55 protein-coding genes and 1 tRNA gene (2 of these 56 cut by a window edge) are annotated in these 57671 nt (G+C 40.6%); 30 read left to right on the top strand and 26 right to left on the bottom strand.

All coding sequences use genetic code 11. The features are described from left to right. Positions 1-600, bottom strand: the 5' portion of a protein-coding gene (locus tag FGG15_RS10230) for a Fic family protein (RefSeq protein ID WP_138835897.1). The gene continues 516 nt to the left of window position 1, outside the view; 600 of the gene's 1116 nt are visible here — the first part of the coding sequence; the start codon lies at positions 598-600; the stop codon falls past the left edge of the window. Positions 601-1037: 437 nt separating this feature from the next. Continuing rightward, a complete protein-coding gene (locus FGG15_RS10225; RefSeq protein WP_138835895.1) occupies positions 1038-2273 on the bottom strand; it encodes a site-specific integrase in 1236 nt (411 codons plus the stop codon). Between the two features lie 445 nt (positions 2274-2718). On the opposite strand from FGG15_RS10225, the gene FGG15_RS10220 reads away from it, so the two are divergent. The 8 genes from FGG15_RS10220 (at position 2719) to FGG15_RS10190 (ending at position 13660) form a co-directional block, all read left to right on the top strand. Next, positions 2719-3936 carry a site-specific integrase gene (locus tag FGG15_RS10220; protein WP_138835893.1) on the top strand — a complete coding sequence of 406 codons (1218 nt, stop codon included), beginning with the start codon at positions 2719-2721 and terminating at the stop codon, positions 3934-3936. Between the two features lie 52 nt (positions 3937-3988). Further along, positions 3989-4144 carry a hypothetical protein gene (locus FGG15_RS20090; protein WP_161991950.1) on the top strand — a complete coding sequence of 52 codons (156 nt, stop codon included), beginning with the start codon at positions 3989-3991 and terminating at the stop codon, positions 4142-4144. 156 nt (positions 4145-4300) lie between these two features. Next, positions 4301-5227 (top strand): sensor histidine kinase, encoded by a 927-nt coding sequence (locus FGG15_RS10215; RefSeq protein ID WP_161991949.1) that lies wholly within the window; start codon positions 4301-4303, stop codon positions 5225-5227. Beyond that, positions 5217-5915 (top strand): LytR/AlgR family response regulator transcription factor, encoded by a 699-nt coding sequence (locus tag FGG15_RS10210; RefSeq protein ID WP_138835889.1) that lies wholly within the window; start codon positions 5217-5219, stop codon positions 5913-5915. The genes FGG15_RS10215 and FGG15_RS10210 overlap by 11 nt, the downstream gene beginning before the upstream one ends. A 301-nt stretch (positions 5916-6216) precedes the next feature. Further along, positions 6217-8700, top strand: a complete 2484-nt coding sequence (locus tag FGG15_RS10205; RefSeq protein ID WP_138835887.1) for an ABC transporter permease — start codon at positions 6217-6219, stop codon at positions 8698-8700. 185 nt (positions 8701-8885) lie between these two features. Further along, a complete protein-coding gene (locus FGG15_RS10200) occupies positions 8886-9215 on the top strand; it encodes a helix-turn-helix domain-containing protein (RefSeq protein ID WP_138835885.1) in 330 nt (109 codons plus the stop codon). Between the two features lie 349 nt (positions 9216-9564). Next, the gene (locus FGG15_RS10195) at positions 9565-10590 is read left to right on the top strand and encodes a ligand-binding sensor domain-containing protein (RefSeq protein ID WP_237561797.1); all 1026 of its coding nucleotides are present in this window, start codon (positions 9565-9567) and stop codon (positions 10588-10590) included. 673 nt (positions 10591-11263) lie between these two features. Next, positions 11264-13660, top strand: a complete 2397-nt coding sequence (locus FGG15_RS10190) for an ABC transporter permease (RefSeq protein ID WP_138835883.1) — start codon at positions 11264-11266, stop codon at positions 13658-13660. Between the two features lie 246 nt (positions 13661-13906). On the opposite strand, the gene FGG15_RS20445 is transcribed toward FGG15_RS10190, so the two are convergent. The 13 genes from FGG15_RS20445 to dnaE all read right to left on the bottom strand — a co-directional run bounded on the left by FGG15_RS20445 (position 13907) and on the right by dnaE (position 27037). Then, entirely contained in the window at positions 13907-14245 is a 339-nt protein-coding gene (locus FGG15_RS20445) for a DUF2130 domain-containing protein (protein ID WP_313790988.1), read from the bottom strand. A 207-nt stretch (positions 14246-14452) separates the two neighbouring features. Continuing rightward, complete coding sequence (locus FGG15_RS10180; RefSeq protein WP_138835881.1) at positions 14453-15526, bottom strand: Fic family protein; 1074 nt, start codon at positions 15524-15526, stop codon at positions 14453-14455. A 144-nt stretch (positions 15527-15670) separates the two neighbouring features. Further along, positions 15671-16120, bottom strand: a complete 450-nt coding sequence (locus FGG15_RS10175; protein WP_138835879.1) for a DUF6730 family protein — start codon at positions 16118-16120, stop codon at positions 15671-15673. A 10-nt stretch (positions 16121-16130) separates the two neighbouring features. Then, positions 16131-16988: a relaxase/mobilization nuclease domain-containing protein gene (locus FGG15_RS10170; RefSeq protein ID WP_138835876.1), complete on the bottom strand. Its 858-nt coding sequence runs from the start codon at positions 16986-16988 to the stop codon at positions 16131-16133. Further along, entirely contained in the window at positions 16985-17521 is a 537-nt protein-coding gene (gene mbpA, locus FGG15_RS20300; RefSeq protein WP_237561796.1) for a mobilization protein MbpA, read from the bottom strand. Before mbpA ends, FGG15_RS10170 begins: the two co-directional genes overlap by 4 nt. Continuing rightward, a complete protein-coding gene (locus tag FGG15_RS10160) occupies positions 17508-18362 on the bottom strand; it encodes a toprim domain-containing protein (protein WP_138835874.1) in 855 nt (284 codons plus the stop codon). The genes mbpA and FGG15_RS10160 overlap by 14 nt, the downstream gene beginning before the upstream one ends. 205 nt (positions 18363-18567) lie before the next feature. Further along, positions 18568-19773: a primase-helicase family protein gene (locus tag FGG15_RS10155; RefSeq protein ID WP_138835872.1), complete on the bottom strand. Its 1206-nt coding sequence runs from the start codon at positions 19771-19773 to the stop codon at positions 18568-18570. A 23-nt stretch (positions 19774-19796) separates the two neighbouring features. Continuing rightward, complete coding sequence (locus FGG15_RS10150) at positions 19797-20090, bottom strand: helix-turn-helix transcriptional regulator (RefSeq protein ID WP_138835870.1); 294 nt, start codon at positions 20088-20090, stop codon at positions 19797-19799. A gap of 124 nt (positions 20091-20214) precedes the next feature. Then, positions 20215-20886: a hypothetical protein gene (locus FGG15_RS10145; RefSeq protein WP_138835867.1), complete on the bottom strand. Its 672-nt coding sequence runs from the start codon at positions 20884-20886 to the stop codon at positions 20215-20217. Positions 20887-21017: 131 nt separating this feature from the next. Then, positions 21018-21091: transfer RNA gene (locus FGG15_RS10140), tRNA-Asp, on the bottom strand. 127 nt (positions 21092-21218) lie between these two features. Next, entirely contained in the window at positions 21219-22148 is a 930-nt protein-coding gene (locus FGG15_RS10135) for a DUF58 domain-containing protein (protein WP_138835865.1), read from the bottom strand. 80 nt (positions 22149-22228) lie between these two features. Next, positions 22229-22546, bottom strand: coding sequence for a thioredoxin (gene trxA / locus FGG15_RS10130; protein WP_138835863.1), 318 nt, complete (start codon positions 22544-22546; stop codon positions 22229-22231). Positions 22547-22651: 105 nt separating this feature from the next. After that, the gene (gene dnaE / locus FGG15_RS10125) at positions 22652-27037 is read right to left on the bottom strand and encodes a DNA polymerase III subunit alpha (protein WP_138835861.1); all 4386 of its coding nucleotides are present in this window, start codon (positions 27035-27037) and stop codon (positions 22652-22654) included. 161 nt (positions 27038-27198) lie between these two features. On the opposite strand from dnaE, the gene FGG15_RS10120 reads away from it, so the two are divergent. The 6 genes from FGG15_RS10120 to FGG15_RS10095 all read left to right on the top strand — a co-directional run bounded on the left by FGG15_RS10120 (position 27199) and on the right by FGG15_RS10095 (position 33323). Next, complete coding sequence (locus FGG15_RS10120; protein ID WP_138835859.1) at positions 27199-28614, top strand: sulfatase family protein; 1416 nt, start codon at positions 27199-27201, stop codon at positions 28612-28614. A gap of 136 nt (positions 28615-28750) precedes the next feature. After that, a complete protein-coding gene (locus FGG15_RS10115) occupies positions 28751-29365 on the top strand; it encodes a 30S ribosomal protein S16 (RefSeq protein ID WP_138835857.1) in 615 nt (204 codons plus the stop codon). Positions 29366-29376: 11 nt separating this feature from the next. Continuing rightward, on the top strand, positions 29377-29904 hold the full coding sequence (rimM, locus tag FGG15_RS10110; RefSeq protein ID WP_138838224.1) for a ribosome maturation factor RimM: 528 nt from the start codon (positions 29377-29379) through the stop codon (positions 29902-29904). Positions 29905-29952: 48 nt separating this feature from the next. Beyond that, on the top strand, positions 29953-31392 hold the full coding sequence (locus FGG15_RS10105; RefSeq protein WP_138835855.1) for a sulfatase family protein: 1440 nt from the start codon (positions 29953-29955) through the stop codon (positions 31390-31392). Continuing rightward, on the top strand, positions 31376-32089 hold the full coding sequence (locus FGG15_RS10100; protein ID WP_138838222.1) for a tRNA1(Val) (adenine(37)-N6)-methyltransferase: 714 nt from the start codon (positions 31376-31378) through the stop codon (positions 32087-32089). The genes FGG15_RS10105 and FGG15_RS10100 overlap by 17 nt, the downstream gene beginning before the upstream one ends. Positions 32090-32144: 55 nt before the next feature. Continuing rightward, entirely contained in the window at positions 32145-33323 is a 1179-nt protein-coding gene (locus tag FGG15_RS10095; protein WP_138835853.1) for an acyl-CoA dehydrogenase family protein, read from the top strand. A 2-nt stretch (positions 33324-33325) separates the two neighbouring features. On the opposite strand, the gene FGG15_RS20480 is transcribed toward FGG15_RS10095, so the two are convergent. From FGG15_RS20480 to hutH, 10 genes are all read right to left on the bottom strand, one after another. Next, on the bottom strand, positions 33326-33595 hold the full coding sequence (locus FGG15_RS20480; RefSeq protein ID WP_138835851.1) for a type II toxin-antitoxin system RelE/ParE family toxin: 270 nt from the start codon (positions 33593-33595) through the stop codon (positions 33326-33328). Next, the gene (locus tag FGG15_RS10085; RefSeq protein WP_138835849.1) at positions 33585-33830 is read right to left on the bottom strand and encodes a hypothetical protein; all 246 of its coding nucleotides are present in this window, start codon (positions 33828-33830) and stop codon (positions 33585-33587) included. Before FGG15_RS10085 ends, FGG15_RS20480 begins: the two co-directional genes overlap by 11 nt. A gap of 30 nt (positions 33831-33860) precedes the next feature. Then, positions 33861-36869, bottom strand: a complete 3009-nt coding sequence (locus FGG15_RS10080) for a DNA polymerase III subunit alpha (RefSeq protein ID WP_202619544.1) — start codon at positions 36867-36869, stop codon at positions 33861-33863. A gap of 162 nt (positions 36870-37031) precedes the next feature. Then, positions 37032-38246: a DNA polymerase IV gene (gene dinB, locus FGG15_RS10075; protein ID WP_138835846.1), complete on the bottom strand. Its 1215-nt coding sequence runs from the start codon at positions 38244-38246 to the stop codon at positions 37032-37034. Positions 38247-38360: 114 nt separating this feature from the next. Beyond that, positions 38361-38642 carry a type II toxin-antitoxin system YafQ family toxin gene (locus tag FGG15_RS10070; RefSeq protein ID WP_138835844.1) on the bottom strand — a complete coding sequence of 94 codons (282 nt, stop codon included), beginning with the start codon at positions 38640-38642 and terminating at the stop codon, positions 38361-38363. 13 nt (positions 38643-38655) lie between these two features. Then, positions 38656-38883 (bottom strand): hypothetical protein, encoded by a 228-nt coding sequence (locus tag FGG15_RS10065; protein WP_138835842.1) that lies wholly within the window; start codon positions 38881-38883, stop codon positions 38656-38658. A 518-nt stretch (positions 38884-39401) separates the two neighbouring features. Next, complete coding sequence (hutG, locus tag FGG15_RS10060; RefSeq protein ID WP_138835840.1) at positions 39402-40370, bottom strand: formimidoylglutamase; 969 nt, start codon at positions 40368-40370, stop codon at positions 39402-39404. Between the two features lie 4 nt (positions 40371-40374). Then, positions 40375-42384: a urocanate hydratase gene (locus tag FGG15_RS10055; RefSeq protein ID WP_138835838.1), complete on the bottom strand. Its 2010-nt coding sequence runs from the start codon at positions 42382-42384 to the stop codon at positions 40375-40377. Position 42385: 1 nt separating this feature from the next. Continuing rightward, complete coding sequence (gene hutI, locus FGG15_RS10050; protein WP_138835836.1) at positions 42386-43621, bottom strand: imidazolonepropionase; 1236 nt, start codon at positions 43619-43621, stop codon at positions 42386-42388. 4 nt (positions 43622-43625) lie between these two features. Then, positions 43626-45203, bottom strand: a complete 1578-nt coding sequence (gene hutH, locus FGG15_RS10045) for a histidine ammonia-lyase (protein WP_138835834.1) — start codon at positions 45201-45203, stop codon at positions 43626-43628. Between the two features lie 77 nt (positions 45204-45280). Here hutH and FGG15_RS10040 point away from each other — a divergent pair, with 77 nt between their 5' ends. Both FGG15_RS10040 and FGG15_RS10035 read left to right on the top strand, forming a co-directional pair. Further along, positions 45281-46168: a LysR family transcriptional regulator gene (locus FGG15_RS10040; protein WP_138835832.1), complete on the top strand. Its 888-nt coding sequence runs from the start codon at positions 45281-45283 to the stop codon at positions 46166-46168. Between the two features lie 46 nt (positions 46169-46214). Continuing rightward, positions 46215-46769, top strand: a complete 555-nt coding sequence (locus tag FGG15_RS10035; RefSeq protein WP_138835830.1) for a nitroreductase family protein — start codon at positions 46215-46217, stop codon at positions 46767-46769. On the opposite strand, the gene FGG15_RS10030 is transcribed toward FGG15_RS10035, so the two are convergent. Next, positions 46761-47270 (bottom strand): DUF456 domain-containing protein, encoded by a 510-nt coding sequence (locus FGG15_RS10030; protein WP_138835828.1) that lies wholly within the window; start codon positions 47268-47270, stop codon positions 46761-46763. The two genes, FGG15_RS10035 and FGG15_RS10030, sit on opposite strands and share 9 nt — an antisense overlap. Positions 47271-47415: 145 nt before the next feature. Here FGG15_RS10030 and FGG15_RS10025 point away from each other — a divergent pair, with 145 nt between their 5' ends. From FGG15_RS10025 to FGG15_RS09960, 14 genes are all read left to right on the top strand, one after another. Next, positions 47416-47778, top strand: coding sequence for a BlaI/MecI/CopY family transcriptional regulator (locus FGG15_RS10025; protein WP_138835826.1), 363 nt, complete (start codon positions 47416-47418; stop codon positions 47776-47778). Beyond that, complete coding sequence (locus FGG15_RS10020) at positions 47775-49196, top strand: M56 family metallopeptidase (RefSeq protein WP_138835824.1); 1422 nt, start codon at positions 47775-47777, stop codon at positions 49194-49196. Before FGG15_RS10025 ends, FGG15_RS10020 begins: the two co-directional genes overlap by 4 nt. Before the next feature lie 101 nt (positions 49197-49297). Then, entirely contained in the window at positions 49298-49777 is a 480-nt protein-coding gene (locus FGG15_RS10015) for a hypothetical protein (protein ID WP_138835822.1), read from the top strand. Between the two features lie 2 nt (positions 49778-49779). Continuing rightward, positions 49780-50334 (top strand): crossover junction endodeoxyribonuclease RuvC, encoded by a 555-nt coding sequence (gene ruvC / locus FGG15_RS10010; protein ID WP_138835820.1) that lies wholly within the window; start codon positions 49780-49782, stop codon positions 50332-50334. 43 nt (positions 50335-50377) lie between these two features. Then, a complete protein-coding gene (gene hemW, locus FGG15_RS10005) occupies positions 50378-51505 on the top strand; it encodes a radical SAM family heme chaperone HemW (RefSeq protein WP_138838220.1) in 1128 nt (375 codons plus the stop codon). Positions 51506-51526: 21 nt separating this feature from the next. Then, positions 51527-51820, top strand: coding sequence for a GIY-YIG nuclease family protein (locus tag FGG15_RS10000; RefSeq protein ID WP_138835819.1), 294 nt, complete (start codon positions 51527-51529; stop codon positions 51818-51820). A 23-nt stretch (positions 51821-51843) separates the two neighbouring features. After that, entirely contained in the window at positions 51844-52596 is a 753-nt protein-coding gene (locus FGG15_RS09995; protein WP_138835817.1) for a cyclase family protein, read from the top strand. Next, positions 52593-52952 carry a DUF4260 domain-containing protein gene (locus FGG15_RS09990; protein WP_138835815.1) on the top strand — a complete coding sequence of 120 codons (360 nt, stop codon included), beginning with the start codon at positions 52593-52595 and terminating at the stop codon, positions 52950-52952. Before FGG15_RS09995 ends, FGG15_RS09990 begins: the two co-directional genes overlap by 4 nt. Further along, on the top strand, positions 52945-53568 hold the full coding sequence (locus FGG15_RS09985) for a DUF4230 domain-containing protein (protein ID WP_138835813.1): 624 nt from the start codon (positions 52945-52947) through the stop codon (positions 53566-53568). Before FGG15_RS09990 ends, FGG15_RS09985 begins: the two co-directional genes overlap by 8 nt. A gap of 78 nt (positions 53569-53646) precedes the next feature. Next, positions 53647-53970 (top strand): Dabb family protein, encoded by a 324-nt coding sequence (locus FGG15_RS09980; RefSeq protein WP_313790987.1) that lies wholly within the window; start codon positions 53647-53649, stop codon positions 53968-53970. Positions 53971-53972: 2 nt separating this feature from the next. Further along, entirely contained in the window at positions 53973-54332 is a 360-nt protein-coding gene (locus FGG15_RS09975) for an MmcQ/YjbR family DNA-binding protein (RefSeq protein WP_138835809.1), read from the top strand. Between the two features lie 130 nt (positions 54333-54462). Then, positions 54463-54861, top strand: a complete 399-nt coding sequence (locus FGG15_RS09970) for a response regulator (protein WP_138835807.1) — start codon at positions 54463-54465, stop codon at positions 54859-54861. A 78-nt stretch (positions 54862-54939) separates the two neighbouring features. Beyond that, entirely contained in the window at positions 54940-55482 is a 543-nt protein-coding gene (locus FGG15_RS09965; RefSeq protein WP_138835805.1) for a heme NO-binding domain-containing protein, read from the top strand. Next, on the top strand, positions 55475-57671 hold the 5' portion of the coding sequence (locus FGG15_RS09960) for a PAS domain-containing sensor histidine kinase (RefSeq protein WP_138835804.1). The gene runs 182 nt beyond the window's last position; only the first 2197 of its 2379 coding nucleotides appear in the window; it begins with the start codon at positions 55475-55477; the stop codon falls past the right edge of the window. Before FGG15_RS09965 ends, FGG15_RS09960 begins: the two co-directional genes overlap by 8 nt.

The following is a 57671-nucleotide window of genomic DNA, read 5'->3' as shown; positions in this document are numbered from 1 at the left end:
TATCCCGGACTTGGCCAATGGAAGCATTTTGGATTTGTTTTCACTATGGATTTCATTGAACCAAGAAACAAAAGTTTCCATTTCCTTTGTCATTTGTGATGAGGGAGGAGCTTCATAATGGACGGTTGGTTTATCCAAACGCCCTGAAACAACCTGCATAGGGTCGTCATGAGCACGATATTTTCCAATATCTGATAAATCCCTTCTACCGGTGGTAAGCATTCGATGCCATTCAAAAAGTTGTTCATGGGACAAAGGCTCTGCATATGTTTGGTAGAGGTTGACCATCATTTCCGATATACCATATTCAGCTTGTGGAAGTTTTTTTCTTTCCGTTTCAAGACCAAGATTCTTTTTTATGGATTCTTGTATACTGCCACGATCAAGATATTCTCCTTCAATGGCCGAAGTGGTTAGGGCCTCATCCGACAGAACCTCGATCAAAAGTTCATTCTTGTCATCTGCATTAATATGTTTTATGGAACCAAGGGCAACACCGCTCGTTTGCACAAACTGATATTCCAGGTCTTTTAAGACTGTTTCGTCATAAGTGAATTGTGGCCAGTTTTCTTGTTGCCAGTTCCATTTAAATGCTGTCATGGGCTATATGTTTAGCTTTTATAGCTCAAAAATAACGAAAAAATGGGCTATAAATTACATTTTTATAGCCCAAAGAGCAGTGATAGTTGATAAGAAATCTTGTTTTATAGGGTTTAATTGTAAGTAAATAGGTCTCTACACCATTTCCAGAGAGGTAGGTTAGGTACCCAAATCACATCAAAATAAATGTACTTAACTAGTTTGAAATTGGGACAAGCTCTGTACCGGTATCGTCCCAAATAAGGACAAGCACTGGACAAGCACTGGTACCTTATATAAAACATATACAAACTATATAAAACATATACAAACTATATAAAACAATTATTAAACAGGGAAGTTTTTAAATTTCGATTTTTTGATTTTTCCAAACAGTATCAAATTAAATTGAAGTATCCCAAATCAGGACAACTTGTGGGCAAGTGAATAAATAGGTCTCAAATGGACTTGGCGAACTCCAATAGGGCAGGATCATTTTTTAGTTTTTCCATATCATCCGAAATTTTGCTGTCCAATACCTTGGCATATATTTGGGTCGTTTTCAAAGAGGTGTGCCCCAACATTTTACTCACAGACTCAATCGGTACCCCGTTGGAAAGGGTCACGGTCGTTGCAAATGTATGTCTGGCCAAATGGGTGGTCAATGTCTTTTTGATCTTACATGCCGTAGCTATTTCCTTCAGATAGGAGTTGGTTCGCTGATTGGTATAAACGGGAAGCAACGTCTTTTTTTCAATCACTCTGGGATGTTCTTTGTACTTATCGATTATGGCCTCTGGAATGCTCAACAATGGAATACTGCTCAAAACCTTGGTCTTTTTCCTTTTGGTCTTGATCCATTTGTTTCCTTTGATGTCTTTGACCAGATCATCCTTTGTCAATTTTTCAATATCGGCAAAAGCCAGTCCGGTATAACAGCAGAACAAAAACATGTCTCGTACCGTATCCAGTCTTTCGAATTCAAATTCTTCCTTTAGCATCGATTCCAGTTCCTCGTGCGTTAGAAACTCCCGCTCTTTTTGTTTCCAACTTGCCGACCAATGGAAGAAAGGGTCTCGATCAATCCATTGGTTGGCATAGGCGATGCGAACAATTTTCTTGAAATTGACGATATATTTGGTCGCTGTATTGTGCGAACACTTTTTTTTGCTCTTTAAAAAGTAATCAAAGCCCGTTATAAACTCATAATCGAGCTTTTTAAGAGGAAAGTCCTTTTTTTGGTACTTGTGTACTATGTAATCTGAGATATGAGATTTGGCGGCTTTATATCGTTGAAGTGTTCCTGCGGAATATTCCTTGCCCACCAAACTTTCCATTTCATTATTGTGATTTTGGAATATTTCCAAGATCATATACTGTTTCTGGCCCTTGCCCAAAAAGATGTTCTTCACTGTATCGGCATCCACATATTCACCGTTACGAACTAGCTCATCATAAATGGAAATACACTTAGCTTTCAATGTGTCAAAAAATCGGTTCAATACCAGTATCTCAGGGCCTTTACCGCGAACTCTACAATTGTCAGTGTCCCATCTGGAAAACTCTATTTGCTTACCTGTACTGAATTCTGCACGTTTACCATCCAATGTGATTCGGGCATAAATAATGGACTTTTTGGGTTGCTTTACAACCTTTCTCTTTGGGTAAAAGATGACATTGACTGTTGAAAACATAAAAATAGGATTGATTTAACACTTTGAAGGTACAAAAAAGGGTCTTAAATAAATGTTAACAAATCCTTGCAATAAATTATAAAACAGTCAATTACAGCGATGAAGGTGCCTCTAAAATGAAGAGCTTGAGAGGCACCGAATTAGGCACCTTTTATATAGTTAAAATTGGTGTTTTTTGATGTCAATGGAAATGAAAAAAGCCTGTAAATATTTAATTTACAGGCTTTTAGATAAATTTGGAAATATTCCAAGCGGTCTGGACGGGACTCGAACCCGCGACCCCCTGCGTGACAGTCGCAAATTATTGATTTTCAAATGGTTGCATATAATTTCTTTTGTTTTGAAAATCAGTATTTTATGATTTTTCACTTTTCTTTTAGCTTCCTTGGAATTACATTTAAGTACCCATTTGTTGTACCTATGTTGTACCCAAAACCAGAAAAGTATGTCTTCAATCAAAGTTGTTTTAAGAAAAAAAGCCCTTTCGAATGGTTCATTTCCCATCTTTTTAAGGGTGACCAAAAACCGTAGAACCAAATATTATCGTACTCCCTTGAATACCACTTTGGAGGAATGGAACGAAGATACTGGTTCATTCAATGGAAAGAATGCGAATTATATCCAAAAGAATAGAGTGCTATTGAAAATAAAAGACCGAGCCTTAAAAACCTATTATGACCTGGAGCTTGAAAAAGAAGATTTTTCGCTTGACGATTTTGATAAACACTTTCGAGTAGATACCAATCCAGCTTCACAAGATGTATTCAGGTTTTGGGACGAGATTATACAGGAAATGCGTGAAGCGGGTAGAATGGGTAACGCAAAGCTTTATCACGATGCCTCCAACTCAATCAAACGGTTTATTGGTTTTAAAAGTCTTCGTTTTTCAGAGATTGATGCTACCTTTTTAAATAAGTATGATGCTTTTTTGCGTTCGCGGGGTGGTACAGATGGCGGAATAGGTGTAAAAATGCGAACGATCCGTGCTATGTACAATAAAGCCTTAGAACGGAACATCTTCAAAGTGGAAAAACACCCTTTCCATATTTATAAAATATCAAGACTAAAAGGGAAAGGCATTAAGAGAGCCTTGAATTTGGAACAGATTAATAAGATTCACAATCTTGATTTAAACGAGTATCCACATCTGGTCGATCACAGAAATTATTTCATGTTCAGTTTTTACTCCAGGGGCATGAACTTTGCGGATATGATTGAACTGAAATGGAGCGACATCCATGGAGAGCGAATTAGATATATCCGCAATAAAACAAAACGCCCGTTATCTGTAAAGATCAATCCACCCTTGAGAGCTATTTTAGATTATTATCGAGAAAACTCTCTAGGGACAAAGTATATTTTTCCAATCCTCTTATACAACGATTTAACACCATTACAGTTAGACCATCGTAAAAAGAAAACTTTGGCCCAATACAATAAGGGCTTGAAAGAAATAGCCAATCTCTGTGGTATCAATCAAGCCTTAAGCTCATATGTTGCCAGGCATAGTTATGCCAATTGCCTTAAACAAAAAGGAGTGGCCACTGATATTATTGGGGAATCCCTTGGGCATGCAGATATAAAGATTACCCAAGTTTACCTCAAGGAACTGGGCAATGAAATTGTGGATGATGCCGTGGAAGTGCTTTTTAACTATAGCTGAATTTTCATAGTGCCGAAAAAGGTTCGTTTCTCGTGACTTTATAATACGTATTATGGAAATCACAAAAACTACTGTTCTTCAACACCAAAATCTTATTCAATCCGTAAACTTTGAACCACATTACTCCTTGCTGCCCTTAAAATATGGTCATGGTAAGGATAAAAAGGTGGTTGTAGAAGCTTTTCCAGAACTCGTGGATGTAAATTGAATATGAGTATATTCTTTTTTAACATTTGAATGGAAAAACCTTCCTTTGAGCCAGAACATAAAATAAAAAATAATGAAAAGGTCCGTTATATTGTTAATCCATTTTTCCCTTTGGGCATTACTTTATTCAATCGCCCTTCTTATAACAAATTTTGTAATGGACATAGCGCAGCCCGAGTATGGGGTGGTTCCAACAGATGTTATTTTCCCGATAGCTTTTTATCTAATTATAATTTTTGCCTGCCCATTTTACATCTTTTATGCGCTGTTCCCAAAATTGATCAATGGAAAATCCAAAGTACAATGGAATTTACTTGCCCTGGGTTTGATAATCTCAATTCCGCTCATACTACTTTGGCTGGATAACCAAGCATTCATTTTTTCCAATTACATTAAAAGCCTGGCCCTTATCCTTCTTCCAACTTTGTTTGGAGTACTTTTCAGGAGTTTTTTTATGTGGATTGAGCAAAACAATCTTAGGATTCAACTGGAGAAACTTAGTTTTGAGAGTGAACTGGCACAGCTCAGGCTTCAAATCAACCCTCATTTCTTATTCAATACGCTCAATAACATTGATTCACTTATTGCCGACCAACCTAAAAAAGCTTCAGATCTTTTACTCAAACTCTCGGACATTATGAGATATATGTTATATGAGGCCGGAGTAAGTAAAGTAAACCTTGACAAAGAGGTAGAATATTTGGAGAACTTTGTTTTTTTACAAAAACAGCGGTTCAAGGATAAAGAATCCATTAATTTTAGTGTAGTTGGAAAAGTCGGTTCAATTGAAATCCCTCCCATGTTGCTGATTCCATTTGTAGAAAATACCTTTAAACATTATAGCCCTGTTGGTGAGAACTGCGGGATAGACATTAGGGTCCAGATTGGTGAGAATAAGGTAAAACTTTGTTGTCAAAATAGTTATGATAGCAACGATAGTTCTAAGGACAAATGGTCCGGAATCGGTTTAAAAACTGTCAAAAGAAGATTGGGTTTGATCTATAAAGACGATTATGGGCTTAAAATTACCCGAAAAGACAATACGTATACCGTAAATTTGACAATTCCAAGCTATGACAATTAATTGCGCAATTGTTGAGGACGAGCCTTTGGCCGTGGAAAAACTGACACGATATATTGAGCAGTTGGACTTGCTTTCCTTGAAAGCAACCTTTGACAATGGAATAGATGCTTTGAACTATCTGCAGGACAACGATATCGATCTAATATTTTTGGATGTCCAAATGAAACAACTCGATGGAATCGAATTTCTGGGTTGTTTGAAGGAAGTTCCTCAAGTCATTATTACTTCGGCCTATAGTGAATACGCCCTGAAGGGCTACGAACACAGGGTAACGGATTTCTTATTGAAACCCTATGGTTTCGATCGGTTCCTAAAAGCGGTTGACAATGTTTCCGCTAAACTGAAAAATGATCACAAGAAGGGCAAAAGCTTTGTTTTCATAAAAACAGAGTACCGGATGGAACGTGTTGATCTTGATGATCTTTTATATGTTGAGGGAATGAAAGATTATTTGTCCCTGGTCATGAAAGACAAAAAAATAATGACCCTAATGTCTTTTCAAAAGATTTTGGACTTACTTCCAAACACCAATTTTGTAAGGGTGCACAAATCGTTTGTCGTGGCAATTGATAAAATCGAGAGCATCGAAAGAAATAGGATCAAAATAAACGAACGGTTGATCCCTATCAGTGAAGGCTTTAAGGATTCGTTTTTTGAATTCCTAAAAAAGAAAAATTACTTGATTTAGCAATATGTAGACAAGTTCCCAAGGTTTGTCCATTTGTTCTCCGTGGTAGTAGAACTTTTTTCTCTCCAAGCGCTATCATTCCTACCTTGATCAAGTAATCGATAAAAACTAGAAATGATAAAGGCCCTCGTAAAAATCCTATTGTTGCTCTTTTCCATAATTACCTTTTTACAGGTTATTGACTGAGACAAAGGAAGGAAAAGAAGCCCCGGTCAAATCACCTCAAGGAACCTTTGATATCGATATTATCCTTGCCAATGCACGGTTGGAGGGGTAACCAATCAATTAGAAAAATAATGATATGTTCACAAACCACCTGAAGATTGCCTGGAGATTTTTCAAAAAGAACAAACTCTTTTCAGCTATTAACGTATTTGGCCTGGCCATTGGAATTGCGGCTTTCCTCATACTTACACGCTACACCGTTTTTGAAAAGAGTTACGATTCATACCTTTCGGAAGCTGATGACATGTACAGGGTAACCTTAACTACAAATCATGGCGATAAAGGCTTTAGTTCTTCCGCAACAAATCACCCTGCGGTTGGGCCTACACTAAAAGAGGAATTTCCAGAAGTGGAAGATTATACCATAATTGCCGATAAGTCCCTTGTTTTTTCGGGTACTGTCATACTTTCATACACCAACGAATTTGGTGAAAAAATCAAATCGGACATTAAGGATGACCATCTCTATTTTGCCAACCAATCCATAATAGATATGTTCAACATATCCCTTGCCCAGGGCAATCCAAAAACTGCATTAAATGAACCAAACACTATCATTTTATCCGCTAATGTTGCCAAGCGGTTTTTTGGAAATGAAGTCCCCTTGGGAAAAGAAATCAAATTGAACGATGGCTTTGCCTTAAAAGTGACAGGTGTTTTTGAAGAAGCTCCCCAAAATACCCACTTACCCTTGGGAATGGTAGTATCCTACACTTCCTTTGGTTTGGGCGGGGACTTTACGAATAGTTGGGTTTGGCCCGAATTCTACAATTATGTTAAACTGAAACCCGGTACGGATCCCAAGGTGGTGGAATCAAAGTTTCCCGCACTGGCGCAAAAGTACCTTACGGAGATCATGGAGGAGTATGGGTTTAAGGCCAGTTTTGGACTTCAACCTGTGAGGGACATTCATTTGAAATCCAACCTTCACAAGGAAATTTCGCCCAATAATAGTCAACTAGCCCTATCTTTTTTATTTATCGTTGCTGTATTTATCATTGCCATAGCAATTATTAACTTCATCAATCTTTCCACTGCGAAATCCATGGAAAGGGCCAAAGAAGTAGGGCTTAAGAAAGTTGTTGGGGCGAATAGGGGCATGTTGATCAGGCAATTTTTAGTTGAATCGTTGATTGTCAATTTCTTTGCGATGCTCTTATCCATACTTTTGGTTATTATTTCAATGCATTTCGTGAATTCGTTGGTTGGAGTTGCTGTGTTGTCCATGGATATGTGGATCAATAGGAAGGTGTGGGTTATTATGATTTCGCTTTTTGTGGGAGGGGGTATTCTTGCAGGCCTTTATCCTGCTTTTGTGGTTTCCAGCTTTGTGCCGGCTCATGTCCTAAAGGGTAGTTTCCAAAGTATGGGAAAGGGATTGGGATTGAGAAAAGTGCTGGTAGTGGTACAATTTACTGTCTCCATCACCCTTATTGCTGGAACCTCCATCGTTTACAATCAGTTTTCGTATATGCAAAAACAGGATCTCGGTTTTAATGCGCAACAAAATTTGGTGGTATCGGCTCCGACATATTCAGATTCCACATTGATTACAAAAGTGGAAGCCTTCAAGCAGGAGTTGATAAAGGATCCCAGAATCAAGAGTGTTTCCATGTCAAATGAGATTCCAGGTAAGGCCATTGAATGGGGCAATTCGGTGAGGCAAGCACATAAGAGAAGAGAACTGGCGGTTTCGTCCAGGTTTATGAGAATAGACCATGACTTTTTAAACACCTACTCCATATCATTGACGGCAGGCAGGAATTTTACCAAGGAAGATGCCACAGCATATTTTGGACCAGAAGGGCCAATTCCATCTGGACATAGGGTAATAGTGAATAACACTGCAGCGAGGCTATTGGGGTTCATCGAGCCGGATATGGCATTGGATCAACAGATTGTCTATAAATTCGGCCCGATTGACCGACGGGCCAGAATAGTAGGGGTCGTGGCCGATCACCATCAGCAATCACTGCAGAATGACTATGAACCCTTGGTATTCCTTTATTTTGATGGTTTTTATTTCGTGGATTATCTGACCATAAACATTGAAAGCGATATGCATGCTTCAATTCCGATAATAGAGACAAAGTATCAGGAGTTTTTTCCAAACGACCTTTTCAAGTACTTTTTTGTGGATGAATATTTTAACAAACAATATCAGGCTGATATCAAACTTGGGAAAATATGTCTCGTTTTTTCCATTTTGGCTATAATCATTGCTTGTCTTGGTCTATTTGGTCTTGGCACCCATATAGCCATTCAAAAAACTAAGGAACTAAGTGTTAGAAAGGTTTTAGGGGCCAGTATTATCCAAGCTTTGTTGATTATTCCCCGCAGCCTTTTGGGCTTGGTACTGTTATCTGGGACAATTGCCCTACCCATTACTTATTTCATTGCCGAAAATTGGCTGGAAAATTATGCTTTCAGGGTTAAAATGAATGCTTTGATGCTTATTGCCCCTCTACTTCTGGTGATTTTTATCGCACTGTTTTCAATTTTGCCCCAGTCCCTTAGAGCTACTATGGCAAACCCATCGGTAACATTAAAGAATGAATGACCCTAACTATTATTTGTTAAAGAAACATCTTCAGCCACAGTTGAAGGAAATAGAGGCTTGCGGTTTAACATATAAACATGAATACAAACAAGTCAATGGAAAAAAGGCCCATGGCTTAGAATGACATATTGAAGTCCATAAAAAGTTTACACACGGAATGAAAAAACTTGTATCAATTAATAAAAATGATCAAGAATAGGTTAAAAAAACTACGATTGGCAAATAACCTGACTCAAACTACCCTTGGGAAAATCTCTGGGATATCCCTTGCACAAATTGGACGATATGAGAAAGGACTTTCTAAACCTTCGGCAAGGACCTTGGCCAAATTGGCAAAGGCGTTGGATGTAGATTCAAACTACTTCACGGACGAAAACAAATTCTTGGACAAAACCAGCATTGAAAAGCATTTTGGAAAACTCAAGCTGGTAATCAAAACCGACGAAGATCTAAAAATATTGATAGCCCTAATTGAGGTTCTGTACCATAAGAACTTTGACAAATCTGCACATTGATTACCAAAAAGAAAATAGTCATTTTTAGTTTATGAGACTTGAAGAGCAAACCTAAGAAGTCCTAATATATGGCCATTAAAAAGAACAAGTAAGGGAAATTGGTGATGTCCTATAAATGTTGATTTCATAAGACTATTGTAGCAAAAGCCAGCCACCTAGAATCACTCCAAAAATCCTCGATTTTTTTCTTTATGGAAAGAATTTCCTAAGGGGGTACCTATATTCCGTTGTTGTGCGGAATTGAAACAGCGTTCGAAAACAACTTTTACATTTTTTTACAAACGCATAACTAAAGCCAAGTACAAAGACTTGTAGCTTTGTTGGGATTCTTGGAACTAAACATAAGAAAATGATGAAATACATATCTGGTTTGCTCTTTATATTTATTTTTTATGCCTCCTGCGGACAAAACCAAACAAGCGTACCAAAACAAAATAACAGGAGCCATAGGTCAGGATTATCCGAGTCTCAACTTAAAGAGGCGGCCGCTTCGAAGATACCTATGAGTATGGTTCGGAATGTAAGGCAGGCAAAAAACGGGGACATTTTAATTGCTTCTTATGTAGGTGTTTATCGATACGATGGAACATCTTTTACCAATATGACAAGTACAATAGAGTGGCCGACCTTCTGGGATGTGTTGGAAGATAGAAAAGGAAACCTTTGGTTGGCTTCCCAAGATTCTGGTGTTTACTTCCAGCCTGCCGGACAGACAAGCTTTAAGCATTTTAAAGCAAAGGATGGGACTGGCATTAGTTCAGCGCTACATATTTATGAAGACAGAGCCGGTAATATCTGGTTCGGAGCAAGCCGTTACGATGGGAAATCTTTTCGGACCTTTACCACCAAAGATGGATTTCCTAGTAACAATATTCGCTTACTTCTTGAAGACAAAACCGGCAAGCTTTGGTTTGGTGCACAAGGAGAAAATATGTTCGTTTATGATGGAAAAACATTTACCGTTTTAAAAAACGAAGATGGAAAAGCGTTTAACAACGTTTGGTCAATAATCGAAGATAAAAAAGGCAGTATTTGGTTCGGTGCCAATGGTCTTTGGCGCTATGATGGCAGAACCTTTACGAAGGTATCGCAAAGGGATGCTTATGCTATCATCGAAGATAAAAAGGGAAATATTTGGACTACTGGTGGTGTGACTGGACAAGGCTGGGCACTTTCACGTTATGATGCAGAGACCTTGTACAACGAAAATCCTACAGTAACCGAAATTATGTCAATAAAAGAAGGAGCACTTTTGGGGCTTCTGGAAGCTAAAGATGGAAGTATTTGGTTTGGAGCTATGGGACCGGAGAGTCAAGTGTACCGTTATGATGGAAAGACCCTCACGGATTTTAAAAATGAAGAGGGTCGGGAATGATGTGCATAGACGACAATTTTAAGATGGAATTGTGTTTATAGTGGATTGGAAGAATGAAATTTACTGTAAATCCACTTGATTCTGAAATTATCTCCTGCGGACAGATTGTTTTTAACAAATAAAGACGGTAATTCTCTTGGTTCTATTTTCTCATTTATTGATGTACTAAAATTTTGCTGACTGATAATCTTAAAAGAAAATTGAGAAATAGGAAGCCAGCTCACTACAATGCATAAACATTCATTGCTCTCATTCGATTGCTACGCTGTCGATGTTGGACGTTACCTTCATTTTTTTATGGTTCCGTAAAAAGAACGATTCTTTGGAATTTGAGAATCTTTCCCTTAGGTTCCATTAACCTGCCGATTAATAGAACGATGTGAAGAAAAAGAGAAAGTCCCAATAGAGGTTCGTTTTGTAGTACAACTTTCCTATCTGCTTTTGAAATACCATAAAGCCTCTTAAGTGTAAATTTAATGGACAAAACATGTCAATTTATTTTACATCATAATACATCCAAAAGAAATAATTTAAATGTAAATTATTGATTATAAGTAGATTGTAAATTTGGCACAGATTTGGGTTTTAAAGAAGTAGTCTTTATCACTTTTCAGTTGAATCCTAGTTTATACGTAGTGAGCCTCTACAGTATAGCAATCAAAACGTATTTATCATGTTCAGACACAGCATCAAACTTTTCTTTAGGAACATCAAAAAACAAAAAAGCACTTTTGTGATCAACATTGTAGGTCTATCTACAGGATTGGCTTGTGTTCTTATGATTGCGTTATGGATAACAGATGAAATATCCATGGATAAATTTCATGAAGAAGGTGATCAACCTTATCAGGTAATGCGGAATAGAAACGATAACACGGCGAATATAATGACCAAGGAAAGCCAATCGAATCTTTTGGCTCCTACTCTCGCTGCGGAGTTTCCGGAAATCAAACATATTGTACCGGTCAATTTTTCCGACGATTTCAATAGTATATTGTCAACGGATGAAAAGAGCTTAAAAGCCAAGGGCATAACGGCCGGTAAGGATTTTTTCAAAGTGTTCTCTTTCCCGTTAATCCAGGGTAATAAAGATCGGGTGCTACAAGGCACAAATAATGTAGTTATCTCTGATATTATGGCAGTCAAACTATATGGCGAGACCAATAACATTATAGGTCGTACCATTAACTTGGATCACGATAAATATAATGGCCCCTATAACATCTCGGGTGTTTTTAAAAAATCAGGGTATCGTTCTTCCGAGGATTTTGATTTTTTGCTAACCAACGAACTGTTCCTTTCAAGTGTGGATTCGGAATCCGATAATTGGATTAGCAATAGAGTTCAGGTATTCTTGACATTAAAGGAAAACGTAAATGTTAATCTGTTTAATTCTAAAATCAAAGGCTTGGTACGGTCTAAAATGCAATTAGATTACGAGCCCAAAGGTCAAGATTGGATTGGAACCCTGTTTCTACGCCGATATTCTAGTAAGTATCTATACGGGCATTATGAAAATGGAATACAATCCGGAGGTAGGATTAACTATGTCATTCTTTTTTCGATTATTGGTCTGATCATAATGACCATCGCATGTATCAATTTTATGAATCTCTCCACGGCAAAAGCTTTAGGAAGAACAAAGGAGATCGGACTAAAAAAAGTAGTTGGAGCAAATCGAAGAACATTGATTTTTCAATATTTAAGAGAATCCACTTACATGGCCTTACTTTCCCTACCTGTCGCTTTGTTTATTGTGAGTCTATGCCTTCCGCAATTCAATGAAATTACCAATAAGGACTTTACATTGGATTTTGGTATAGGTTTTATTTTATTGGTTCTCGGAATCACCTTGTTCACTGGTATCGTTTCCGGTAGCTATCCTGCGTTGTACCTTTCGAATTTCAAGCCGGCGGTTACATTAAAAGGAAAACTCGATACCTCTTTTGGGGAAATTTGGGCTCGAAAGGGGTTGGTTATATTTCAATTTATATTAACAATCATTTTCATCGTATCTGTATTGGTGATATACCAACAAATGGATTTCCTCCAATCGAAGTATCTGGGTTATGATAAGGACAACATTATTTCCTTTGAAAAGGAAGGAAAAGGTATGATTGAAAGAATGGATACCTTCCTATCCGAAATAAAGAACGTACCCGGCGTTGTAAATGCCTCGGATTATACGACTGACATGGTAGGGGGGTATGGCGGCACATGGGGAGTGGATTGGGAGGGGAAAGGAACAAATGAAAGTATTGACTTTGCAATTTTAGGCGGTGGATATGACTTTATTAAAACCCTGGGCATTGAAATTGTGGATGGAAGAACTTTTTCTAGGGAATTTAATACGGACAGCACAAATATCATATTTAATGAGACAGCCATTAAAAGTATGGGGCTTACTGACCCCATTGGAAAAACAATTAGAGTGTTCGGCGGAGAGCGTAAAATTGTGGGGGTGACCAAAGACTTCCATTTTGAAGGGCTACATGAAAATGTAAAGCCTTGCTTTATAATGATAAGTCCCGAAAATTCGAAAGTTATGGTCAAGCTCAGAGCTGGTACAGAAAGAGAGACTTTGAGCAGGCTTGAGGATTTTTACAAGGAATATAACCAAGGAGTTCCTTTTGAATTCACATTTTTGGATGACAATTATCAGGACATCTATACCTCTGAACAGCTTGTTGCCACCTTGTCCGAATACTTTACAATAATTGCAATAATCATTTCCTGTCTAGGACTCTTTGGATTGTCCTTGCATACGGCAGAACGGAGAGGAAAGGAAATCAGTATTCGAAAGGTTTTGGGACAGACCGCTGCACAGGTCACAATAATGCTTTCTGGTGAATTCGCCAAACTGATTTTAATATCTACACTTATTTCCTTACCCATAGCCTATTTGGTGACTAATAATTGGTTATCCAATTTTGCTTATCATATTCCGCTAAAAATTTGGCACTTTCTTGGCGCCGGTGGAATGGCCTTATTGGTAGCTATGTTGACCGTGGGGAGTCAAGCCATACGAGCGGCCAATAGAAATCCTGTAGATTGCCTTAAGGATGAATGAATGAGGTTTACAATTGGTTTGGTTCCGCAAAACGGCCAATTTTCGGCACAGAGAGATTGGGTACTTCTTTAAATCATTACCAGTTCCATTTACCGTCCTTTTTAGTAGTTCCGTAAATTCACCTTTTTTGATACCATTTGAGCCCTATAGATTATTTAGGAAATAATCAAAAATCAATTAGGAAAAATTCGAGTTTATACTCAAAAATTGGTAATTAACTCGAAAAACTACTAAAGTGAAGAAAAGTTAATCGTCATCAAAATCATCATCACCATTACCTAGTTCCAATGCTTTTACAGACTGTATGGCATTACCCGCAATACCTTTTATTGAACCATACATATCAATGGTGTTGGTGATGACCTTTTCAATTTGGCGCTCCCTCTGTTTCCAAATACGTTGCATGGAACGTTTTTCACTTTCCAAATCCGATTTCATCTGAGAAAAACCCTCAACAATGGTCTCTGCTATTCTTCCTTTAATCACTCCTGAAACCCAAGGGTTTCCATTTTGCTTATTGTAACAATCACTACATAGCCCATTTTTAAATTTGGTATAAGCCGCACATTCGATACACTCTGGCATAAACAATTCTCTAAATTAAAGGGGGATTTCAATGTTATCACCAAAATAACCAAACCAAGTCGCATTAAAAAATGACAATTGTTATTTGGGGTTTTCCTGTAAAAAAGTTGGGGTTTTTGTCCAATCAAAAAAGTCCTCAGTTAGCTTTTAGATTTATACCTATTGCACTACGAACTATTTTGGAAAGAATTTTGATTCTATTCCCAATTATCTACTTTTTAATATTTGAAGCAATCTGTGGTTTATAAAATAATTGCTCTTCCCAATTTTTAACTTGGTCAAAAACTGTTCTTCGTGTTGGGCAAGCGCATTCAAATAGCTGCTTGCGGTGTTTCTATGTACGTTAAGTTCACGCTCTAAAAAATCAATTTTAGTGTAGGGATGCTTAAAAAGTGTATTGATTAAATCGTGACTATAAAACTTGAATTCACGTCGTATCTTCTGTTTGTAGTCATCCATTAAATGTTTGATATTGTTGACTACCACAATAGTGTCTTTAGCAGTAATTTCTATGCCTTTTAACATCCAAAGTAGCCATTCTTCCCAGCTTTCATCTGTTCGCACCTTTTGTAATAATCTGTAATAGTCCGCTTTGTTTTTAATGATGTAGCTACTCAAATACAAAACAGGGATGTCCAATAGGTTTTGATGTACCAAATAAAGCATATTCAGTATTCTGCCAGTTCTACCGTTACCATCATAAAAAGGGTGGATGCTCTCAAATTGATAATGCACGATGGGCATTTTAAGCAAAGGATCTACTTGATGTAATTTAGGGTCGTTGATGTAGATCTCCAAATTGTTGAACAAGGCTACAATCTCACTGTATTGTTGGGGTGGTGTATATACCACTTCTTGGGTCTTCGGATTTTTTAAAACTGTTCCAGGTACTTTTCTAATAGGATGGTTGGGCGAAACAAGCTCTTGTATCCTTTTGATGTCGTTAATGCTCAGCACGCCTTTTTCCCGTATAATATGAAATCCCAACTTTAGAGCCTGAGCATAATTTTGTGCCTCCTTAGCGGCTTGCGATATGTTTTTGGTTTCGATGGCAGCTTGGTACAGTTCATCATCGGTAGTCACAATATTCTCAACTTCATTACTGTCCTTTGCCTCCTGTAATGAAATGGTATCTATGAGTATCTGCGAATTAGGTATCTTTTTTACCTCTCCCTTTAATTGTGCCAGGGCACGGCTTGCTGCATTTAAGTTTTTCAATACAGCAACCGTCTCTATTTGAACTTTTGGCGGTAGAAAAGGTATTTGAATTTGTGTTTCCAACTAATTGTTTTTGCTTTACTATACAAGAAACAACTTTTTTTGTGCACATGAGCTATCTAATGCACAAATATTTGATTTTTTTGTGCACGTAATAAGAACATGAACAAGAATTACTTTTTTTAGTGTATTTGAAATAATCAGGAATTACTTATTGTTTTTGTTCCAATTATTATAAACCTCATAGGTTTTTGGATGCTCTTCAAAAAACGTATTCAAATGCGCTTGATAGGCTTCTATCCCTTGGTTATACGCTTCTTTTTTTATGTCCTGATTGGATTGGTATTGGATATAGCCAAACAAAATTGATCCTGTAGAAACCACCATGGAACAGATAAAGGTGATCACTGCCCATTTCGGATGTATCTTAGCATTTTCTAATTTTCGGTCTAATTTATTTACATAAGCTTCCCGATCTTCCGTTTCCTTTTGCTGAAAACTTTTTAGTTCAGATACTAAGTTGTCAATGGGAGCCAGGTCAAACTTGACCCTTAAATCCTCGGCCCTCTGTAGACCATTTTCCAGTCGCTTAACGTTGGCCTCAAAATCGGTCAGCTCATTGACCAAAAGTTGTGTGATTGTCTCAAGTTTATTCATGGCATAGAATTTAAATACCCATTCCTAGGTCAATGGATTTCTTGATTGCTTTTTTGGCAAGGGATATTGCCAACTTCTGAGGAACCGGGATCACTTTGTCCAACAATTTGATAGTGTTCTTTGGTGAGATGATTCTATTTGGAACATTGTAACGTGTTAGTTCCCTTCCAATTCCAGCCATGCCCATGTTTCTATGTATCTCACTTCCCTTAAAACTGTGTCCTTGAAATTCAAATCGAAATCCTTGGAGTTTACCTTGTTTATTGATGCTGGGAATGACTACAACCCCATTGGCCCTCATGCCCTCGAGATACTGTTGATAGTTTTCAGGTTTTTGATGTCTTAGGGTCAATTCATGCCTTCGTTTAATTTCATTGCGCAATTCTTTGGTCTGGAATTCCCGTTCCATTTTTACTTGCTTAACCGTGGTCAATTGTAATGTTTCTGCGGTTTTTTCAGCGGCCTTTTGACTCCGCTTGCCAATAAAGCTGTCATTGTAAGCTATCCCTTTAAAATCAATGCGGTTCACATATAAATGGATATGGGTATGTTCTTTATCCCGATGGACAAATGCAATGGCTTGTCGTTCACCAAGCTTCATTTTCTCCATGAACTCCTTGGCGACCCTCTCAAGCTCTTGTTTTTTTAGACGTTGCCCATCTTTGATTGTCGGACTGAGTACAAAAGATAGTGTGTTGCGTTCACAGTTATGGTTCAATTCCTGTATGCGTTTAAATTCTTCGGTAATCTCTTTGGGGTTTTCTCCTACCAAGTGCTGTCTGAGCACCACTTCGGCATTCTTTTCTTGGTTCCAACCATAACCCATCGAGGCATGGGTATGTGATATGGATTTTCCCTTGCCTATCATTTGCTGAATCTTTTAAGATGTTCCTTAATTTGCTTAGCAGTTTCGTAGACCATCTCGGTCAGCTTTGGACTTTTCTTCCGGAACATATTGCCAATCGATTTAAAGTTGTTGTGGTATTTGGCCAACATTTGATAGATTTCGATTTCCTCATCAGATAACCGTTCAACGGTAGCTTGTTCCATAGCTGCCCTGCGAAGGAATTCACTTAAAGACAACCCACAGAGTCTGGCCTTGGCCAATAGCAGCTTTTTTTCATACTTGGTACAACGGAATTTCACCAACTGGTTTTTCCCTTTAAACGACTCTTTTTTTTTCCTGCGACCATCGGGAGCAGGCGAGATTGTGTCCACAGACACACATCTCGAATTCTTAACAGAATTACGTTTCGGGTTACGTGCCTCATCAGTCAACTCTGTTAATGTCACAGTAGGTGCAGTTTCTTCTTGGGTAATTGGCACGTTATTTTTTTTCGCCCAACCATGTATTGCAGCTTCAAGTGCATCAAATTCTTTTTCTAAATTACTCCTGCCCATGATGCATCAATTTTTCGTTGATATCCTTGAATCCAGCGTAGCAATTTCTTCGGTCTTCGGCTATTGGATACAATCCGATTAAATATTGGGTTGCTCTATCTCCTGCGCTGTCATTGTCCAACGCTAGATTGAGGTCGGAATATTTTTCTAGGATGGAATTGACTTTTGTAGCAAAGGCCAGAGAGTTCAAAATAAGGACATCGGATTCAGCGAACCATTTGGGTTGAATGACCAAAAGCGATAAAAAATCGAACATTCCCTCAACTACGGTAAGGCTTGGATTGTTATTTTCTATTATGGTGATGGCCTTAGGAGATGCACAATATTTTTGAAAACAATTGCGTAATTCCCAACCTCCAATTTTGTTTTGTAGCCCCAGAGCAAAAAAGGATTTTTCACCTATTCCAAAGTGTACTTGTTTGATATATCCATAGGCCAGGGTCAACGGGATTTGACGCTTTTGTAGGTAATCAATCAACGCCATATGACTAATTGGCCTTATATCATTAACACTAATTTTCTTCTCTCTCACAACTGTTGGTGGCTGATGAAAAGAAAAAGAACCTGTTTGGCCTTGGAGCCATGTCAAGGTTTCCCTGACACCATAGCTTTTCAATCGGCAAACAAGGTCGATTATATTTCCTCCAAGGCCTTCTCCATGGTCATACCATCTATTCAGGGTTTTGGAGACCTTAAAAGAGGCTTGGGTTTCTGACCGGAACGGACTCAGAAACCAAGCTTCTTTTTCCGTTTCTCTAACTGGAAAGTGCCCTAGCTTTGCCATCGTGTCGACGATGCTAACGGTACGGGCTCTTTCGCAGTTAAATCTTTTTTCTTTCATAGCTCTTAACACATTTAAATTTTGATGATTTGATGAAGAATCATTCAAAAGGGTTATTCTTGCTGGTCTTACTCGCTTCATCATTTTTTCATCGTTTCATCGTTTCTTCTTTTCCTGGTTTTGGCTTTGTCATCATTCTTTGTTTTGATGACGGAATGATGACAAAGTGATGACGGATTTAAATCCCATAAACAAAGGGATGGTCCTAGGATGTCATCATTTCATCAAAATATTTCAGTAGAAAATGCTTGGATATGGAAAAGTACCTGCCTTTTGCATCTTCTAGATTGATTTCACCATTGTTCCAAATGGTTGCCCGCTGGTAGCTGTTTGAGTTTTTCTGGTTTTCCAATTTCCAATCCTTCTTTAACAGTCTACGCAATTGGGTCAGGTCAGTCTTCACCCTGGTCTTGTTGAGCATGTGGAGGGCATCCATGGGACATAGTTGGATTTCATTCAATTCAAACTTGTCCATGGCACTAAGTAATAGACTGGCCAATTCTTTTTCTACTCTGTTTCGATTGTTGTTCACCAGCTTTTTAAGCGCTGGTGTAAATAGTTGACTAGGTGAAAACCACATTCGAGTGGATTGAATCGTGCTAACTTTACGATTGCCCAGATAAGATAGAAATGCTGGGATTTCAGCGATGAGCTTTTCCAAAAAGTCTGTTTCCTCATTTTTGATGGGAGGAATTTTTCGAACCCAGAAACGGGTCTCATTACCATCAATTTTAATGAAATTGTCCTCATTGTTACTGCAGAGGATAAACTTACCGAAGAACTCCACTTCACGTTTGTCTTTCCCTTTGGCCTCCAGTTTATTTCTATTGGTGGTACTCAAGTATTTTATGCGTTCGGTCAGTTCCTCTTTATTGAACAATACTTCATCGATGCATATCAAAAGCTTGTTGGCCCAATCCGAATTGAACTGACTGCCAAAGCTGTCATTGGTGAGATAGGTAAGATTGTTTTCAAAGATTTCCTTTAGCCATTTTAAGAAAGAACTTTTTCCTGTGCTGCGTTCCGAAGAGACCAGGCACAAAATGGGTAAAATCTGAATGGGTCTTACATATAATAACTGCAGATAATCCAATCCCAATTCCCTTTGGCACCCAAAGATGTGCTCCAAGAATTGCAATGTCTTATCGATGGTGCCTTCCTTTGGAACAAAGCTTAGGGGAGAGTATATATTATAGAAGCCATGGTGTTCTTTTTTGAAATCTATGTGGTTGGGAATACAGGTGAAACCATCATACTTTGGAACCTTGCTCAAAAAATCCTTGCCATGATCTTGCTTAATGGTATGTTCACTCCACGAAACCAATTGTTCGTTAAAATGGCCTGAAATAGTGGGCGATTTTACCAGTTTGTAATACGTAGTGCCCACCCTTACATAAGGGATTGTTTCCATAATTATACTTTCAGATTTCGGGGTTATGCTCTTTTTCTTTTCAACAGCTGCTCATTGAATTTTTGTTCCAAAAATTCGTCTGATAAATCCGGTTTGCCCAAGAGCCAGGCGTCAATAGCTTCCTTATCAAAAAATTTCTGTCGTACATGGGCGTTTTCGCCCATGGGAATCAAGCGGAGTGAAGTGAGTTTGTAGATCTTGCTTTTTGATAAGCCCGTATAGGCCACCAAATCATCCACGTTCATTACCCGTTTGTTTTGGGAAAGCAGGGTTTTAATTTCAGTTAATAGTCCTACGACTTTCTTTTCCTCAGTCATTAGAATTCGATTTAAATTAATGATTGAGTAAAGGCCTTTACTATGAATGCGCTAGGCAAACATAGGAAAGCTAATCACGTTAACTGGAACAATAAATGGGGCTTGTCAAAGAATTGCGGTAAGTTTATTGTTCTCCGAACACTTCAACTATCTTTTCATGTTCAAGAACTACAAGTTGCTTATCCTTCATTGAAGTATTCCATCGACTGAAACTCGATTCTAGCGTGTTCGGGTTAACGGGTTTCCCGTTCATTGAGAACGATTCCCTAATAATTTCGAAAAGCATTTTCCGACGAGCTGTATCGATGTCAATTATTCCTGCCCTGACAAAACGATGCATCAATGAAAACACAAAGAAATAATTGGCCGAGCTGCCATTTTTTATGAGGTTACGGTTGTTTATTTTGGTTTGGGGAATATATCCCATCAATAACAAATGAAAATTATCCAAATCTTCATCCGTCAACAATAATTTTGGGAAATCCTTTCCATAAAGATTGATTTTAATCATTTCCAATCCATGTTTGTCCCGATGGAATCTTTTGAGCCCGGACTGATAGCCAGCGGAAAGAATAATGGTCAGAAAGGCCATGCTCAAATATCCAGTAAAAATCAAAAGCTGTGTCTTGAAGGAATCGGAAAAAGTGAAGGCTGCAATGAAAGCGACAGGTGTCATACAGGTCAAAAGAAAAAGGATTTTCTTCCCTTCACTTTTATCCAAGGAATGATAAAAGCTTTCCTTTTTCTTTAGAAACTTGTAAAAGAACTTTCCTATGGCCTCAATAACTCCCTTCATTGTAATGAAAATCACAAGATTAACCTAAATGTAAACAAAAGAAATTACCTTTGGAAAGTGTTGTACCTATGTTGTACCCAAGTGAAAGAAAAAAGGCTCCCGATTTCTCGGAAGCCTTGTGTTTACTGGTGCGGTCTGGACGGGACTCGAACCCGCGACCCCCTGCGTGACAGGCAGGTATTCTAACCAACTGAACTACCAGACCAATGATTTTATCCTTTTCAAGACTCCAGCAAAAGCGGGATTCAAATCTTGTTCATGCTTTTTGCAAAGCGAGTGCAAATATACATTCTCAAATTTGATTCAACAAAACATTTTTTTGAAAAAAGAAACTAAACAAATTTTTGCCGCTCGATCATAAAAGTATTAAGTACTTGGGCAAAGTTGGAGCGCACATCAACCTCCACATATTTAATTTGATATTGTGCACATTTCAGCTTTAACTCATGCTGGTAATTCTTCACTTTATCTTGATAGGCGTCTTTGATGTTGTCCGCATACAAATCAATATGAGAACCCGTTTCAACATCCACAAAGCGCTTTGGAGTATTGTCAAAATCAAAATTCAATTCGTGTTCGTAATCCATAAGATGAAACAAGACTACGGCGTGCTTGTTGTATTTTAAATGGCGTAATGCCTCAAACAGTTGGGCCTCTTCCGTTTCAGTCTGGAACATGTCTGTAAACAAGAATATTAGACTACGTCTATGAATCTTTTCGGCAATCTGGTGCAAATAGGTGTATGTTCTAGTGCTGTCTGAAGTCTCTTTTGTTCCGACCACCTCGTTCAATTTGGAGTACAACATCTGAAAATGTCGTTCACTACTTTTTTCCGAAGTGTAAAAATTATAACTGCTGGAGTAGATGCTGAGACCTACTGCATCCCTTTGCCGTTTGAGTAGCTGCATCAGTGCGGCAATGGCCAAGACCCCGAATCCAATTTTATTCAGATTTTCCAAGCTTAAATTGCCAATTTCTGGATAGTACATTGATCCTGAGTTGTCCAAGATCATATGACATCTTAAATTAGTCTCGTCCTCATATCTTTTGGTGTATAGTCTATCCGTTTTGGCAAAAATCTTCCAATCTATGCGTTTGGTGCTTTCCCCGGGATTGTAGATTTTATGTTCCGCAAACTCGGCGGAAAAACCATGAAATGGACTTTTGTGGATGCCACTTATAAAGCCTTCCACAATCTGATTGGCCAAAAGTTCCAGGTTTTGGAAAAGTTGGGCATTATGTAGTTCTGATCGTATATCCATTTCCAGATTGTGAGGTCAATATAAAACAAAAAAGGCTTGGCATTTGCCAAACCTTTTTTAAAATCCGCTTACGGATAATTTTATAATACAGCCTCAATAGCGTCGGTGTAAACCTTTTTGGGAGAAACCCCAACTTGGCGATTTACAATTTCACCATTTTTGAAGACCAATACGGTAGGAATATTTCGTACACCGTATTTAGCGGCAAATTGCTGATTGGCATCAACATCTACCTTTCCAACAACGGCCTTGCCTTCATATTCCTGACTTACTTCCTCGATGATAGGTCCAACCATTCTACAAGGTCCGCACCAAGCTGCCCAAAAATCCACAACAACGGGCTTGTCACTTTTTAGTACTACTTCATCAAAGGTTGCATCTGTTATTTCTAGTGCCATTTTATTAATTTTAATATTCGCAAATTTAGTCAAATATTGTCCACTTTCCTTACCGCAAGTGCATTCGTTTTCATTATTGCGCCATTGACATAAATTATGATACCCTCAATTCAACTTGTAATGTATCTCGTTCTCCTCCAATGCAGATAGTAATTCACTGTTGATTTTTACTTTTTGTTTTCTGCTGGAAAGATTGAGCTTGATTTCGTCCTGCATTTCATAGACCACAAAGTTGAGCGGATGATCTCCTTTGTAAGATCGCAAAGTGTCTTTCAATACTTGAATCCTTTTGTCCTGTAAGCGATCTATGTCCAGTTTGATGGTCAATTTTTTGGCATACGCCTCCATGACATCCTGAAGCTGTTTAAAGTCGTTGAATTGGAGTCTAGGATCTCCCTTTTTTCCTGTATCACGATTTACCCAACCTTCACGGACAAAGGTTTTGACATGCACAAAGGAATTGATCATTAAAAAGTGACGGAACTTGAGATACTCCTCCCCAAAAATTCGGAATTCATGTGAATCGGTATAGTCTTCTAGTGTAAAGAGCCCCCATCCCTTACCATTTTTTGAAATACGATGCTGCACATCCGTAATGACACCTGCTACCGTCAGTTCTCGATTAACATAAGGCTCCAAATCTGAGAATGCTGAAACATGGCTATTACAGAATGCTGTGATTTCCTTTTTAAAATCGTCCAAAGGATGTCCTGAGATATAGATGCCGACTACTTCTTTTTCCCGCCGCAGTTTTTCCATGGTGCCCCAATCTTCACAGGGAGGTACTACCGGTTCAGCAATTTGGGCTTCGCTCATTCCTCCAAACATATCTATCTGTGAGGAGTTTTTGTTTTCCTGGTATTTTGATGCCGACTTTATAACTTTTTCCAGAAAAGTGATTCCATCTCCTTCGTCATGGAAGTACTGTGCCCTATGTGTGTCTCCAAAAGAATCAAATCCGCCGGCAATGGCAAGGTTTTCAAATGATTTTTTATTGGCAGAACGCAATTCCACTCTTTTGGCCAAATCGAAGACAGATTTGTAAGGCCCATCTTTTTTTCGGTTTTCAACTATGGTCTCCACGGCTGAACGTCCCACGCCCTTAATTGCCCCCATTCCAAATCGAACGGCATTATTCTGGTTTACGGCAAATTTGTAGTAGGATTCATTGACATCCGGCCCCAGAACTTCCAGCCCCATACGTTTACATTCTTCCATGAAGAAGGTCACCTGTTTGATGTCATTCATGTTATTGGACAGCACCGCTGCCATATACTCCGCAGGGTAGTGTGCCTTTAAATATGCAGTCTGATAGGCGATATAGGCGTAGCATGTAGAGTGGCTTTTGTTGAAGGCATAAGAGGCAAAGGCTTCCCAGTCCTTCCAGATTTTTTCAAGAATATCTCTTGGGTGCCCATTCTTTTCTCCGCCATCCAAGAATTGCGGTTTTAGTTTTTGAAGCAGTGCGAAAATCTTCTTCCCCATTGCCTTTCGCAATACATCTGCATCACCTTTGGAGAAACCGGCCAATTTTTGGGACAACAACATCACCTGCTCTTGGTAAACGGTAATCCCATAGGTTTCTTTGAGATACTCCTCCATATCCGGAAGATCATAGGTGATTTCCTCATCTCCGTGTTTTCTGGCGATAAAACTGGGAATGTATTCCATAGGGCCGGGCCTGTAAAGCGCGTTCATGGCGATGAGGTCATCAAAAACCGTAGGCTTTAGATTTTTCATATGCTTTTGCATCCCTGGGGATTCATATTGGAATATCCCTACCGTATCTCCTCTTTGAAAGAGTTCATAAGTCTTTTCATCGTCCAAAGGGAACTCGTCTGGAATCAGTTCCACACCGGTCCTGGCTTTCACAATTTTGACCGTATCCTTGATCAAGGTCAGGGTCTTTAATCCCAAAAAGTCCATTTTAAGGAGACCTGCACTTTCAACCACAGAGTTGTCAAACTGGGTGACATATAAATCGGAATCCTTAGCGGTGGCTACAGGAACAAAGTTGGTGATATCATCTGGAGTGATGATTACACCGCAAGCATGTATACCGGTATTTCGAAGGGAACCTTCAAGCACCCGGGCCATTTTCACGGTCTGGCCTTCCAAATCATCACCTTCGGAGATATTCAACAATTCATGAACCTTTTCCAGCTCATCAGATCGGAATTTTTTCTTTAGATCTGCTTCCTCAACCCCAAAGATTTTATTGAGCTTGGACATGTTGGGAATCAACTTGGCAATGCGGTCAGCATCATTTAAGGGCAGATCCAAAACCCTAGCCGTATCCCGAATTGAGGATTTGGCCGCCATGGTACCATAGGTGATGATTTGGGCCACCTGGTTTGCTCCATATTTGTTGATTACGTAATCCATGACCTTGCCACGGCCTTCATCATCAAAATCAATATCGATATCGGGCATGGATACCCTATCCGGATTTAGGAACCGCTCAAAAAGGAGATCGTATTTTAAAGGATCAATATTGGTGATGCCCAAACAGTAGGCCACAACGGAACCTGCAGCTGAGCCACGGCCGGGTCCTACAGAAACTCCCATATTCCGGGCTTCCCTAATAAAATCTTCAACAATCAAGAAATATCCGGGATAGCCAGAATTTTGAATGGTGCTTAATTCGAAATCTACCCGCTCGGTGATTTCATCCGTGATCTCTCCATATCTGTTCTTGGCGCCATTGTAGGTAATGTGTCTCAAGTACGCATTTTCCCCTCGCTTTCCGCCATCTTCCAAGTCTTCAGCTACCATAAATTTTTCTGGGATGTCAAATTTTGGAAGGAGCACGTCCCTGGCCAGGTCAAAAGGCTCTACTTTGTCCACAATTTCCTGTGTATTCAGAATGGCCTGTGGTATATCTTTGAACAGGGCTTTCATTTCGTCCGAAGACTTAAAATAATATTCCTGGTTGGGCAATCCATATCTATATCCCCGCCCTCGACCAATAGGAGTGGTTTGTTTTTCGCCGTCCTTTACACAAAGTAAAATATCGTGCGCCTCAGCATCCGTTTTTTCGCAGTAATAGGTGTTGTTAGTGGCCACCAATTTAACTTGGTGTTTTTTGGCCAGTTGGACCAAAACCTGGTTCACGCGATCTTCATCTTCCTGCCCATGGCGCATTATCTCAACATAAAGATCTTCCCCAAACTGTTCCTTCCACCAAACTAGTGCCTCTTCAGCTTGTTTTTCGCCAACATTCAGGATTTTATTGGGAACTTCGCCGTATAGGTTTCCTGTTAGGGCGATAACATCTTCTTTGTACTGCTCCACCACCTTTCGGTCTATTCGCGGTACGTAGTAGAAGCCATCCGTATAGGCAATAGAGGACATTTTTGCCAGGTTGTGATAACCATTTTTGTTTTTGGCCAACAACACAATCTGGTATCCGTGGTCCTTGATATTTTTATTGGTATGCTCTTCACAAACATGGAATTCGCATCCTATAATTGGGGTAATTTCTTTTTCGGTAGGCGGTTCACCATTTTCCTCGCGTTCAGCGTTTCGTTCCTTTACACCTTTGTTATGTGCTTTTACCTCCTTTACAAAGTGAAAGGCTCCCATCATATTGGCATGATCGGTCAAGGCAACGGCATGCATGGAGTTTTCAGCAGTGGCCTCAACCAAGCTCTTGATGTTGATGGTGGATTGCAGTACGGAAAATTGGGAGTGGTTATGTAAATGTGCATAGGGCGCATCAGCCAGACTTTGGACATTTTCTTTGATTTCGTCTTCCGAAATTCCTTCGGTGTCCTTGGCCCAAAGGGCATCCGCAATTTTCTTGGAAGCCTTTTTAAGATTGATGTGTTTAAGACCAATCAGTTGTATTTCTTGCGGATTGGCTTCGGAAAAGTGTTCAAAATAATCAGGTTGAACGTCCAATTTCTCAATGGAGTAGTGCTTTTGTCGAACCAGTTCCAAAAAACAACGGGTAGTGGCCTCAACATCTGCGGTGGCATTATGGGCTTCGGCAAAAGGTTCGCCAAATAGATGTTGGTGCAGTTCGGTCAAGGTAGGCAACTTGAATTTTCCGCCTCGACCTCCGGGAATTTTACAGAGTTCTGCCGTGTCTTCAGTACAAGTGTCCAATACAGGGAGAGACGTTAGGTTGTTTGCAACTCCCATCCGATGGAATTCACATCCCATGATGTTGACATCAAAATCCACATTTTGACCCACTACAAATTTTGCCTTGGATAGCGCTTGGTTAAAAGCTTCCAAAGTTTCCTCTAGTGATACGCCTTCTTGCTCAGCCAAAGCTGTGGAGATACCATGTACTTGCTCAGATTCGTAGGGAATATTGAATCCGTCAGGTTTCACCAGCATATCCTGATGTTCCACAAGATTTCCCATTTCGTCATGCAATTGCCATGCAATCTGAACGCATCTCGGCCAGTTGTCGGTATCCGTTATTGGAGCATCCCAGCGCTTTGGTAATCCCGTAGTTTCAGTGTCAAATATTAAGTACATAAATGGTCTGTGCTTGCAAAAAATAAATGACTAAAAATAGACAAACACAAAGCTATTTTAAAATGTAGTTTTTAGGAGTTATCAACTTCCTTCTCAAGCTTCGACTTTCATGCTTGTAATCGACATTCGCTATCTTTAGTGATTCAAACCAACCTTATAAAATGAAAAATACCTTTTGTCTTCTACTATCAATTTTTTTGATCCTTGCTTCTTGCAAGGAAGAACCCAAAGAGGAACCAGTTCAGGAAAGTGCTCCTCCTAATTTCATTGTCATTTTTGCCGATGACTTGGGCTATGGTGATTTAAGCTGTTATGGGAATCCCACCATTCTAACCCCAAATTTGGACCGCATGGCACATGAAGGACAAAAGTGGACCAATTTTTATGTGGGAGCCAGCGTTTGCACCCCCAGCAGGGCAGCCTTACTTACGGGGAGGTTACCGGTGCGAAGCGGAATGGCCAGCAATAAGAGTCGTGTCCTTTTTCCGGATTCCAAAAATGGATTGCCCGCCGATGAGATTACCATTGCGGAGCAATTGAAGAAAGCTGGATACGCTACAGCTGCCATAGGAAAATGGCATTTGGGCCATAAAGAGCAATACTTACCCACAAATAATGGGTTCGATTATTACTTTGGTATCCCTTATTCCAATGATATGGATCGGGTGGCCGAATATCCTAACGGTAATTATTGGAGTCAACAAGATAAAGACATCAAAACTGAACATTTCAATGTACCCTTGATCCGTGGGACTGAGATTATTGAAAGACCTGCCAATCAGAATACCATAACAAAAAGATATTCAGAAGAGACCGTTTCCTACATAAAAAAGAACAAGGACAAGCCTTTCTTTGTTTATTTGGCACATAACCTCCCTCATATTCCGTTGTTTGCTTCCGAAGAAGCAACGGGCAAGAGCAGGCGCGGACTGTATGGTGATGTGGTGCAGGAGATTGACCATGGGGTAGGGCAGATTCTAGAGACGCTTGAGGCAGAAGGGTTGGCGGAAAACACCATTGTGGTCTTCACTTCGGATAACGGGCCTTGGCTTCCCTTTAAGAATAATGGTGGAAGCGCTGGTCTTTTAAGGGCAGGGAAAGGTTCTACTTGGGAAGGTGGTATGCGGGAACCTGGCATTTTTTGGGGTCCAGGACATATTGAACCAGGAGTTGTGACAGATTTGGGTTCTACTATGGACCTTTTTGCAACCTTCAGCGCTTTAGCCGGAGCAGAACTTCCCCAAGACCGGATTATGGATAGTTATGATTTAGGGCCTACTTTGATAGAACATAAACCGAGTCCACGGAATCACATCATGTATTATAGGGGAACGGAACTGTATGCTGCCCGTTTGGGGGACTATAAAGCGCATTTTATTACCCAAGGGGTCTATGGTCAATTTGGGGGTCGGGAGGAGCATGATCCCCCAATATTGTATCAATTGAATCATGACGCATCGGAACAGTTTGATATTGCCGAAGGAAATGATGAGATCCTAGGTCAAATCCAAGAGCTGGTGGAAGGACATAAAGCCAATTTAGTGCCGGGCAAAGATCAATTGGCGGAAAGGGAATAGAAAGTCGCGTAAGTCATTGTGCATTAAAAGAAATCAAGTATATTTGCACCCGCTTAAAGTAAAAGCGAAGAAAGATTCCCGTTTTGAGGGAGCAGAATTAATAACCAGGGTCGGGCACCCTACAAATTAATGTGATATGCCAGTAAAGATTAGACTTCAGAGACACGGTAAAAAAGGTAAACCCTTCTACTGGGTTGTAGCCGCAGATTCAAGATCAAAAAGAGATGGTAAATTTTTGGAAAAATTGGGAATCTATAACCCCAATACCAATCCCGCTACCATCGATATCAATGTAGACAATTCAGTAAAATGGTTGCAGAATGGTGCGCAACCAACTGATACAGCAAGAGCTATTTTATCTTACAAAGGTGTGTTGTTGAAGCATCACCTGTTGGGTGGGGTTCGTAAAGGAGCCTTGACCGAAGAGCAAGTAGAGGAGAAATTCAATGCTTGGGTTGAAGAAAAAGAAAAAGCCGTTCAGTCCAAGAGAGATGGTTTGAGCAAAGCAGAAGCGGATGCCAAAGCTAAAGCTTTGGAAGCTGAAAAAGAGTTTAGTGATAAAAGAGCTGCCGCTGCATTGCCGGAAGAAGAGGCTGTTGAGGAGGTTGCAGAAGAAGTAGCCGAGACTGCGGAAGCTGTTGCGGAAGAAACTACTGCTGTTGAAGAGCCGGCTAAAGAAGAAGCTGCTGAGCCAGAGGAGAAAGCTGAAGAGGCTGCTCCTGCTGCCGAAGCCAGTAAAGAGGAAGAGTAAAATTTCCGATGATGCGCAAGGAAGATTGCTTCTACTTGGGCAAAATCGTCTCAAAATATAGTTTTAAGGGGGAGGTATTGGTGAAACTCGATACTGACGAACCTGAAATCTACGAAAACATGGAATCAGTTTTTGTTTCATTGGGAAACAATCTGGTTCCATTTTTTATTGACCGCTGCCGATTGCACAAGTCGGCTCTGCTTCGTATTGATTTTGAAGAAGTAAAGGATGAAATTTCCGCAGACAAGATTATGGGCTCTGAATTGTATTTGCCCTTGGCCATCTTGCCACCATTATCCGGAAACAAGTTTTATTTCCATGAAGTTATTGGCTTTACCCTAATGGATGAGGTTCACGGGGATATTGGGGTAATAAAAGCGGTAAATGATAGTGCTTCGCAAGAACTTTTTGAAGCGGAAAAAGATGGGAAAGAACTGCTGATTCCCATTAGCGATGATATTATAAAAAAGGTTGATCGCGAAAAAAAGCAGATTGTGGTTAAAACTCCCGAAGGCTTGGTTGATCTTTATTTAGGATAGGAGAGGGAAGGGGTTTTGGCTATATTTATGCCTCAAACAACCAAAACCATGTTCAGATACTGTTTCCTCATTGCACTATTGTGCCTTGTTTCCTGTGCCGAAAAACCTTCCAAAGAACAAAAAGAGAAAGTTCCACCCAATGTAGTCCTCATTTTTACCGATGATCAAGGGTATCAGGACGTGGGAGTTTTTGGTTCACCGGATATTGAGACTCCTAACCTGGATAAGATGGCGGCAGAGGGATTGCAACTGACCCATTACTATGCTGCCCAAGCCGTATGCTCCGCCTCCAGGGCTGGTATTTTAACTGGCTGCTATCCCAATCGCATTGGGATACACAACGCCCTGGGACCCGATAATACACATGGTATCAATGCCTCTGAAACCACCTTGGCGGAAATGCTCAAGGCACAGGGCTATGCAACCGGAATTTTTGGAAAGTGGCATTTGGGGCATCATCCTATGTTTTTACCAACACGACATGGCTTTGATGAGTGGTTTGGTATACCCTATTCCAACGATATGTGGCCTTACCATCCACAACAAGGTCCAATTTTTAACTTCCCAGACCTTCATTTATATGAAAATGAAAAAGTAATAGATACACTGACAGAACAATCCCAATTGACCACCCAAATCACGGAGCGGAGCGTGGATTTTATCAAACGGAATAAAGACAATCCTTTCTTTTTGTATGTGCCCCATCCGCAGCCCCATGTACCCTTGTTTGTTTCTGAAAAGTTCAAGGGAAAATCAGAAAGAGGACTGTATGGTGACGTGATCATGGAAATTGATTGGTCTGTGGGTGAAATCAACAAAGCGCTCAAGGAAAATGGACTTGAGGACAATACCATTGTCATTTTTACCTCGGATAATGGCCCATGGCTTTCTTATGGCAACCATGCCGGAAGTGCGTTGCCACTTCGTGAGGGAAAGGGAACTGCCTGGGAAGGAGGGCAGCGCGAACCATTTATCATGAAGTATCCGGAAAAATTGAAAGCAGGAAAGGTCATAGAAGCCCCTATGATGGCCATAGATGTTTTGCCTACCATTGCTGAATTTACAGGAGCGGACCTGCCTACCAAAACCATTGATGGCAAAAGTGCTGTAAAGCTATTGACAAGAGAAAGCGAGGATAGTCCGCAAAAAGCCTATTTCTTTTATTATCGGGTCAATGAAATGTTTGGGGTGCGCTATGGCAAGTGGAAGCTTTATTTCCCGCACCGTTATCGCACTATGGACGGACAAGCACCTGGGAAAGATGGTCAACCTGGGGATTATCGGATGATTGATATGGAGGAAATTGAGTTGTATGATGTGGTCAATGATGTCGGTGAGACCAAGAATGTGGCAGATGAACATCCTGATATAGTTGCTGAAATCAAGTTAATGGCCAATGGAATGCGTCAAAAGCTTGGGGATGCATTGCTTGGGCTGGAAGGAACAGAAACCAGAGAACCTGGTAGAATTGATGAATCAGCCCTTTAAATTCAAACATTTTACTATACAACAAGATCGGTGTGCCATGAAAGTGGGCACCGATGGGGTATTGCTTGGAGCTTGGACAAGTCTGGAAAACCAACCCGATTCCATTTTGGATATTGGTTCGGGTACTGGATTGATTGCCCTACAAATGGCCCAACGTTCAACAGCAGAGATCATTGATGCCATCGAGTTGGATGAAGATGCTTATGAACAATGTGTTGAAAATTTTGAAGCATCCCTGTGGGCGGATAGACTTTTTTGTTACCATGCTGGTTTGGATGAGTTTGTGGACGAAATTGAGGATAAGTATGATCTAATTGTATCCAATCCCCCATTTTATACCGAAGAAGTAACCAGTGGGGCAGAGGCAAGGGATATAGCAAGACAAAATACTTCATTGCCTTTTGATGAACTCGTGGAAGGCGTGTCTCAGTTGTTGTCTCCAGAGGGTATTTTTTCCGTGGTTATCCCGTACAAGGAAGAAAAACAGTTTGTGGATATGGCTCAAAAGGAAGGACTTTTTTTAAAAAGAGTGATGCATGTTAGGGGTAACCCCAAAGCCCAATTCAAACGATCTTTACTGGAATTTACTCGAATGGAGTCGCAACCTAAGATAGAAGAGCTGACCATTGAACTGGGCCGACACGAGTACACCAAGGAGTATGTTGCTTTGACCAGTGCTTTTTACTTAAAAATGTAACATTAGTCTAATGAAATGTTGCATATCGTTAGTACATTTGATAAAATTTTTCTGAATGAAACCTGATTTGTTTGAAGCCCCTGATTACTACAATTTAGATGATTTATTTTCTGAAGAACACCTATTGGTTCGCGATGCGGCCCGTCAATGGGTAAAAAGAGATGTCTCACCCATTATTGAAGAGTACGCCCAAAAGGCCGAATTTCCGAAGGAAATTGTGGGGGGGTTGGCAGAAATTGGTGCTTTCGGGCCTTATATCCCGGAAGAATACGGGGGAGCTGGTTTGGACCAGATCAGTTATGGATTGATCATGCAGGAAATAGAAAGAGGGGACAGTGGTGTTCGGTCAACGGCTTCGGTGCAATCTTCTTTGGTGATGTATCCCATTTTTAAGTACGGTACGGAAGAACAACGGAAAAAATACCTTCCCAAACTAGCCACAGGGGAGTGGATGGGATGTTTTGGACTTACTGAACCCAACCATGGATCCAATCCAAGTGGAATGGAGACCAAGTTCAAGGATATGGGCGACCATTATCTATTGAACGGGGCTAAACTTTGGATTTCCAATTCTCCGTTCGCGGATGTTGCCGTGGTATGGGCAAAAAATGAAGAAGGAAGAATACATGGGCTTATTGTGGAAAGGGGAATGGAAGGTTTCTCTACTCCGGAAACCCATAACAAATGGTCCCTACGTGCTTCGGCAACAGGGGAATTGATTTTTGATAATGTCAAAGTTCCGAAAGAGAATCTTTTGCCAGGGAAAAATGGTTTAGGGGCTCCGCTAGGTTGTTTGGACTCCGCGCGTTATGGAATTGCTTGGGGAGCCATTGGCGCTGCCATGGATTGCTACGATACGGCACTTAGATATGCCAAGGAGCGGGTTCAATTTGGAAAACCCATTGCAGCTTATCAATTGCAGCAGAAGAAGCTGGCCGAGATGATTACTGAAATTACAAAAGCGCAATTACTTGCTTTCAGGTTGGGTCAACTAAAGAATGAAGGTAAGGCTACAACAGCACAAATTTCCATGGCCAAACGGAACAATGTGGATATGGCCATTAAGATTGCCCGTGAAGCTCGACAGGTTTTGGGGGGAATGGGCATTACCGGAGAGTACAGTATTATGCGCCACATGATGAATCTGGAAAGTGTGATCACCTATGAAGGTACCCACGACATTCACCTTTTGATTACTGGAGCTGATATTACGGGATATCCCGCCTTTAAGTAGCGTTAAAAATTTTGACGTTGGTTCAATATCCGTAGAATAAGCACTTCATTGTTTTTTATGATATAATGAATGGAGTAGTTAAATTGTTCGAATTGTACTATTCGAACGCTTCTGTATTTGACTTGGAAGGATTCTGGGGTGGTTTTTAAAAATTGAAGCTGTTTTTTGAAATCTTGTAGGAAGATTTGTTCTAGCTTTTTCGCTCTAAAGAAGCATTCGGCAAAACTCAGTTCAATTTGTGCTTCTTTGGAAATATTGACTTTATAAGCCATATTTTTTTTCTATTTCCTCAATTGGAATATATTCCACTTTCCCTTCGGCGACACGCGTCAACATATCATCCATCATGGCTTTATATTCTTCCGATGGAGATTCTAATCTTCTGGCGGTTTCTTCAATGGTGTACTCCAAGAAGCTTTTTAAGGAGCGTTTTTGTTTTTTTGCTTCTGCCTCTAGGATAATAAGGGCATTCTCATCTACATCAATTAATTTTCGAATCCTATCCATAATATATACTTTGTATATACAAATATAAAATTATTCTTTTACAGCTTTAGGTTTCAACAATTTCTTGCTCGTCTTCATTTCCGCGTAGCGGGGGTCGGGGATGTAATCCTGTTTTTGCATTTTAACGACCTCAATGCTCAAAAAACCAAATTCACTTACCACTTTTCCGTAAAAACGATAAATCCCTTTACCCCTAAAATGATACTTGGCAGCTACAGGAGGGAATAGCACGGTATCAAAAACCTCTCCGTGTTGGTCTACAAGCGTGGCAAAATGCATCCGCTTACCACTGTGGGTATTGGTGTTTTTTACGGTGACTAAATACCCATAAATATCAATGTGTTTGTTCAAATATCGATGCAAATCCCTTTGCCCATTGGTGTTTTTGGGAGGCTCGGCCAACAACTCAAACGGACTGCAAAGACAGAACCCCAAGAGTTCCAATTGATCAAATGCGGTTTCCAAGTTTGTGGTGTACAGTTTGGGAATCTTAAATTTTTGATGTCGTGGAGGGAAGAGTTTAGGATGTTCCAAACGATCGTTCTTGGAGAGCATTAAATGGGCTTTCCAAAGCAATTTATGCTTGTTGATGCCCGTAAACCGGAAAGCATCAATCCGAATGAGGATGGAAAGCTGTTCCACGGAAATAATGACCCTATCCAAAAAATCTTCGAGGGAAACAAAAGAGCCGTTTAAGCTTCTTTCTTTAATGATGCGTTCCATAACTCGGCTTTCCAAATCCCGCAAGTACATCATCCCCAAATAAATATGGATGCAATGAATACGGTTGGCCGCATTGCTGTTGTTGATGCAGGGAGCGTGAATGGTGGCGCCCAACATACGGGCATCGTGAATGTAAAATTCGGAACGGTAAAACCCGCCTCCATTATTGAGTACGGCCACCATGTATTCGAGAGGGAAATAGGCTCGTAGAAAAAGGCTTTGATAACTCTCCACAGCATAGGAGGCGGAATGTCCCTTGGCAAAGGCATAGCCTGCAAAACTGGCCACTTGGTTCCAGATTTCAAAAATGAGGTTGTCCGTATAGCCTTTATTTCTACAGTTGGAAATGAATTTATCCTTCACTTTTTGGAACTCCTCCCGCGACCGGAATTTTCCGCTCATCCCTCTACGGAGCACATCGGCTTCACCTAAATTTAAATCAGCAAAATAATGGGCTACCTTGATTACATCTTCTTGGTAGACCATCACGCCATAAGTATCGGGCATGATGTCCAGCATAATTGGGTGGGCTTTTTCCTTTGCACGATCCTGATCTCGATGTCGAAGAATATATTCCCGCATCATTCCACTTTTGGCCACTCCGGGGCGAATAACGGAGCTAGCGGCTACCAATCCCAAATAATTGTCCACTTCCAGTTTTCGGAGCAACATCCGCATGGCGGGCGATTCAACATAAAAACAACCCATGCACTGAGCGGTTTTGATGAGGTTGTTTATGGTGTCATCCGTTTTAAAACCCTGGATGTCATGAATGTCAATCTCCTGATACTTTTCTGGCTGATTATAGGCCACAATTTCCAGGGCCTCTTTAATTTTTCCCAATCCGCGCTGCCCCAGAATATCAAATTTATAGAGGCCTACATCTTCGGCAATCACCATATCATATTGGGTAGTGGGAAATCCTTTGGGTGGCAAATGGGTGGCCGAAAACCAGTGTAAAGGCTTTTCGCTGATCAAGATTCCACCGGCGTGAATGCTCAAATAGTTGGGTTTGTCCTTGAGGAGTTTTCCATATTTGAGAACAAGTTTGGACATGCTGTCCAACTGGTTGAGGTTATACCTCCCGGTGACCAAAAAATCGATTTCTTGTTTGGGCAATCCAAAGACCTTACCCAATTCCCGAATAACGCCTCGTTCCTTAAAAGTGACATAGGTTCCCAAGAGGGCCACATGGTCAAAGCGGTCAAAAATATATTGGGTCATTGCCGGTCTGTCCCGCCAAGAAAAATCGATGTCAAAATCGGGTGGGTTGGCCCTGTATAGGTTGATGAAGCGCTCAAAATAAAGATCGAGTTCCATGGGGTCCACATCGGTAATCCGGAGAAGGTAAGCTACAATACTGTTGGCGCCACTACCCCGGCCTACATAATAAAACCCTCTGCGACGCGCTTCGGAAACAATATCCCAATTGATTAAAAAGTAAGAGACGAAACCCATTTTTTTAATAAGGTTGAGCTCTTTGTCCAATCGGTTTTGGATAGAGGCATCCACTTTTGCATAGCGATACGGGAGACCTTCATAGCACAGTTTTTCAATCAATTTTTCATCTTCTTCCACACTGGCCAAATAGCTGTTGAGGTTTTGGGGTTTTCGTCCTTTGGAAAAATCAAAATGGATGCTGCAACGATTAAGCAGTTTTTCAGTGTTCTCTAAAATAAAGGAATACTCGGAAAAAGCGGCCGCTAGGTTTTGAACGGGAAACATTTTTTCCTCTTCATTTGCTTCTTCCTCTTTGGGGAGTTTGCTCAAAAGCACATTATTGTCAATGGACCTGAGTAAACGATGGGCATTAAAATCGGCCTTGTTGCGAAAAGTAACAGGTTGCTGTACCACCAGTTTTTTTTTGAGCTTGATCAATCTGGAAAAAGGTAATCGTCTTAAATCCTGAATGGAAACCCCAACGAATTCATGTTCTTTAAAATTTTCCAACTCGTTGAGCAAGACCTGTTCAAAAGGATAGATGACAAACGCATTTTCAAAAACTGGTACTCTAGCTGGGATTTCCAATTCATTGTGAAGATGGTGGGACAAAAAATTGTTCAACTCCAGATAACCTTCATTGTTCTGGGCAATTCCCAAAAAACAAGGTTGTGCACCATTCCTAAAATCGATGCCCAAAAGGGGAGTAACTCCATATTCAGATGCCTTTCTCACAAAATTGAGCCCCGCAGAAGTATTGTTGATATCCGTCAATACCAAACGGGTGACATGGTTTTGTTGGGCAAGTTCCAGAAGTTCCAACTCCGAGAAGGTGCCATAACGCATGCTGTAATATGTGTGACAGTTTAGGTACAATGTTCAATTATCAATGTTCAATTTTTAATGTTGAATTGTGGATGGGTCTTCATTCAAAATTTAGAACCCAACATTCAACCTTTTACCCAAGCTCCAAATCCCAAATTCCAACAATCGAGTAATCGAATTATCGAAAAATGTTCGGGTATCAGTTTTCCATTTTCATTGCTTTCTGTGCGCCAATACCACCGGAGGCTGCCCGTTAAAAGGATTATGCATGCTGCCTATGGTTTTTGCTCCCATGGCAGAGGCCCGTATAACACTGCGGCCGCCAAATCTGTTTCGCACATAGTCCATGGCTTGATATAGGTTCAGGGCTTCTTCGGCGTCTTCAAAAAGATTGATTTGGTAATTGCCCGAAACCAAATGGCTGAACCGAATCCCGATCAATCGAACCAACATTCTTTTACTGTACAGGGTGTTGAACAACTCCAATATTTTTGGAATAAGGATATGGTCGGCACTGGTATATGGAATTCGTAATTGTTTGGAATAGGTGTTGAAATCGGAATAGCGGATTTTTACGGCAATACAGGCGGTTAATTTATCGCCTCGCCGTAATTGGTAGGCCAAATTCTCCGTCATGGCAAGTAAAATGCCTTTGAGTTTGGTGACATCAATGGTATCCCGGTCAAAAGTACGTTCGGTAGAAATCGATTTACGATCGTGAAAAGGAATTACGGGAGTATTGTCCATGCCATTGGCCCGTTTCCAAATAACCCTGCCATTGGCCCCTAGTACCCGCTGCATAATATCCATGGGCATCTCCTGTACCGTCTGTACCTTCCGAATGCCCAAATTCCGGAGCGTTTGGTAGGTTTTATCGCCCACCATGGGTATTTTTTTGATGGACAGCGGAGCCAAAAAAGGTTTTTCCAGGCCAAAATCTATTTTAAGCTGGTTGTTGGGTTTGGCCTCGTTGGTCGCTACTTTGGAGACGACCTTGTTCACTGAAAGCCCAAAGGAGATGGGCAATCCAGTTTCCTTTATGATTTTTTGCCGCATTTCAGAGGCATATCTATAGCAGCCAAAAAAACGGTCCATACCGGAGAGGTCGGCGTAGAATTCATCAATGCTCGATTTTTCAAAAAGCGGCACATGTTCTTTGATGATTTCCGTGACCACATCGGAATACTTGCTATAGGTGCCTGCATTACCGCGAATCACAACAGCTTCTGGGCAAAGCTCCTTGGCCATTTTCATGGGCATGCCAGAGTGAACCCCAAATCCCCGGGTTTCATAACTGCATGCGGCCACCACGCCCCGATCACTGGTACCACCTACCAGCAAGGGCTTATTCTTAAGCTCTGAATTGATAATACGCTCCACAGAGACATAGAACGTGTCTAAGTCCATGTGCAAAATGGTCTTTTTCATTGTTTAGTTTAGAGGGACAGCTAATTTATGGAATAAATCCTAAAAAATGGATATAATCCAATAAATTCAATGTGGAAATTGAGGGGAATGAAATACGAAATTTTGAGAACTACTTTATTTGAACAGATCCGAATGACTGCCTATCCGAACCAGCTTAATAATATTGGGAGATTCTATTTGTATCCAGATAATAAGAAGGTCTGGTTTAATATGGCATTCCCAATTATCGCTATATCTACCCGAAAGCTTGTGGGGTTTCATTTTTGCGGGAATCCCTTGAACTCCCTTTAACTGTAGTACTTTGAGTACCGCTGTGGTCAATTTAAAATCCTTTTTGCTGTTCTTTACCTTTTTTAAATCCTTTTTAAATCGGGTTGTAGGGACTAATTGGTACATGGCAATTTGATGGTTAAAGCTCGTCCAAGAACTTGTCCAAATCATCAATAGGAGCTAGGTTATCACTGTTCCTGGCCTCTTCAATAGCAGATTTGGTTTCTTCATTGGGAATATTCCCAACATCGTTGTACAATAAAAACTCAATATAATTATTGAGACTTCTCCTTTGTGCTTTTGCTTTTGCCCTAACAAGTTCAATCAATTCCTCATCAAAGCGGAGGGCAACCTGTTTCGTTTTCATTCTATTTTGAATTGAGGTAGAAGATAAATTTAATGTATATCAATGTGATATACAAATGATATGATTTTGACAAGAACTATATTCAATAATCATCCAATCATTTTGTGTTCTATTTGGACTATAAATCATTAGAGGGATTAAAATCTGTGTTGTTTGTCAAAAATCATTCCTATCTTTGCCGCGTTGTGTTGGATTTCAATCTGTAATAGGATTGGAATCAGGTTGTAGCATTAAAACAATGCTCGCCAATGAAAGGCTTTCCATTTGGAAGGCTTTTTTTGTTAGTGAAGCTTAAATTTTAGAAGGCTTTAAGCCAAACTGAAATTTGTAGCTGAACTAATTCCGCCGAGAAGGCGGAATCCCTAATTAATTGTATTGGAAGCATAGCAATCTATAGCTGAACTAATTCCGCCGAGAAGGCGGAATCCCTATTAATCGTATTGGAAACATAGCAATCTATAACTATGCTAATTCCGCCGAGAAGGCGGAATCCATTAATCCGAAAAGAAAATATTCCATTAAGGAAATTGCAAATCCATAATATGATGGATCAATGAAGCCGCTAACTTGGCCGTTTGCCCATCAATATCATATTTGGGATTCATCTCGGCAAGATCCACACTGATCAATTTTCCCGAAGCAATGATGGTCTTCAGGCATTCCAAGACAATATGTGGGGTAAAACCCATAGGAGAGGGGGCACTCACTCCTGGAGCAAAGGCAGACGAAAACCCATCCAGATCAATAGTCACATAAACCTTGTCCACCGTTTTGATAAACGCATTGATCCACGTATTGATTTCATCCAAAAATTGAATTTGGAAAGTGTCCGTGAGCACGTAAGTAACGTCCAGTTCCTTGGCGGTTTGAAAAAGGGAGCGGTCATTCGCGTCTTTTCGAATTCCCAGGCAGAGATAATCAAAACTGATATGTTCCTCCTTACACTCCTGGGCAATTTGATAAAATGGCGTGCCCGAATTGTTGTTCTGGGTATTTTGACGAAGATCAAAATGGGCATCAAAATTTACAATGCCTATGCTCTTTCCCTCCTTTTTGGAATCCAAATGTTTTTTGATTCCGTGATAATGTCCATAAGCTACATCGTGGCCTCCGCCCAAAATAATGGGAAACTGCTTTTTGTCCAACAACGAACAAACTGAAGATGTCAATTTGGCTTGGGCAGCCTCCATGTCCCCTTTGGTACAGGTGATATTTCCAGCATCATATAGTTGTACAGCGCTGGGTAAATGGTTTGGGAAACGCCCTAAACTGTTTTTGATTACATCTGGCCCATCTACAGCTCCAACCCGACCCTGATTGCGGCTCACCCCCTTATCACAGGCATAACCCAATAGGGTTATTGATTTTTTTGGTGGCTCGGGAATCTCATCCAAAGGAACGCATTTCACCTTTTCATGCAGGTAGAGGTTTTTGGTGCTCTTACGCCCCTGCCAATTATCAGTTTTGGGTTTGGAATAATTTTTCATGACCTCAGAAAAGATGATCCAAAATATCGGATTCCACCAAGTTAGGCAAAGTTACTTTCAAATCAGGGGTTCTTTCCATTTCCCGTTTGATGGCAAAAAGTGCTTCCTTGTTTCTGGCCCAACTTCTGCGGGATATGCCATTGTTCACATCATAGAAGAGCATGCTTTTAAGTTGTCTCGAAGCTTCTTCGGAGCCGTCCAATACCATTCCAAATCCTCCATTCATTACTTCGCCCCAGCCTACTCCTCCGCCATTGTGGATAGATACCCAAGTGGCTCCTCGAAAACTATCGCCGATCACATTATGAATGGCCATATCTGCGGTAAATTTACTGCCGTCGTAAATATTACTGGTTTCCCTAAACGGAGAGTCCGTACCACTAACATCGTGATGGTCCCTTCCCAGAACAACAGGAGCAGAGATATCCCCATTGGAAATGGCCCGGTTGAAAGCTTCGGCTATTTTGGCCCTGCCTTCGGCATCAGCATATAGGATTCGGGCTTGTGAACCAACTACCAATTTGTTCTGCTCGGCTTCCTCGATCCATTTAATGTTGTCCTGCATTTGCTGTTGGATTTCTTCCGGCGCCTCGGACTTTATGGCTTTCATTACTTCCAGGGCAATAGCATCCGTTTTTTGCAGATCCTTTGGATTTCCCGAAGTGCACACCCATCGGAACGGACCAAAACCATAATCGAAACACATCGGTCCCAAGATATCCTGAACGTAAGAGGGATATTTAAAGTCGATATTGTTTGCCGCCATCACATCTCCACCCGCCCGGGACACTTCCAACAAGAAGGCATTTCCGTAGTCAAAAAAGTACGTACCTCTAGCAGTATGCTTGTTAATAGCACTGATTTGTCTGCGCAAGGATTCTTGAACTTTATCTTTGAATGCGGATGGATTTTCGGCCATTAGCGCATTGGCTTCTTCAAAGGACAATCCAACTGGGTAGTACCCTCCAGCCCAAGGGTTATGAAGGGAAGTTTGATCCGACCCCAAGTGCACAAAGATGTCCGCTTCCAAAAATTGCTCCCAAACTTCTACAATGTTTCCAATATAGGCCAAGGAAACCACTTCATGATCAGCAATGGCTTTTTTGGTTCTTTGGATAAGCCCGGAAATATCGGTCAAGAGTTCATCCACCCAGCCTTGTTCATGTCTTTTTTTGGCGGCTTCAGGATTCACTTCGGCACAGACCGTGATGCACCCAGCTATGTTTCCTGCTTTGGGCTGCGCCCCACTCATGCCCCCCAATCCGGCAGTCAAAAACACTTTGCCTTCTGGAGATTCTTCTTTATTCAATACTTTTCTGAAGGCATTCATCACCGTAATGGCGGTTCCGTGTACAATGCCCTGGGGGCCAATATACATATAGGAACCTGCCGTCATCTGTCCGTATTGGGTAACGCCCAGCGCATTGTATTTCTCCCAGTCATCTGGTTGGGAGTAGTTGGGAATCATCATCCCATTGGTTACCACCACTCTTGGAGCTTCCTTGGAAGAAGGGAACAATCCCATGGGGTGACCAGAATACATATGAAGGGTCTGTTCTTCGGTCATTTCTGCCAGATACTTCATGGTCAATAAATACTGTGCCCAGTTTTGGAACACAGCTCCATTTCCCCCATAAGTGATTAATTCTTCTGGATGTTGTGCCACGGCTGGATCCAAATTGTTTTGGATCATGAGCATGATCGCAGCAGCTTGTCGGGATTTGGCCGGGTAGTCAGAAATCGGTCGGGCGTACATGCTATATTCCGGTTTGAAGCGGTGCATATAGATTCGGCCATAAGTTTTGAGCTCCTCGGCAAATTCTTTGGACAGTTCCTGGTGCCACACCTTAGGAAAATAACGCAGGGCATTTTGAACGGCCAATATTTTCTCTTCTTTTGATAAGATGTCCTTCCTTTTGGGCGCTGGATTACCTCCTTTGGGATATGGTTTTGGGGTGGGAAGCAGCTCTGGGATTCCCTGAAGGATTTGTGATTTGAATTCTTGAAGTTCCATATTAGTTGCTTTCAAAAACTTGTTTTCCATTTTTCCAGACGGCACTTGGTTTTAACTGCCCTTGATGATAGGTGATTTCTTGATAATTGTCTGTTGGGAACACCACAAAATCGGCTAGATTTCCCAGTTCCAATGTTCCCCTGTCAGAAAGGTTCAAGGCTGCTGCAGCCCTAAAGGTGATTCCCGCCAAGACCTCGGCATTTGACAACTTCTCAAAAGTGCCCAGAATACTGGCTTGGGTAAGCAAATCTCCCATGGGTGCAGAACCCGGATTATGATCACTGGCAATGGCTAAGGCCCCACCTGCATCTAAAATTTCACGCGCAGGGGTATAGGCACATCCGAGTCCCAGGGAAGCTCCGGGCAAGGCGGTTGCTATAACATTGCTCTTTGCCAACAGTTGAACTTCTTTTTCGGTACTGGCTTCCAAATGGTCGGCACTAATGGCTCCAAACTTGATGGCCACTTCACTACCCCCTGTTGTAAATTGGTCGGCATGTACGGTAATGTCAAAGCCCATTTCCTTGGCTTTTTCAAAATAGGTTTCAATTTCCGCTGGAGAAAAAGCGCTCTCCTCAATAAAGGCATCCACTCGTTGGGATAGATTTTCAGCTTTAATTGCAGGAAATAATTTTGCAATGATTTCATCCAGATAGGCAACGTCCCCATTCCAATCTTTGGGTTTCATGTGGGCGGCCAAACAGGTGGCCACCAAATCAGCAGAGGTCTTTGCATTGGCATTTTTGATGGCACGGAGCATTTTTAGTTCCTCATCCACAGAAAGGCCATAACCACTTTTTACTTCTATGGTAGTGGTTCCGTTTTGCAGATGAATCATGCTTCTATCCATAATACCGACTTCCAATTGTTTTTGAGAAGCTTTGCGGGTTTGGGTAACGGTATCCCAAATACCGCCTCCGGCTTTGGCAATTTCCAAATAGGATGCCCCGGCATTTCGTAGTGCATAATCCCGGGCACGGGAACCCCCAAAGCAGATATGGGTGTGGGAGTCCACAAACCCTGGGAGACAGACATATTGCCCTTCAATGTGGTGCACATCTACGTCTGGAGATTTTAAATCTTCATAAACCCCAATCTTTTTGATTTTTCCTTCGGAAACTAAAATGCCCCCATTTTCAATAATAGGTAAATCGACATCCTTCAAACTACCTTTTAAGGGTAGATTGGTCATAGGTAGCAACTGGCTAAATGGGCCTATCAATAAAGGTTTGTCCATGGGATCAATACATTTCAAATTCGTGTTGGTGGGGGGTATTCCACTTTAATTTTTTGGAATCCATAACATGCTCCACAAGGGCAATAATTTCACCCTCTTGAATCATCTGGATGCCCTGTTCAATGTCATCGGCAAAGACACGGTCGCTTTCAGCAAATGAGACCTTGGTTCTTACGAACTTATGGATTTCATCCAACAACACCCCGGATTTTAATGGTTTTCTGTATTCGAAAGCCTGTGCTGCGGTCAACAATTCGATGGCCAATATTTTTTCCACATTTTCGATAATGTTCAGCGCTTTTCTACCGCTAATGGAGCCCATACTCACATGATCTTCTTGCCCCAACGAGGTTGGAATACTATCAGCGCTGGCAGGAAAGCACAAACTCTTGTTTTCGCTGGCCAAGGCTGCTGAGGTGTACTGCAGGATCATATATCCCGAGTTGATTCCCGTATCTTCCATCAGCAATTTGGGAACGCCGGGGCTGTTTCCCTCAAGGGCCAAATATACTCGTCGGTCAGAGATATTCCCCAACTCGGATGCGGCTAAAGCTGCATAATCCAGGGCCATGGCCAGAGGTTGTCCATGGAAGTTACCTCCGCTTATGGTAAGTTCGTCATCTATGATCACAGGGTTGTCGGTCACCGCATTCAACTCCACTTCCAACAACTCTTTTAAATGTAACCAAGCATTTCGTGATGCCCCATGCACTTGGGGGATGCAACGCAGGGAGTAGGGGTCTTGAACCCTTTCACAATCGATATGGTCTTCCAGAATTTCAGAACCTTGAAGCAGCGTTCGGATTCTGCCTGCCACATGTTGATTTCCTTTAAAGGGACGAACCTCATGGAGTTTTTCGTGAAAAGGTTTCATGGAACCCTGTAGCCCTTCCAACATCATGGCTCCAATAATATCCGCATGGCGCAAAGCATATTGTAATTTTTGAACGACCAATACGGCATGAGCTGCTATAAATTGGGTGCCATTAATCAATGCCAGTCCTTCTTTTGGGCCAAGTTCCAAAGGCTTTAATCCTGTTTTTTTGAAGAGCTCATCCGTGGTAATGGTCTTGCCTTCATAATCAACTTTACCCAGCCCGATCAAAGGGAGAAAAAGATGGGAAAGTGGGGCCAAATCTCCTGAAGCTCCTACCGAACCTTGTGAGGGAACTATGGGAATGGCATTGTTGTCCAAATGCCAGAGCATTCTTTGTATGGTCGCTACGGCGATTCCGGAAAATCCTTTGGAAAGGGCTTGGATTTTTAGAATGAGCATAAGTTTGGACAACTTCTGGGTAATGGGTTGTCCTACACCCACACTATGACTTTGCAAGATATTGGATTGAAGGATTCTGGTGTCCTCCTTGGAAATTTTGGTATTGCACAAAGGACCAAAACCGGTATTGATACCATAGACTGTATCTCCCTTGGCCACAATATTTTGTACGCGCAAACTGCTTGCCTTTATTTTTTCGAAGCAATGATCGGTCACCGCTGCTTCAATGGAACCATCGGCTATGCCCAAGGCAATGCTTGCGGTTAAATGATCCTCACCAAAATGAAATGTTTTGGGTAGTTGCATGTGTTCAATTTTATCAGATAAAGGTAAAGTGTAGGTTTAATAATTACCAATACTTATTTTTGTAATAATCAATAACTATGAATTATCAAATAGAACTTCGACATTTCATTTATTTTTTAGCTGTGGCTGAAGAACTCCATTATAGAAAAGCGGCTGAAAAATTGTTTATTTCCCAACCTGGATTAAGTACGCAAATCAAGCAAATGGAAGAAATCCTAGAGACCCAATTGTTTATTCGAGATAAGAAAAAAGTGCAATTGACCCCAGCCGGTGCATTTTTAAAAGGGGAGGTGGAGTTTGTGTTGAACCATTTGGAGCAGACCAAAAAACAACTGAAATTGATAGGTGAGGGGCATTTGGGAGAAATCCGGATTGGATTTTTGGGGTCTGCCATGCAAAATGTGGTGCCCAACTTGCTTTTGGATTTAAAGAAACAGTTTCCCTTAATACATACCAGTTTGGAAGAGCTGTCCAATAGGGCCCAGGTCAATGCCATTTTGCACGACCGACTTGATCTAGGCTTTGTACGCTTGTCAAGAGTACCAAAAGGATTGAAATTATTACCCGTATTTGAGGACACTTTTTCATTGGTTCTACCCGAAGACCATTCTATGGACTCCAATAAACTTAAGGGAATGAAGCAAGTATCGGAAGATGATTTTATCCTGTTTTCCCAAGACTATAGTCCCCTATATTATGATACGGTTTTGAGTATTTGTGAGGATGCCGGGTTTACACCCAAGGTTTCGCATAAATCTGTGCATGCGCAAACTATTTTTAAGCTGGTGGAAAACAAATTGGGAATAGCCATTGTGCCCACGGCCTTGCAATACGGATTTCAAATGAAGGTAAAGTTCATTGAGCTAAAGCGAATTAAACAACGGGCAGTACTTTCTATGGTATGGAAAGAGGACAATAGGAATCCGGCATTGGAAAATTGTATGGATTTGCTATTGAAACTATAGTAAGGAACCGAACAGGTCTTATCTTTGGAACTCTTAATTGCAACCTATGATTTTTGAATTGATCCAGAACCGAAGAAGCATATTTCCAGCCCAATATAACAACAAGCCCATTGCTAGGGAAACCATTGAAAAGATATTGGAAGCTGCCAACTGGGCACCGACCCACAAAAAAACCGAGCCTTGGCGATTTAAGGTTTTTATGAACGGGAAACAGCGGGAACTGGGGCAATTTCTTTCAGATAAATACCAGGAGGTGGACCCCAAACCCAAGCAAGTCAAAATAAACAAATTAAAGGAAAACCCTGGGCGTTCCGGAGCTGTGATTGCCATCTGCATGCAACGGGATCCTGAGGAGCGTTTGCCCGAGTGGGAGGAGTTGGCTGCAACCGCAATGGCAGTCCAAAATATGTGGTTGTACTGTACAGAATTAGGTGTTGGGTGCTACTGGAGCTCGCCCGGATTGATTAAGTACATGGGGGAGTTTTTGGATTTGGAAGAAGGTGAAAAGTGTTTGGGCTTTTTCTATATGGGTTATTATGATGGGGATATTGAGCCACCACTAAGAACACCAATATCCGAAAAAGTACAGTGGTTAGAATGAAAATATTTCGCCAGCATATTTAATGGCTACAATCACAAAAAATATTAAATAAGCTGTAGTAAGGACAAACTTCATAAAGGTGCCTGTCAAAAACCCTAAAAACGAACCAAATGCGGCTTTCATGGCCGTTTTCTGATCAGCTTTGTTCATGAGCTCACCCACCAAGGCACCAATAAAGGGCCAGATAATAATTCCGAAAGGGCCAAAAACGGGGAAAATGATCGCCACCAATAAACCGATAATGGTACCCCACATACCGGCTTTACTGCCACCAAATTTTTTGGTCCCAGCTGCGGGAATTACATAGTCCATAATGGTAATTGCTAGAGCAAGAACCAAGGTGCCACCCAAAATCCACCAATTATCTGGAACGGCTTTAGTCAAGTATAGTAGTAACAAACCCACCCAACTGATGGGGGGGCCGGGTAATACCGGTAGAAAACTACCAAGGATACCGACCAACATCAAAATAAAACCTAAAACAAGAAGTGCTATATCCATACGGGCGTTTGACTATGAGACAAATTTAAACATCAAATGTTACAGGGCTCCGCATAAAATTCAGCATTTTTTAACTAATAAATTAGTTTAAACTAAAAATTTAGTTATATTTGTTTCAGGTTAAAACTAAAAACTTAGTTGAATAATGAAACAGTTGACAAAGGCAGAAGAAGAGGTGATGCAATTGTTGTGGCAATTGGAAAAAGGAAATGTGGCCGCAATCATAGAAATGTTACCAGAGCCTAAACCAGCATACAATACCGTATCAACAATTGTCAGAATATTGGAGGACAAAGGCTTTGTGAGTCATGAAAAAGTGGGAAAAGGGCACATTTATTTTCCTTTGGTAAGAAAAGAGGAATATAGCAATCAGTCCATATCCAAATTGGTGGATGGATACTTTCAAGGCTCCTTTAAAAGTATGGTGTCATTTTTTATGAAAAAGAACGATATCAGTCTAACTGAACTGGAAGAGATTATGCAAACCATTAAAAAGGACTCGAAATGATTACCTATATTTTGGAAAGTGTGACCATTCAATTGGTCTTTTTACTCATATACGACCTGCTTCTTAAAAGAGAGACCTTTCTTCAATGGAACCGGTTTTATCTTTTGGCAAGCTTTGTTCTGTCCTTGATACTTCCCTGGATAAAAATTGAAGCTCTAAAAACCAATGTTCCAGAAAACTTGGTTGAATATCAGACGTTGTTTTTGCAACTGGATGAGGCCGTGCTATTACCATCTGGAATGGAAACCTCAATTTTTGAACCTAATTCATGGGAGTATGTGCTGTTTGCCATTGGGGCTTTAATTATGACTGTTTGGTTTGTTACTAAACTCTTCCGCTTGTATCACCTTAAAGCCATAGGGAAAACCAAATATTATAAGGAGTACACCGAAATTCAAATTCCCCAAAGCTCGGCCGCCTTCTCGTTTCTTAAAAATGTCTTTTTGGGTGAAGAAATTCCGGAGGAAAAACAGGAACGCATAGTCCAGCATGAATTGGTGCATGTAAAACAGTGGCACTCCTTGGATTTGATCTTTTTGGAATTGATGCGGATTGCATTTTGGTTCAATCCCCTGGTCTACTTATATCAATCACGAATCTCCGAGCTTCATGAGTTTATTGCAGACGCCAAGGCATCCAAAACTGGCAAAAAGGAACAGTACGAGTTATTGCTTTCAGAGGTTTTTCACAGTCAGAATTTCAGTCTTGTCAATCAGTTTTATAAAAAATCATTAATCAAAAAACGAATCGTCATGTTAACAAGAAAAAGGTCAAAGTCAATATATCAGTTGAAATATGCCTTATTGTTGCCCATTGCTGCTGGAATGCTTTTGTACACATCCTGTGAGACTGAAGAGGCAATAGGGCAAAGTCAAGAAGCTGCTGAAATTAAAGGCTCCCTTGCGGAAAAACTATCTATTTTGAATGAGGAAATCGAAAAAAAAGAAAGCTTGTCCGAGGAAGAAATTGCAGAAATATCCAAAATGACCAGCTCAATGATACGTCAGTTGAATGAAAACTCGATCACAGTGGACGGATGGAATGTTACCACTGGTGTGGATGCCACAGGAATTGAAGTACCCTTTGCTGTCGTGGAAGAAGTCCCAACTTTTCCGGGATGCGAAGATTCACCAGATAAAAAAGATTGCTTTATGAAAAATATCAACGAGCATATCCGAAAGCATTTTAAATTTCCAGAGGAAGCCCAAGAAAGAGGGATTCAGGGTAGAGTGAGCATACTTTTCCGAATCAACACGGAGGGAGAAGTTGTTGGGATTCGACAACGGGGGCCACATAAGTTGTTGGAAGACGAAGCGGTTCGGATTATTTCCAAATTGCCAAAAATGATTCCGGGAAAGCAGAAAGGAAAGCTGGTCAGTGTCCCGTTTAGTATGCCCATATCCTTTAAACTGGACTGACACATACAATCTAAAACAGAAGGCCTGAAGTATTTTCAGGCCTTTTTGGGTTTACAGGTATGGTCAAAAAATCGTAATTTCAGCCAAATTCATGGGGCCGTATGCGCAAGTGTTTAGCAGTATTGTTTTTGGTATTTATGTCCTCTTGCCAACTGTTCATGTCAAAGGAAGAGAAGACGGATAAAATTGTACATGATAAGCTGCAGGAAATTGATTGGAACACTATTGAAAACTACCCATTATTTGTGGGAGAATGTGATGAGGTGGACTCCAAAGCAATCCAAAAAGAGTGTTTTCAGACTGTGTTGATGCACTATTTTTCTGAAGCGCTTTCCGATTTGCAATTTCAGGTGAAGAAGGATCTCAATGACACGGTTTTTGTCGACTTTAATATTGATGAACAAGGATGGATCCTCATTTCAAATATTGAGGAAAGCTCCAGCGTGCTTGGCGAAATTGAGAACTTTAACGAACTCATATCAGAACGATTGAACGATTTGACGACGGTAAAGTCTGCAACCTATCAAGGGATACCGGTAAAAATGCGTATTAGGCTTCCCATTGTTTTAAACACCCAATAGTTTTGGCCACGGAAAAGATTATTTTAGGAATAGATCCAGGAACAACCATAATGGGATTTGGAATCATTAAGGTGGTGAACAAACAAATGCAATTTGTCCAGATGAATGAGTTGCTCCTCAGAAAATATAGCGACCCCTATACCAAGCTAAAGCTCATTTTTGATCGCACCTTGGAACTCATAGACACCTACCATCCGGATGAAATTGCGATAGAAGCTCCTTTCTATGGAAAAAATGTCCAGTCCATGTTGAAATTGGGCAGAGCACAGGGGGTGGCCATGGCTGCTGGACTATCCCGACAAATTCCCATTACAGAGTACATGCCCAAAAAAATTAAGATGGCTATTACCGGGAACGGGAATGCAAGCAAGGAGCAAGTAGCCAAAATGCTCCAAAGTGTACTTCAATTAAAATCCCTTCCCAAAAATTTGGATAGCACGGATGGACTGGCGGCGGCAGTTTGCCATTTTTACAACAAAGGAAGAGTGGACGTAGGCAAGAGTTATACAGGATGGGAAGCTTTTGTCAAGCAGAATCCGAAGAAAGTTAATAATTAGAAATTTTTAATTATTAATGTGCAAATTAAAGGCTCAACAAAGTATGTCTGGAGTTTATATCCACATTCCGTTTTGTAAACAAGCTTGCCACTATTGCGATTTTCATTTTTCCACACAATTGGGAAAAAAGGAGCTGATGCTGCAAGCGCTTTGCGAAGAAATTCGGCAACGCAATGCTGAATTGGGAGATACGGAGGTGGAAACTATTTACTTTGGGGGAGGAACACCATCAATTTTGGAAAATGCTGATATTGAAATGCTCATAGACCAGGTCTATAAAGAGTTCAAGGTCGCTGAAAACCCAGAGATAACCTTAGAGGCCAATCCGGACGATTTGTCCAATAATCGAATTGTCCAATTATCCGAAAGCCCAATCAATCGTCTCAGCATTGGCATCCAATCTTTTTATGATCAGGATTTAGAGTTGATGAACAGAGCCCATAATTCTGATGAAGCCGAAAATTGTATTGCGGAGGCTACAAAATACTTTGAAAATATTTCCATCGATTTGATTTATGGCATCCCTGGGATGGATCATGATCGCTGGAGATCCAATATTGAAAAGGCACTTGCTTTTGGTCTACCCCATATCTCCAGTTATGCCCTTACGGTAGAACCCCGAACAGCGCTAAAGAAATTTATAGAGCAAGGCAAGGTGGCGGATGTGGATGATGCCCACGCCCAAGAGCAGTTCCACATGTTGGTTGAAATTCTGGAGGCAAATGGTTTTGTAAACTACGAGATTTCCAATTTTGGAAAATCGGGTTTCTTTTCCAAGAACAATACTTCGTATTGGCAAGGCAAGAAATATATTGGTATTGGACCATCTGCGCACTCTTTTGATGGGATGAACCGCAGTTGGAATGTGCGAAACAACAATAAGTATATAAAAGCGATTCAAGCAGGAGAGTTGCCATCCGAGAAAGAAAAGTTGACTTTGACGGATAGATATAATGAATATGTTATGACTGGCTTACGTACCATTTGGGGTGTTTCCTTGGAAAAAGTGGAGGCGGAATATGGTGCAGACTATCTGGGGCATTTGAATCGATGTAGTCGAAAATTTCTTGAGGCAGGATTGCTAATGCTAAATGATGGAACACTTACGGCTACGCAAGAAGGAAAATTTTTGGTGGACGGGATGGCGTCGGATTTATTTATCCTGAACTAGATTCAGGATTTGTTAACTTATATGAATTTAGAGAAAGGATATGTTTATATGTTGACCAATGCCTCAAGAACTATACTTTATATTGGAGCAACAAGAAACATAAAGAAAAGGATACGAAAACATATAGATGGAACTGGTGCAGTTTTTACGAAGAAATATCATTTAAAGATTCTGATTTATTATGAAGAATTTGATGATGTTGAACTAGCTTTTAAAAGAGAGAAGCAACTTAAAAACTGGAAGAAAGATTGGAAATGGAACCTTGTAAAATCTAAAAACAAGGATTTGTTAGATTTACTCAACGTATTTTGCTAAATACTGAAACAAGTTCAGCATAAATGATCACTACCATTAAGTACAATTCCAAGAACTATAAAATAGATTTGTCCAAACCGTTGGACATTTCCATCCCTTTACGGGGAGATAAGGGCAATGTGAATGCGTGGTATTTGGATCCTCCCAAAATAGTACCGCATAAAGAAGGGAAGTTCATTGGGAAGGTGTCGGAGGGTGCTTCCACCAACTTTAACGACATCTGGTTCAACCCGCATTCCCATGTGACCCACACGGAATGCCTGGGTCATATTACCAAGGCGTTTCATTCGGTCAATCAAAAATTAAAACGTTATTTTTTTTGGGCTGAAGTGATTACCGTGGCACCTGAAAGGCAAGGAAAGGATTTTGTGATTTCGGAAAAGCAGCTGCGCTATGCACTTGGCACCAAAAAAAGGGAAGCTGTAATAATCCGAACCATTCCAAACCTAAAAAGCAAATGTGCACAAAACTATTCCAACACCAATCCACCCTATTTATTAAAAGAAGCCTTGGAATTTTTGGTGAACAAAGGAATCTTGCATTTATTGGTGGATCTTCCATCCGTAGATAAGGAAAAAGATGGCGGTGCACTTGCAGGTCACCATACATTCTGGAATACTGCTGAGACACCTAGAGTGGACGCCACTATTACGGAGTTGATCTATGTTGATAATGAAATTAAGGATGGCCCATATTTCTTAAATCTACAAGTGGCTCCGTTTGAAAACGATGCCAGCCCTAGTAGGCCAGTTTTATATCAAATAGAGAACCTATGAAAAGTGTACTAAAAATTGAAGAGCTATCCATGTTTGTATTAGGGCTGTATCTTTATAGCTTGTTGGACTTTCCTTGGTGGTTGTTTTTGGTATTCATTCTTACGCCCGACATAGGAATGTTGGGGTATTTGTTGGGAAATAGGACTGGGGCAATTATTTATAACATATTTCATCATAAAGGATTGGCTATTTTGATTTATTTAGCTGGTGTGTTTTGGTCAATGCCATTGGTTCAGCTAATTGGAGTGATTTTGTTTTCGCATGCCTCCATGGATAGGATTTTTGGCTATGGATTAAAATATTACAAAGGATTTAAGTTTACCCATTTAGGAGAAGTGGGAAAAGGAAATGGATGATATTCTAGAAGTTATACTGGGTCTGATTTTGGGCGCCATACTCATGTACTGGCTGTTCTCTTTGTTTCGAAGAAAGAAAAACAAGGATTTGACCAAACAGCAATCTACCGTGTTGTTGGATAAGATCAGGAGCGTGTGCAAACTGGTTTCGGTGGAAGGGGACTTCGCGGAGATATACAATTACGAAAACACCAAAGAAGGCCTGTTCAGTCTATTGAGCAGCAAAAAAAAGGCGTTGATCATCGTTAAGGCCAAGGCGCAAATAGGGTATGATCTTACCAAACTGAAACTAAGGGCCGATGACAAGCGCAAAAAGATAATCCTGGATAATTTTCCACAACCTGAAGTACTTTCCATAGAACCTGAGCTTCAGTTCTATGATATTAAAAATGGATTGTTCAATAGCTTTTCCCCAGACGACCTTACCAATGTTAACCAAGAAGCAAAAGATCACATCAAACAAAAAATCCCTGAAAGCGGGCTTATGGACACAGCGCGCAAAGAAGCGCTGCAAGCTGTATTTTTGGTGGAAAAGATTGTGGAGACCATTGGATGGACCTTGGACTACTCAGCTCTGGAAATAACAAATCGCGATAAACATTTTTTAGAAGAATAGAAACGTATGAGAACTACATGTATAACTTTATTTTTATTGGGCATGGTTAATATGTCCTTAGCACAAACCCAAGACAGTATGAATACATTTGATTCCACTTTTGCCCACACGGTGTACTTTTGGTTCAATAACCCCGACAATGAGGCCGATCGCGACCTGTTTGAAGCTTCCCTTAAGAAGTTCCTTGACAATTCCAAGTTTGCCAAGACCAACTTTATTGGCACTCCTCCCAAGGCAACCAGAGAGGTGGTGGACGGATCGTTTACCTATTCCTTGATTGTTACGTTTGAATCGGCAGAGGCACAGGAAGGATACCAGAAGGAGCAGGCGCACTTGACGTTTATTGATGAATGCAAACATTTATGGAAAAAGGTCATTGTATATGATTCTTTAGGCTTATAAGGATGAATGTTGAACAACTAAGGGAGCTGTGCATTCGCAAAAAAGGGGTAACGGAGGATTTTCCTTTTGATGAACAAACTTTGGTTTTCAAGGTCATGGGCAAAATGTTTGCCCTTATGGCCTTGGAGCGCTTACCCCCGCAATGCAATTTAAAGTGTGACCCTGATCGGGCGGTGGAGTTACGAGAGGAATACGATGGGGATATTATCCCTGGATACCACATGAGTAAGAAGCATTGGAATACCCTTATGCTGGAACATCTTCCTCCAAATCTTATTGAAGAGCTTGTTGACCATTCCTATGATCTGGTGGTTTCCGGACTGACCAAAAAGTTAAAAGACGAGCTGGCTTCTATGGGGTAGGTTTGGGAAAGGGACGTTTGGTTCATCGAAACAAAACTACAGTTCATCGATAGTTTTTTTGTATTTAACCATTTTGTAGTCCTTTTCTGATTGCGATTCCCCAATTTTGTGTACTAAATCGAATTAGATCATGAATGTGCTGTTCATAGAAGACGATATGATAGAGACCATGAAATTGCAACGGGCAATTTCCAAGTTTCAATCCAAGCATAGAATTATTGAGGCCAAAAACGGTGAGGAGGCTTTCGAAATTCTAAATGGAGAAAGTTTACCCGATATTATACTATTGGATTTGAACATGCCCCGAATGAGTGGGATTGAATTTCTGACCAAAATAAAATCGGACGAAAAACTTAAATACTTGCCAGTCATCATTTTGACCACATCCGAAAATCGAGTAGATCTATTAAAATGTTTCGAGATTGGTATTGCCGGTTACATCATAAAGCCTTTAAAATATGAGGATTACGAATCCAAATTAAAGAAGGTTTTTGATTACTGGGAAATCAGTGAATTGATCAAAGGCTAACAAAAAACCCGTTTTCACAACATTATTTTTATAAATAGGTAGTACTATTCCTACATTTATTTCATAATATTCTTTATTGTGAAAGGAATTGTATTCACTGAGTTTTTGGAAATGGTCGAGTCCAACTATGGACTGGAGACCGTTGATTCCATAATAGAAAATTGCGACCTCCCTTCTGGAGGGGCGTATACATCCGTAGGTACATATGATTTCAATGAGATGGTAAGTCTCATTGCAGAACTAAGTCAACAAACAGAAGTTGCCCAGGAAAAATTACTGTATTCCTTTGGGCATTATTTGTTTGGCGGATTGACATCTGCCCATCCTGAGGTAGTAGCCAGTTATAGAAACCCCATGGGACTTTTATATGGTATAGAGGACCATATTCATGTACACGTAAGAAAGCTTTATCCGGATGCGGAGCTTCCTCGTTTTAAAATGTTGTCCAAGACCGAGGACAGTTTGGAAATGATCTACATCTCTTCTAGAGGGTTGTATGCCCTGGCGCATGGATTGATTGAAAAGACCTTTGAACATTTTGGAAAAAACGTGCAGGTAGATTATAAACTCTTAAACGAAAACGGCACGGAAGTAAAGTTTACGATTGTCCAAAATGGCTAATTCCGAAATTTCCATACTACAGCGGGCACTGGAACGGGAGAAAAAAGCCCGAAAGACCGCCGAAAGCCTTTTGGAAACAAAAGCCAAAGAGCTTTACGACGCCTCCTTGCACCTTAAGGAAGCCAATGGAAAATTGGAGTCCTTGATCAATAAAAAGGGAGATCGAATTGACAGTGCTTTTGTCAATATCATTGACCCCTATGTAGTTATGGATATGATGACCAACGTCATCAACATGAATACTTCGGCAAAAGAATTCTTAGGGTACGACCATACCAAGGAAGAAATACAACTGTCATCCATTGTTCATCCAGATTATATAGAGTATACGGCAGAGTCGTTTCAAACTTTATTGCAGGTTGGAATCCTTAAAAATTACTCCGCAAAAATCATCACCAAAAACTCCGAGGAAAAGTTTGTCAATATCAATGCAAGTCTCATCTACAATGAAACCGGACAACCCATTGCTGCCCAAGGGGTGATTAGGGATATTACCAAAGAGGTTGAAATAAGAAAACTTTTGGAGGACCAAAAGAAGCAGCAAGACATTATTGTAGAAAATTCCTCTTTGGGAATCCTCTTGATAGTGAATGACAAAATCATAAAAGCCAACAAATCCTTTGTTGAACTCTTAGGGTATTCGGAAGCAGCTTTGAAAAAGAAATCCATAGATGATATTTCTTCTTTAGAAGACAGTAATCTATATGATGACCTTTTGAAGAAGAGCCTAGAAAATGATACCAAAAAGTTCTCTATAATCCGGAAGTTTTATAAAAAAAATGGGGAAACCCTGTATGGTAAAACCTCCATGAGTACAGTGCTGGACTCCAAAGGAAACATAGAATACAGTGTGGCGATGATCGAGGATATCACTGGGGAAAAAGAGGCAGAGGAAAAAATTAGAGCTTCTGAGGAGCGGATGGCCACCTTGATCAAAAACCTGCAAACTGGGATTTTATTGGAGGATCAGGATCGCAAAGTAGTACTGGCCAACCAAAAATTCTGTGATCTTTTTGGTATTCCTGTTTCTCCGGATGCCATTAAGGGAGTAAATGGGGAAAAGTCCATCCATAAATACAAGAATATGTTTCTGGATCCAGATGTAGTATTAAAACAAATTGACCTGGTGGTGCGTAAGAAGGAGGTTGCGACGGCAGATGAAATGGAATTGTTGGATGGAAGAACTTTTGAACGCGACTATATCCCACTTTTTAACAATGGAGATTACAAAGGTCATTTGTGGAGCTATAATGACATTACCCTACGCAAGAATTATAGAAAAAATCTAGAGATACAAAAGGAAAAATACGGAAGCATCATTGCAAATATGAACTTAGGATTGGTTGAAGTGGATAACGATGAGAACATCCTCATGGTAAACCACAGCTTTAGCGATATGATCGGGCTACCCAAAGATGAGTTGATCGGAAAAAACACCGAGGACGTCATTCACTTGTACGAAGAAGACCGTGAAAAGCTAAAACAGCATAACAAAAAAAGAAAAAAAGGAATTTCAGATTCCTATGAAGTTGCCGTTAAGGTTGCCAACGGAGAAAAAAGATTCTGGTTGCTCAGTGGAGCCCCAAGATATGATGATGCAGGAAATGTTGTAGGATCCATTGGGATCCATTTGGATATAACGGACCAAAAGCACCTGGAACTTCAAAAGGAAAATCTGTTGCACGAACTGGAGGCGAGCAATAAGGGCCTGCAAGAATACGCCCATATTGTTTCACATGACCTTAAGTCCCCATTGCGGAGTGTCAGCGCCTTGGCCACATGGCTTTATGATGACTATAAGGACACATTGGATGAAAACGGGAGGTACAACCTTAAAATGATGCAGGAAAAAATTGAGGGAATGGACAAGTTGATCAGTGGAATCTTAAAATATTCAACGGTCAACAATGATGTTTTGGATAGTACCACCGTAGATGTGAATGATGTGATTCAAGAAATAAAGGAGATTATCTATATCCCGGAGCATGTAAGTATCAAGGCCAAGCAAACATTACCCACCATTAAGGCAGATAAAACCAAAATCCATCAGTTGTTCCAGAATTTTTTGAGCAACGCCGTGGTGAACATTGACAAAGAAGATGGTTTGGTGGAAATAGATTATAAGGAGCATTCCACACATTGGGAGTTTAGTATCAAGGACAATGGTGTGGGAATTCCGGAAGAGTACC

Origin of the sequence: Flagellimonas algicola (assembly GCF_005937185.1) — a bacterium.
Lineage (GTDB): Bacteria > Bacteroidota > Bacteroidia > Flavobacteriales > Flavobacteriaceae > Flagellimonas > Flagellimonas algicola.
The sequence above is the reverse complement of the archived record's forward strand: the minus strand, read 5'-3'. Positions and strand labels throughout refer to the sequence as shown.

Coding starts and splice junctions, on each gene's coding strand:
- FGG15_RS10135 (WP_138835865.1), bottom strand. CDS start 22,148: ATGGATATACGATCAGAACTACATAATGCCCAACTTTTCCAAAACCTG.
- FGG15_RS10030 (WP_138835828.1), bottom strand. CDS start 47,270: ATGGATATAGCACTTCTTGTTTTAGGTTTTATTTTGATGTTGGTCGGT.
- FGG15_RS10070 (WP_138835844.1), bottom strand. CDS start 38,642: ATGTACCAATTAGTCCCTACAACCCGATTTAAAAAGGATTTAAAAAAG.
- FGG15_RS20445 (WP_313790988.1), bottom strand. CDS start 14,245: ATGCCAGAGTGTATCGAATGTGCGGCTTATACCAAATTTAAAAATGGG.
- FGG15_RS10160 (WP_138835874.1), bottom strand. CDS start 18,362: ATGAAAGAAAAAAGATTTAACTGCGAAAGAGCCCGTACCGTTAGCATC.
- FGG15_RS20090 (WP_161991950.1), top strand. CDS start 3,989: ATGGAAATCACAAAAACTACTGTTCTTCAACACCAAAATCTTATTCAA.
- FGG15_RS10000 (WP_138835819.1), top strand. CDS start 51,527: ATGAATTTAGAGAAAGGATATGTTTATATGTTGACCAATGCCTCAAGA.
- FGG15_RS10220 (WP_138835893.1), top strand. CDS start 2,719: ATGTCTTCAATCAAAGTTGTTTTAAGAAAAAAAGCCCTTTCGAATGGT.
- FGG15_RS10035 (WP_138835830.1), top strand. CDS start 46,215: ATGATTTTTGAATTGATCCAGAACCGAAGAAGCATATTTCCAGCCCAA.
- dnaE (WP_138835861.1), bottom strand. CDS start 27,037: ATGTACTTAATATTTGACACTGAAACTACGGGATTACCAAAGCGCTGG.
- FGG15_RS10100 (WP_138838222.1), top strand. CDS start 31,376: ATGAATCAGCCCTTTAAATTCAAACATTTTACTATACAACAAGATCGG.
- FGG15_RS10145 (WP_138835867.1), bottom strand. CDS start 20,886: ATGAAGGGAGTTATTGAGGCCATAGGAAAGTTCTTTTACAAGTTTCTA.
- FGG15_RS10065 (WP_138835842.1), bottom strand. CDS start 38,883: ATGAAAACGAAACAGGTTGCCCTCCGCTTTGATGAGGAATTGATTGAA.
- FGG15_RS10215 (WP_161991949.1), top strand. CDS start 4,301: ATGGACATAGCGCAGCCCGAGTATGGGGTGGTTCCAACAGATGTTATT.
- hemW (WP_138838220.1), top strand. CDS start 50,378: ATGTCTGGAGTTTATATCCACATTCCGTTTTGTAAACAAGCTTGCCAC.
- FGG15_RS09995 (WP_138835817.1), top strand. CDS start 51,844: ATGATCACTACCATTAAGTACAATTCCAAGAACTATAAAATAGATTTG.
- hutH (WP_138835834.1), bottom strand. CDS start 45,203: ATGCAACTACCCAAAACATTTCATTTTGGTGAGGATCATTTAACCGCA.
- hutI (WP_138835836.1), bottom strand. CDS start 43,621: ATGGACAAACCTTTATTGATAGGCCCATTTAGCCAGTTGCTACCTATG.
- FGG15_RS10120 (WP_138835859.1), top strand. CDS start 27,199: ATGAAAAATACCTTTTGTCTTCTACTATCAATTTTTTTGATCCTTGCT.
- FGG15_RS09990 (WP_138835815.1), top strand. CDS start 52,593: ATGAAAAGTGTACTAAAAATTGAAGAGCTATCCATGTTTGTATTAGGG.
- FGG15_RS10115 (WP_138835857.1), top strand. CDS start 28,751: ATGCCAGTAAAGATTAGACTTCAGAGACACGGTAAAAAAGGTAAACCC.
- FGG15_RS09975 (WP_138835809.1), top strand. CDS start 53,973: ATGAATGTTGAACAACTAAGGGAGCTGTGCATTCGCAAAAAAGGGGTA.
- FGG15_RS10085 (WP_138835849.1), bottom strand. CDS start 33,830: ATGGATAGGATTCGAAAATTAATTGATGTAGATGAGAATGCCCTTATT.
- rimM (WP_138838224.1), top strand. CDS start 29,377: ATGCGCAAGGAAGATTGCTTCTACTTGGGCAAAATCGTCTCAAAATAT.
- FGG15_RS10205 (WP_138835887.1), top strand. CDS start 6,217: ATGTTCACAAACCACCTGAAGATTGCCTGGAGATTTTTCAAAAAGAAC.
- FGG15_RS10195 (WP_237561797.1), top strand. CDS start 9,565: ATGATGAAATACATATCTGGTTTGCTCTTTATATTTATTTTTTATGCC.
- FGG15_RS10200 (WP_138835885.1), top strand. CDS start 8,886: ATGATCAAGAATAGGTTAAAAAAACTACGATTGGCAAATAACCTGACT.
- FGG15_RS10225 (WP_138835895.1), bottom strand. CDS start 2,273: ATGTTTTCAACAGTCAATGTCATCTTTTACCCAAAGAGAAAGGTTGTA.
- FGG15_RS10040 (WP_138835832.1), top strand. CDS start 45,281: ATGAATTATCAAATAGAACTTCGACATTTCATTTATTTTTTAGCTGTG.
- FGG15_RS10155 (WP_138835872.1), bottom strand. CDS start 19,773: ATGGAAACAATCCCTTATGTAAGGGTGGGCACTACGTATTACAAACTG.
- FGG15_RS10020 (WP_138835824.1), top strand. CDS start 47,775: ATGATTACCTATATTTTGGAAAGTGTGACCATTCAATTGGTCTTTTTA.
- trxA (WP_138835863.1), bottom strand. CDS start 22,546: ATGGCACTAGAAATAACAGATGCAACCTTTGATGAAGTAGTACTAAAA.
- FGG15_RS20480 (WP_138835851.1), bottom strand. CDS start 33,595: ATGGCTTATAAAGTCAATATTTCCAAAGAAGCACAAATTGAACTGAGT.
- FGG15_RS10170 (WP_138835876.1), bottom strand. CDS start 16,988: ATGATAGGCAAGGGAAAATCCATATCACATACCCATGCCTCGATGGGT.
- FGG15_RS10150 (WP_138835870.1), bottom strand. CDS start 20,090: ATGACTGAGGAAAAGAAAGTCGTAGGACTATTAACTGAAATTAAAACC.
- FGG15_RS10015 (WP_138835822.1), top strand. CDS start 49,298: ATGCGCAAGTGTTTAGCAGTATTGTTTTTGGTATTTATGTCCTCTTGC.
- FGG15_RS09980 (WP_313790987.1), top strand. CDS start 53,647: ATGAATACATTTGATTCCACTTTTGCCCACACGGTGTACTTTTGGTTC.
- FGG15_RS10175 (WP_138835879.1), bottom strand. CDS start 16,120: ATGAATAAACTTGAGACAATCACACAACTTTTGGTCAATGAGCTGACC.
- FGG15_RS10095 (WP_138835853.1), top strand. CDS start 32,145: ATGAAACCTGATTTGTTTGAAGCCCCTGATTACTACAATTTAGATGAT.
- hutG (WP_138835840.1), bottom strand. CDS start 40,370: ATGAAAAATTATTCCAAACCCAAAACTGATAATTGGCAGGGGCGTAAG.
- FGG15_RS10025 (WP_138835826.1), top strand. CDS start 47,416: ATGAAACAGTTGACAAAGGCAGAAGAAGAGGTGATGCAATTGTTGTGG.
- dinB (WP_138835846.1), bottom strand. CDS start 38,246: ATGAAAAAGACCATTTTGCACATGGACTTAGACACGTTCTATGTCTCT.
- FGG15_RS10055 (WP_138835838.1), bottom strand. CDS start 42,384: ATGGAACTTCAAGAATTCAAATCACAAATCCTTCAGGGAATCCCAGAG.
- FGG15_RS10105 (WP_138835855.1), top strand. CDS start 29,953: ATGTTCAGATACTGTTTCCTCATTGCACTATTGTGCCTTGTTTCCTGT.
- FGG15_RS10190 (WP_138835883.1), top strand. CDS start 11,264: ATGTTCAGACACAGCATCAAACTTTTCTTTAGGAACATCAAAAAACAA.
- mbpA (WP_237561796.1), bottom strand. CDS start 17,521: ATGGGCAGGAGTAATTTAGAAAAAGAATTTGATGCACTTGAAGCTGCA.
- FGG15_RS10210 (WP_138835889.1), top strand. CDS start 5,217: ATGACAATTAATTGCGCAATTGTTGAGGACGAGCCTTTGGCCGTGGAA.
- FGG15_RS09970 (WP_138835807.1), top strand. CDS start 54,463: ATGAATGTGCTGTTCATAGAAGACGATATGATAGAGACCATGAAATTG.
- FGG15_RS09985 (WP_138835813.1), top strand. CDS start 52,945: ATGGATGATATTCTAGAAGTTATACTGGGTCTGATTTTGGGCGCCATA.